Origin of the sequence: Bradyrhizobium sp. CCGB12, assembly GCF_024199845.1 — a bacterium.
Classification (GTDB): domain Bacteria; phylum Pseudomonadota; class Alphaproteobacteria; order Rhizobiales; family Xanthobacteraceae; genus Bradyrhizobium.
In genome coordinates this window covers 4,021,112-4,078,133 of record NZ_JANADO010000001.1, presented here as the reverse complement: position 1 = coordinate 4,078,133, position 57,022 = coordinate 4,021,112, and the positions used below count along the sequence as shown (strand labels likewise).

Sequence of the window (57,022 nt, the reverse complement as noted above, 5' to 3'; positions counted from 1 at the left end):
CCTCGCGAGCGAGCCGGAAGGGTCCTGATGTCGGTCAACAGCAAGCGTGTCGTCTACTCCAATTATTTAGCCAATCCGATCTATATCGACATCCTGAAGGCGCGGTCCGACGTCCGGCTCGATCGCATCGAGAACGAAAGCCCTGAGGATTTCTATGCGCCCATCCTGAGCGCGGCCCATGTCTACCAGATCGGGGCGGCCCGCGACGAACTGGCGCCGCATTTCCATGTCGATGCCGCCTTCCTGAAGCGCACGCCGAACTTGCTGCTCGTCTCCAGCAATGGCGCCGGCTTCGATCCTGTTGACGTCGAGGCCTGCACGGACGCCGGCGTCGTTGTCGTCAACCAGTCCGGCGGCAACGCCCATTCGGTCGCCGAGCACGCGCTGGCGATGATGCTGACGCTGTCCAAGCGTATCATCCAGTCCGACCGCCGCCTGCGTCGGGAGCGCGACGTCAACCGCAACGAGCTCGTCGGCAACGAGGTCGAGCACAAGACCGTCGGCATCATCGGGCTCGGCAATGTCGGCCGGCGCATCGCCGCGTTGTGCAAGGGCCTGCTCGGCATGAAGGTGTTGGCCTATGATCCCTATCTGTCGGCCGAGGTGATGGCCGAGCGGGGCGGGGAGAAGGTCGAGCTCGAAGAGCTCCTGCGCCGCGCCGATTTCGTCTCGATCTCCTGTCCGCTCAACAAGGGCAGTCGCAACATGATCAGCGTGCGCGAATTCGCGCTGATGCAGCCGCATGCCTATTTCATCACCACGGCGCGCGGCTTCATCCATGACGAGGACGCGCTGCTCCAGGCGTTGCGCGACAAGCGCATTGCGGGTGCCGGCCTCGACGTCTGGTCCAAGGAACCGCCGCCGCCGGAGCATCCGCTGCTCCAGTTCGACAACGTGCTGGCGAGCCCACATACCGCGGGGGTGACGATCGAGGCGCGCCAGAACATGGGCCGCATCGCTGCCGAGCAGGTGCTGGAGACGCTCGACGGCAAGCGTCCGCCGCGCATCATCAATCCCGAAGTCTGGCCGCGCTATGCGAAGCGCTTCAAGCAGGCGTTCGGCGTGACGCCGGGGTAGAGGTTCTCTCCGCGCATTGCGGAGCGATGCGCATTTGCGAACCTGGGCATTTCGAGATTCCCGGGTTCGGCTCCGCGAGCCGCCCCCCGGCATGACGGAGCGAAGGAACCGTGTTCGGATTTGATGCGCGTCAAAATCTCCCTCTCGCATTCAGGCTAAATGGGATTAGAGTGCCGCCGGGCAGGCAGGAGGTCCCATGTCAACTTATGTCGTCAAGTTCATGAAGGACGTGCTCGGTCAGTACGGCCGGCAGATCGAGGTGTGCCAGGGCACGCTCGAGATTGACGCCTCCGACGAGGACGAAGCCAGAGAGCGGGCCAAAGCGAAGTTTTGCAAGGATCAAGCTTTGCATCATTGGTCACTGCATGCCGACCGCATCCAGGTCAGAGCGGCTGACTTTCCGTCGCGAAGCCCTACCGCCCGGGCGTCGTGAGGGGCGGGGCTGCTGTCGAGCCTGCGCCGAGCGACCGCTGCACCATCACGGTATCGGACCAGCGGCCATGGCGATAGGCGACGCCGCAGAGCAGGCCGGCGCGCGCGAAGCGAAACTTCTCGTGTAGCGCCAGCGAGGGCGCGTTGTCGGCATCGATATAGCCGACCATCTGGCGGAAGCCGGCCGCCGCGCAGGCGTCGATCAAGCCCTGGAGTAGCAGCCGTCCGATCCCGCGGCCGAGATGCTCGTGATGGACGTAGATGGAATGCTTGGCGGTGTAGCGATAGGCCGGCCGCTTGCGGAATTGCACGCCATAGGCATAGCCCACGACCTCGCCGCGAAAAGTCGCGACCAGATGCGGCAGGCGGGTCTGCTTCAGGTTCTTGCGGCGGTCGCGCAGATCGTCCGGCTCGGGCGCGCCGGTTCCCTCGACATCGCGCGGGACGCCGTTGCGGACGTGATGGCGGTAAATTGCCAGCATCGCCTCGACATCGCTTTCGCGTGACGGCCGGACCAAAACCTGTTCGTCAGCTTCGCGCGCAATTGCTGTTTCGTTCATCGGCACCTACTCGGCAACGACGTAAGTGTAAAGCCCGATGCGCCCGTTCGCATCGATCTCCTTGTAGACGCCCTGGATTTCCACGTCGAACCCCGGAAACGTGTTGAAGCAGGTCTCGAACATCTTGAGATAATCGATCATGGGCTTCGCCCGTTCCGTAAGCCTTTCGCCCGGAACGATGGTGGCTATGCCCGGCGGGTAGACCACGAAGGGCGTGGTGGCGATGCGGCCCGCGATCGCTTCGATCGGAAGATAGTCGACATCGTTGCGGAACAGGTAGCGCGCGGCATCGCGGGGCGACATCGCGATCTCGGGCATGTGCTCGGGCATGAACTGCCGCGCCTGGAGCGCGCTGACGTCGGCAGCGCGGAAGAAGCGGTGCATCTCGCCGCAGAGGTCGCGCAGCCGGGCGCCGGCATAGCGCGCCTGCCGTCGCTGGTAGAACTCGGGGATGACGTCCGCCAGCAACGCGTTGTCGTCGTGCAGCTTCTTGAAGGCGACGAGGCCGGAGATCAGCGTCCCCGCCTTGCTCGCCTCGACGCCGGGTGTGAGCAGGAAGAGCAGGGAGTTGAGGTCGTTCTTCTCGGGGACGATACGGTTCTCGCGCAGATATTGCGCCACGACTGGTGCGGGGATGCCGTGCTCGGCATAGGCGCCGGTGCGATCGAAACCGGGCGTGAGCAGCGTCAGCTTGTTCGGATCGGTCATGGCAAAGCCTTCGCTGAGACCAGGGAAGCCATGCCAGGTGCTGTCGGGGGAAAGCTGCCACAGCGCGGTATTGGTGGCGAGTTCGTCGGTGGACAGCGTTTCCCACGCGACGTTATGCGCGGTGCCGGGGCGGCTGACGTCGGGAATGGCGACGCGGTCGGGAACAAAGGGTTCGAAGAACCAGCGGCGGTCCGGATTCTGCTCCTTCTCCTCGAACTCCCGGCGCATCGCGCGGATCTTCTTGCGTAGCTCGATGCCGAGGCGGATCGTATCGTCCCACAGCACTTCGCCCGAGCGGCCCTTCATCATCTGCGCGCCGACGTCGAGCGAGGCGAACAGCGGGTAGAACGGCGACGTGGATGCGTGTTGCATGAAGCTCTCGTTGAAGCGGCGATGCTCGACGCGCCGCTTCTGGCCGCGGATGTGACGGTCCTTGATGTGGATCTGGGAGGCCTGCGAGAAGCTCGCGAGCTGCTTGTGGGTGGATTGCGTCGCGATGATGCCGGGCGCCTCGGGCGGAAGGTTCGCAAGTCCCATCGCGAAGCGGCCGGCATAGAGCGGGTGGAACTTCATGAAGCCGGCCCAGGCCTCGTCGAACAGGATGTACTCGCAGAGATGGCCGATGCGTTTCAGGATCATCTCGGCGCTGTGGATGGTGCCGTCATAAGTGCATTGCTCGACGACGGCGACGCGGAACGGCCGTTCCTTGCGCCAGGCGTCCTTGTCCGTGACCAGGGGATGGTTACGGATCGCCTCGCGCAGGGTCTTCTCGTCGAGCATGTCCCAACGCATCGGGCCGATCAGGCCCCAGGCGTTGCGGATGGTCGGCACGTAGATCGGGACACCGCCATTGATCATCAGCGCGCCGTGATGGGCGGCCTTGTGGTTGTTGCGGTCGAACAGCACGAGATCGCCGTCGGTGACGAGCGCGCCGAGCGCGACCTTGTTCGAGGTCGAAGTGCCGTTGAGCACGAAATAGGTTTTTTCCGCGCCGAAGATTTGGGCTGCTTCCTTCTGCGCCTTCAGCGCGGGACCTTCATGGGTGAGCAGGTCGCCGAGATCGAGCACGGAATTGTCGAGGTCGTCACGGAACACGGACTCGCCGAGATGCTCGACGAAAACCCGGCCGATCGGGCTGCGGTTATAAAACACGCCGCCATTGTGCCCCGGGCAGGTCCAGAGCTGGTTGCCTTCCTCGGCATAGTCGACCAGCGCGCCGAAGAACGGCGTCTTCAGCGTCTCGGCGTATTGCTTCAAGCGGCTGATCAGGTTCTTGGCGATGAAGGTCGGCGTCTCCTCGGACAGGAAGACGTAGCCGTCGATGAAATCGAGCACTTCGACCGGCAAATCCTCGAACCGCTTGCGACGGATCAGCAGGATGATCGGGAAGTCGAGGCCCCGGCGTCGCATCAGATTGATCAGTGCTGAGGTTTTGCCCTCGAGCCCCTTCTTGCCCCAGTCCACCACCATGCAGCCGATCGCGGCGTCGGTCTGCACCGCCATCTCCGCATCCTCCAGCTTGCGGGCCCGGACCACCTCGAAGCCGGAGCGCTGGATCTCCTCGATGATCTGGTTGAAACGGACGCCCTCGAGATCGTCGGCGTCGAACACAGGTGCGGCGAACAGGAAGTTGAAGCGCTTGAAATAGTCCATGTGGGGTCCCGAATGTGCAGGAGATACAGCTCTCGGCACATTCGATGACAATTCGATGACAAGAACCTGAGTGCCGCGGGAGGGTTCGAGTGCCTGCGGCCTCAGTCCAGTATTTTGTCCAGTGTGACCGGGAAACGCCGGACGCGTTTGCCAGTCGCGTGATAGACCGCATTCGCGATCGCCGCAGGCACACCGACGATGCCGATTTCGCCAAGGCCCTTGACGCCCAGCCTGTTGATGAGATCGTCGGGCTCGTCGACGAAGATGACGTCGATGTCGTGAACGTCGGCATTTACGGGAATGTGATACTCGGCGATGTTCGCGTTCATGATCCGGCCGAAGCGGTGATCCATCACCGTCTCCTCGTGCAGCGCCATTCCGATTCCCCAGACCACGCCGCCCATGATCTGACTGCGGCCAGTCTTGGTGTTCAGGATGCGCCCGGCCGCGACCGCGCTCACGACTCGCGTGACGCGGATGACGCCGAGCTGCTCGTCGACCTTGACCTCGGCGAAGACTGCCGAATGGGTGTTGCGCGCGTGCGACTTGTCCTCTGCGAAATGATTGAGCTTCTGCTTCTCGATGCGCTCCAGCTTGCCGTGGCGCATCGCATCGGCGATCGAGACGGCGCGGACCTTGTCGGCGGCCTTGGCGATCGTGCCATCGACAAGGATCACGTCGGGCACATCGACGCCGCCGAGGGGCGAAGCAGGAATCGCCTTGGCGAGACGCGCGAGCTCCTGGCGAATGTCCTCGGCCGCGCCCAGCACGGCGTGCGCGCTCGACGCCGCCATCCAGGAACCTCCTTCGACCGGGGCCTGTGGCAAGGTCGAGTCGGCAAGCTTGACGTCGATATTCTCGATCGGCAGCCCGAGTGCGTCGGCGGCCACCTGTGCGACGATGGTGTAGGTGCCGGTGCCGATGTCAGACGCGGCGCAGGATACCTCGGCATGGCCGTTCGATGTCAACACGATGCGAACTGCAACCGGCATCTGGAGGGCTTCCCAGACGCCCGTCGCCATGCCCCAGCCGACCAGTTCCTTGCCATCGCGCATGGAGCGCGGGGCGGAATTGCGCCGGGCCCAGCCGAAGGCTTCCGCGCCGCGTGTGTAGCATTCGCGCAGCTGCTTGCTGGTGTAGGGCAGGCCTTCGCTCTGGTCGCGGTCCGAATAGCACTTCAGCCGCAGCTCGATCGGATCGAGCTTAAGCGCAACGGCCAGCTCGTCCATGGCGCATTCGAGCGCGCAGACACCGGATGCGGCGCCGGGCGCGCGCATGTCGCAGGGTGTGGAGACGTCGAGATCGACGAGCTTGTGGGAGTAGAGGCTGTTCGGGCTCTTGTACAGCTGTTCTGCCCAGCCGCTGTCATTGCGCGAAAAATCCTCGTAGCGCGAAGTCACGGCGGTGGCCTCGTGCGTGACGGCATCGAGCGTGCCGTCGGGCCTTGCGCCGAGCGCGACGCGCTCGATGGTCATCGGGCGGTAGCCGAGCCCGTACATCTGCTGTCGTGTCAGCACGACACGAACGGATCGCTTGAGTTCGATCGCGGCAAGCATCGCCAGCACCACCTGGTACTGCGGCCGCAAACCGGATCCGAAGGCGCCGCCGACATAGGGCGAGACCACGCGGAGATCATCGGGCTTCTTGTTGAACACGCTGCATAGATATTTGTGGACGTTCTGGACGCCTTGCGTCTTGTCGTAGACTGTAAGCCTGCCGCTGCCGTCCCGGACCACCGTGGTCGCATAGAGCTCCATCGGGTTGTGATGCTCGTTCGGGAGGACGTAATCCGCCTGGTGTCGTACGGCGGCTCCAGCTAACGCCGCAGCGGCGTTGCCGCGCGGCTTGTGCGGCTGGTCCACCTTGCCGGTTCTGCCATGTTCGGATTCGAGATCCGTCGCAAACGCCTCCTGCTCGTATTCAACCCGAACGCGGGTTGCGGCGAACTTGGCGGTCTCCCAGTCCTCAGCCACGACCAGTGCGATCGGCTGGCCGTTGAACTTGATCCTGTCGTCATAAAGGGGACGGAACGGCGAACCCTCCGGGGCGACCTCGTCCCTCCAGGCTTCGTCCTTGTCGGCGAGGGGCGGGCGATGCGCATGGGTGAGCACGTCGACTACGCCCTTCACGTTCAGCGCGTCGCTGGTGTCGAGGCGAGCGATGCGCCCGCGCGGAATGGTGGCCTCGACGACGAAGCCATGGAGGAGACGGTCTGTTGTGAATTCGCCGGCATATTTGGCGGCACCAGTGACTTTGGCCCGGCCATCGACCCGCGACGTTGGTGTTCCGACATAGGCGTTCATCGGGCCCTCACGCGATCTTCTTGTGAGCTTGTGATTGGGGCGTGGCGCTTGCGGCCTGCATCAGCGTACGCACGACGGCTCGGCGCGCGAGCTCGATCTTGAAGCCATTATGCGAGCGAGCGGTTGCTCCCTGGAGCAGCAGATCCGCGGCGCGCCCAAAATGATCCGGCGTTGCCTCCTGGCCGCGTAACGCCGCTTCGGCCTCGAGGCTTCGCCAGGGCTTGTGGGCCACGCCGCCGAGCGCAAGGCGCGCTTCGCTGATTGCGTTGCCCTCCAGTTCGAGCGCGGCTGCGACCGAGACCAAGGCAAAGGCATAGGAAAGCCGATCGCGGATCTTCAGATAGCTGTAGTTCTTGGCAAAGCTGTGCGGCGGGAGCTCGACTGCGGTGATGATCTCGCCGCTGCCGAGATTTGTATCGACATGAGGCTTGGCCTCTGGAAGCCGATGGAAATCGGTCAGCGCGATGGTGCGCTGACCGGTGCGGCCTGCGATGTGCACGAGCGCGCCGAGCGCGGCCAGCGCCACGCTCATGTCGGATGGATTGGTCGCGATGCAGGACGTGCTGGTGCCGAGGATTGCGTGGTTGCGGTTGAGGCCATCGAGTGCCGAGCAGCCGGTGCCGGGGCTTCGCTTGTTGCAAGCCGTCGTCGTGTCATAGAAATAGGCGCACCGCGTTCGTTGCATCAGATTGCCGCCGACCGAGGCCATGTTGCGCAGTTGCGCGGAGGCGCCGGCCAGGATGGCGCTGGCGAGCAGTGGATAGCGCTGCTCGATCAGCGGATGGTAGGCGAGATCGGAGTTCGGCACCAAGGCGCCGATGCGCAGGCCGCCGTCGGCGGTCTCCTCGATATCGCGGAGCGGCAGGCGGGAAATGTCGATCAGCCGGGAGGGCTGCTCGACATTTTCCTTCATCAAGTCAATCAGGTTGGTGCCGCCGGCAATCAGCTTTGCGCCGGGATCGGCGGCCAGCAGGCGGATGGCGTCGGCGATATCGGTGGCGCGGGAATATTGGAAGTTGTTCATGGCCGGCCCATTGCCTGCTGGATCGCGGCGACGATGTTCGGATAGGCGCCGCAGCGGCAGAGATTTCCGCTCATCAGCTCTCTGATCTCGTCGGCATCCCGGGCGTGACCTTCGGCCAGAAGGCCGGTCGCCGAGCAAATCTGTCCCGGCGTGCAATAGCCGCACTGAAAGGCGTCGTGGTCGATGAAGGCCTGTTGCAGGGGATGCAGCGCGCCATTCTTAGCCAAGCCTTCGATCGTCGTGATCTCGGCGCCATCCTTCATGACAGCGAGCGTCAGGCATGAATTGACGCGCCGGCCGTCGACCAGAACGGTACAAGCGCCGCATTGACCGTGATCGCACCCCTTCTTGGTGCCGGTCAGTTCGAGGTGATCGCGCAACGCGTCCAGGAGCGTAGTCCAGGGCATGAGATCGAGCTCGTGGCCGATGCCATTGACGACGAGACGAATGGGAATGCGTTCGGGAAGCTCATGCGTGGCATCGCTCATGTCCTGCTCCCTGCGACGGCGACCAAGCCGAGACGTCAGCCGTGCTGACGCGGAGGCGCCGTCGCCTCCGCTTGCCATGGCCTCCAACGGACAACCAGCCGCTTGGTTCCTTGCCGGGATTATGGCGCCCGCGATGAAGCGGTCAGCGCTTCGCCTCGCCGAATACCACGGTCGGCACGGCGCGGTTGACGACCTCACGCAGCGCGAAGCTGGATTGCACCCGGGCGACGCGCGGCAGCCGCGACAGCTCGGTGCGGTGGATGCGCTCGAAATCCTGGATGTCGCGGGCGAGCACGATCAGGATGTAGTCGTCGGTCCCCGACATCAGGAAGCAGCGCACAACGGAGGGACATTTCACCACCTCCGCCTCGAACGCGCTCAGCGCATCGTCGCTCTGGCTCTCCAGCGCGATCCGGACCAGCACCGTCGTCGTGAGACCAAACTGCGCCAGATCGAGCGCGGCCTGATAGGCCTGGATATAGCCGTCGTCCTCCAATGCCTTCTGCCGCCGTGCCATCGCCGTGCTCGAGAGGCCAATCTTGTTGGCAAGCTCGGTGTGGCTGGCCCGCGCATTGGTCGTGAGTTCCGCGAGGATGGCGAGGTCTTTCCGGTCGAGGGCCAAGGTTTTGTTTCCAGCGTCAAAGGACATTTCCGCGCCGGAAACCGGCGCGCCAGGGGCGAACCTAGCGGATATTTGCACGAAACCAAACCGCCGCCATCGCTACGATGATGAACGGAATCAATGCGTTGGAGGAGGAGCAGAAGATGCGCGTCGGTGTTCCCAAGGAGATCAAGGTGCAGGAATATCGCGTCGGGCTCACTCCGGGCGCGGTCCGTGAATATGTCGCGGCTGGGCACCACGTGACGGTCGAGACCGGCGCCGGCAGCGGCGTCGGCGCCGCCGATGAGATTTATCGGCGGGCAGGGGCCGCGATTGCCGAAAGCGCCCGCGAAATCTTCGCCAAGTCCGACATGATCGTGAAGGTGAAGGAGCCGCAGAAAAGCGAATGGGCCCAGCTCACCGAAAACCAGATTCTGTTCACTTATCTCCATCTTGCGCCGGATCCGGAGCAGGCCAAGGGCCTGCTTGCCTCCGGCTGCACCGCGATCGCCTATGAGACCGTCACGGACGCGAGCGGTCACCTCCCGCTGCTCGCACCGATGAGCGAAGTCGCCGGCCGCCTCGCCATCGAGGCTGCCGGCGCCGCACTCAGGCGATCCGCTGGCGGTCGTGGCCTGCTGCTGGGCGGCGTCCCCGGTGTGCAGCCGGCGCGCGTCGTCGTGCTCGGCGGCGGCGTGGTGGGAACGCAGGCGGCACGTATGGCCGCAGGGCTCGGCGCCGAAGTTACGGTGATCGACCGTTCGATTCCTCGTCTGCGCCAGCTGGATGATCTCTTTCTCGGACGGGTGCGCACCCGCTTCTCGACGATCGAGTCGGTCGAGGAGGAGGTCTTCGCTGCCGACGTCGTGATCGGCGCGGTGCTGGTGCCGGGGGCGAGCGCGCCGAAGCTCGTCACCCGCGCGATGTTGACATCGATGCAGCCTGGCGCGGTGCTGGTCGACGTCGCCATCGACCAGGGCGGCTGTTTCGAAACTTCGCATCCGACCACGCACACGGAGCCGACCTACGAGGTCGACGGTGTCGTGCATTATTGCGTCGCCAATATGCCCGGTGCGGTACCGGTGACGTCGAGCCAGGCGCTGAACAACGCGACGCTGCCTTTCGGCCTGATGCTCGCCAACAAGGGTTTTGCCGCGGTGCTGGAAGACCCGCATCTGCGCAACGGGCTCAACGTGCATCGCGGCCGGATTACGAACAAGGCGGTCGCGGAGAGTCTCGGGCTGGAGTTTGTGGAGAGCGGGCTGGCGGCCTGAACAGAGCGGCCAGTTTTGTCATTGCGAGCGCAGCGAAGCAATCCAGAGTCCCTCCGCGGAAAGATTCTGGATTGCTTCGCTCCGCCCGCAATGACGACTGGTGAGAGTAAGGCGCGATCACCCCCTCGTCAGCTTGTACTGCCTCAGATCCGGATCATGCGTCATGCGCCAGTAATCCACGAACCGCCACGGCATCGCCGAAAACACGCGGCCGCTGCTGTTGCGGTAGTAGGTGCTCATGCCCGGATGAGTCCAGATCATGGCCTCGTGCTCGGCGTCGACCTTCTGCACATATTCGTCGAGCACATCCTGGCGGACGTCGATGGCGGTGACGTCGTGCTCGATCATGTCGGCAAGGCACGCTGCGATGTAGCGGCTCTGGCATTCCGACTGGAAGATGACGCTGCCGCCATGGGCAGGACCTGAATTCGGGCCGAGCATGCAAAAGAAGTTCGGAAAATCAGGCACGGTGAGGCCGAGGAATGCAGTCGGGTTGTCGTTGGCCCAGGCCTCGCGCAAATCCTTGCCGCCACGGCCGCTGATGTTGAGGCGCGCCGCCATCTCCGTGACCTTGAAGCCGGTCGCAACGACGATGATGTCAGCGGGACGGTGGCTGCCGTCCGCGGTGACGATGCCGCCTTCGTCGAAATGATCGATCGGGTCGGTGACGAGCTCGACATTGTCCCGCGTCAAGGTCTTGAACCAGTTGTTGTCGAGCAGGATGCGCTTGCCGTAGGGCGGGTAGGTCGGCACGCATTTTTCGATCAGGTCGGGCCGGTTCTTGAGCTCGGACAGGATGAAGTCGGTCAGCTCCTGGCGGTGCCGGTCGTTGCCCTTGTTGACGGCGCGCTCGGGATGCGGCCAGGCCGGATCCTTGCGCAGGAAGGGCAGGAGACCGTCGCCGTAGCGCCAGAACATGTTGAAGCGGTACCACTGCACATAGAATGGCAGATGCGCGAGCAGCCAGCGTGCGCCTTCGCTGATCGGGTCGGCATAACCTTTCACCGGCCGCGCCCACTGCGCGCTGCGCTGATAGACCGTGACGGAGGCAACGCGGCCGGCGATCGACGGCACCAGCTGCATCGACGTCGCGCCGGTGCCGATCACGGCGACATGCTTTCCGTCGAGCTTGACGTCGCTCGACCACAGCGCCGAGTGCAGGATCGTTCCCTTGAAGTTGTCCTCGCCCTTGAAGCGGGCGCGAGAGGGATCGTTGAGCTGGCCGATGGCCGAGACCAGCGCGGTGGATTCGAAAATCTCCTCGCCATTCTTCGTCTTGAGCGTCGATATCCAGCGCCGCTTGCCTTCGTCCCAGCGTGACGAGGTCAGCTCGGTGTTGACCCGAAGATGCTTGCGGATGCCGTATTCGTTCGCGACTTTCTGGAGATAACCGAGCAGTTCCTCGCGCTGGCAGAAATAGCGCGTCCATTCATTTCCGGAGCCGAATGAGTAAGAATAGGAGTGGTTCGGCGTATCGACGCCGCAGCCGGGATAGCGGTTGATCCACCAGGTGCCGCCGAGCTCGGCGTTCTTCTCGACGATGGTGTAGGGGATGCCGAGATGGCCGAGCGCCACGCCGAGCGCGATGGCGCAGACGCCGGCGCCGACGATCAGCACGTGCTGCTCGGCGAGCTTTGCGTCGGAGGGGCGTCTGGTCCAGCGTGCCTCGCGCGGCACGAAGCCCATCTCCTCGCGCATCAACGGGGCATATTCCGGCGCGACATTCTCGCCGAGACAGGCGCGCATCATCTTCAGCAGCAACTCCTCGCCGGGGTCGGTCATGAAGGGCTTCGGCGTGCCCTTGGCGAAGAGCTCGACCACCGCGGTGCGGATCTCGTCCTGGACTTCCCGGGGCACGCCGGCCTCGGGATCGGGGATGAGGCGGATGTCGCGCTTGGGCAGATAGGGCGGCGCGAGCCAGCGTTCATCGCCGGTCATATGCACCAGCACCATCAAGAGACAGCGGATGTCGCCTTCGGCGATGGCGGAGGCGAGATCGAGCGGCATGTGTGGAGATGCGATGTTCATGGCGTGTCCTGATCTCCGGAGGCAGTGAAGAGGCCGCGCGTCATCAGCTTGCGATAGGCGGAGATGACGTGATCGGGCACCGTGGTGACGCCGGCTTTCGAATAGGAATAGCGTCGGCTGAGATAACCGCGCGAGCCCATCAGCATGTGAACGATGGCCTCGAATTCCTCGTCGCTATAGTCCTCGATCGCGCCTGCAAGACGAGCCCGGCGCAGGATGCGCACGTAGGCGGTCGCGATGTTGTCGAGATGCTTCTGGTAGCCGACGGGCGCGAAGAACTCGGCCTCGTTGAGGATGCGCAGGAATTCCGGGACCTCACGGATGAAATCGAAGAAGGCGGCGAAGCGCGTGATCTCCTGCCGCGCCGCATCCGCCGTGCCGGTGCGCGCGCGGATGAACTCGACCATGTCGAGACCGATCTTGGGCAGAAGCTGGTCGAGCAGCTCCTGCCGGTTCTCGAAATGATTGTAGAAGGTGCCTTGCGCGACGCCGGCCTGTTCGGTGATGCGCGCCACGGATGCTTCGGCATAGCCATGCTTGCCGACGACCTTGGTGGCGGCGTCGAAGATCTTCTGCTTGGTCCAGGCGTTGCGCTCGACGCGGTTGAGTTTTGTCACCTTCGCGGTCGCGGGGCGTTGCGTCATGCCACGGTCTCCAGTTCGGCGCGCAGCACGCGCTTGAGGATCTTTCCGGATGGATTGCGGGGCAGGCTGTCGCGGATGACGAGCTGTTTCGGCACCTTGAAGCTCGCCAGCCGCGTGCGGCAATGCGCAGTGAGGGCAGGAAGCTCGAGGCTCGTACCTTCGGCCAGCACGACGATGGCGACCGGCCGCTCGCCCCAGCGGGCATCGCGCAGGCCGATCACCGCGACCTCGCGCACCTCCGCCAGCTCATAGATGACACGCTCGACCTCGGAGGAGGCGATATTTTCGCCGCCGGAGATGATCATGTCCTTCTTGCGGTCGGTGAGATACAGGAAGCCGTCGTCGTCGAGATAGCCGACGTCGCCGCTGCGGAACCAGTCGCCGAAGAAGGCAGACGCCGTCTTCTCCGGATCCCTCCAATAGCCGCGCGTGACCTTCGGCCCGCGCAGGCAGATCTCGCCATTGACGTTCGGCGGCAGCGTCTTGCCATCCTCGTCGCGGATCTCGATCTCGACGTGGGCGATGGCGCGCCCGGTCGAGCCGATCTTCTCGATCTCGCGGCCGGCCTCCATGAACGTGTCGCCGCCGACGGTCTCGGTGAGGCCATAGGCGTCGATGTAGCGCGCGCTGCGGAAGTATTCCGAGAAGGCACGGATGCGCAGCTCCGGCGTCTTCTCGCCGCCGCCGATCGCCCATTTCAGGCTGGAGACGTCGTAGCGGTCGCGGGTCGGACAGGTCAGCATCGCGGTGGTCATGACCGGCGCGAACCATGCGGCGTCAAGCTTGTCCTCTGCGATGGCCGCAAGCGCCGTCTCCGGCTCGAAATTGCGTTCGATGCGGATGAAGCCGCCATGCCAGAGCACGGCGACGCCGGGCAAATCGAGCGCGCCGACGTGATAGAGCGGGCCGACGACGAGAAGACGCGTGTCGGCGCTGAGGCCGAGCGCGATCGTCTGGTCCGCCGACTTCCAGTAGAAATTCTCGTAGGTAAGCATCACGCCTTTGGGGCGGTCGGTCGTGCCCGAGGTGTACATCAGCCGCATCAGGTCGGATGGCTGACGCGCGTGCATCGGTGCCGCCGTTACCTCGCCTGCGAGGCGCGTGATGCTCTGCTGCGCGACCTCGTCGAGCACAACGATCTCCGCCCCCGCCGCGTTCGCGACCAATTCCTCGTCAGCGATCAGAAGCCGCGCGCCGGCATTGCCAGCGATGTAGCCGACCTCGTCGCGCGACAGGCGAAAATTGATCGGCAGGAACACCGCGCCGAGATGGCTGGTAGCGAAGACCAGTTCCAGGAACGCCGCGCTGTTCTTCATCAGCACGGCCACGACGTCGCCGGGGCCGATGCCCTGCGCCGCGAGCCAGCCGGCGGCGTGCCGGATGCGCGCGTCGAAGACCGCGTAGGAAACCTCCTCGCCGCGATATTTCAGCGCAGGCCGGTCCGGCGTGCGCTGGGCGTGAAAGGCGATGAAGCTCGACAGGTTGATCATTGCGCAGTTTTCAGGGCGCTTGCCGGCGCCGGCTAGTCATTTCTGAATTATGACTCATAGTTCATGTTTGTCTTGACGTCACCCCCTGCCTCTGAAATTGTTGTGAACACGGAGACGAGACGATCTCCGACAGGGATTTGGAAACGCCGACCCGAAAGAGGGAGGGGAAAATGACGAGAACCCGCAGGCCGGGCATCAGCCGCCGTTCAACACTGGCGCTGATGGGCGCCGGTGCGATGACTTTTGCCGCGCCCTGGGTGGCGCGGGCGCAAGCCAAAACCATCAAGATCGGTATGCCAACGATTTTGTCGGGGCGCGTCGCGCAGCTCGGCACGTCCTCGCGCAATGCCGTCATGCTCGAGGTCGAGAAGGTCAACGCCGCCGGCGGTCTCGCCGGCCGGCAAATCGAAATGGTGATCCGCGACTCCAAGGGCCAGCCGCAGGAAGCCGCCCGCGTCGCGCGCGAACTCGTCAACACCGACGGCTGCGAGTTGCTGCTCGACGGCGAAGCGTCCTCCGGGTCGTTCGCGGTGCATGAAGTGGCGCGCGATCTCGGCGTGCTCTGCATCCACACCTGCTCGGAGGCGTCTTCGCTGACGGCCGATCCCAAGCAGCACATCCCGAACGCATTCCGCTGCGTGCGCCAGGGCATCCACGATTCCATCGTCGGCGGCAGCTATGCCGCCTCGATCGCGAAAGCCAAGGGCCTGAAGAAATGGGCGACTTGTTCGCCCGACTATGCCTACGGCCGCGACACCACCGGCGAATTCACGCTGTATCTGAAGCGCTTCGCACCCGACGTCGAAATCATCAGCGAGTCCTGGCCAAAACTGTTCCAGCCCGACTACACCGAGGTGGTGACGAAGATCCTTCAGGCCAAGCCGCAGGCTCTGTACTCCTGCCTGTGGGGCGGCGATCTCACCTCCTACATCGACCAGGCCAACATCTACGCGATGTTCAGCCAGATGGAGGTGTTCGCGGTCAACATGGCCGACTACACCGCGCTCACCGTGGTCAAGAACCTGCCCAAGGGCATCCACTCCGGCAACCGCTACATCAAGACCTTCCCGACCACGCCGGAGAACGCCGCCTGGGGCGATGCTTACAAGGCGAAGTACAACGAGTATCCGACCAACTGGTCGTGGCAGAACGCAACCGCAGTGATGTTCCTGGCCGAAGCCGCCAAGAAGGCGAACTCGGCCGACGGCAAGAAGCTCGCTGAGGTGCTGAAGGGCCTCACCATCAAGTGCCCGTTTGGCGCCGACGGCACCGTGACGATGCGCGGCGATGACCACACGCTGGTCGGCTACGCCATCGGCTGGGGCACGACGATCCCGCAGGAGCCCTACGTGCCCGAGGTCAAGGCCGGCGACTGGAAGACCATCTTCGAGCTCGAGGCTGAGTGGAAAAAGAGCAAGGGCTACACCTGATCACACGCAAGGCGGGGACGGACAATCGTCTCCGCCTTCGTTTCGTTCTCCGCGCCGGCTCCGGCGCACGACAATGAAAGTGTTCCTGTGGATCTCGATGCGCTTGCCGGCTGTCTCTCCAGCTCCGCCTGCCTGGTGACGCAGACCACCAGCGGCCTCATCATCGGCATGCTTCTGTTTCTCGTGGCGGTCGGGCTGACGCTGATCTTCGGCGTACTCAAGGTCGTCAATTTCAGCCACGGCGCCTTCTACATGTTCGGCGCCTATTTCGCGATGACGGCTTATCAGCTCACCGGCAGCTTTGCGCTCGCGATGCTGGCGGGCGCGGCCGGCACCGCCATCCTCGGCCTGATCTTCGAGCGCGTCTTCATGAGCCGCGTCTATGGCGCGGACGTGCTGATGCAGCTGCTCGTCTGCTATGCCTTCGTGCTGATCTTCGACGATGTCGTGCGCATCATCTGGGGACCGGAATTCAAGTCGATGGGAATGCCGGCGGCGTTCCAGGTGATGCCGCTGTTCATCGCCGGCGGCGTGGTGCCGCCTTATTATCTCCTGCTGATCGGCGTCGCGCTTCTCGCGGCCATCGTGCTCGGCATCGGGCTCTCGCGCAGCCGGATCGGCAAGGTGATCCGCGCCGCCGCGCATAACCCCGGCATGGTGTCGGCGCTCGGCATCAACACCGGTCTGATCTATGGCGGCGTTTTCGCGCTCGGCGGCATGCTGGCGGGACTTGCCGGCGCGCTCGCCGCGCCCGTGCGATCGCTGACCCCAGGCATGGGATTTTCGGTACTGATCGAATCCTTCATCGTCACCGTGATCGGCGGCATGGGTTCGATCCTGGGCGCGCTGATCGGCGCGCTGCTGCTCGGCCTGATCAGGTCGTTCGGTTCGCTCGGCTTTCCCTTGTTCACGGAAGGGTTGATGTATCTGTTCATGGTGATCGTGCTGGTCTCAAAGCCCACCGGCCTGTTCGGCAAGGAGGCGGCATGACCGAACTGGAGGCCGGACGCGCCGAGCGACTGGCGCCGGTACGCAACGGCGCCGCGCTTCAGCGCTATCGCGACGTGCTGATCGCGCTGATTGCCTTCGCGGTGCTGGCGAGCCTGCCGCTCTTCACCGGCAGCAAGGCGCTGTTCGATTTCGTCATCCGCTGTTCCGCCTACGGCCTGTTTGCGACCTCGCTCAATCTCCTTGTCGGCTACACCGGCCTGACCTCGTTCGGTCACGGCATGTTCTTCGGCCTCGGCGCCTACAGTTTCGGCCTGATCATGCAGAAGCTCGGCGTTCCCATTCCGGTCGCCTTCGTGGCGACGCTGGCGATCACGGCGGTGATCGCCGCTGCCATTGGCGCAATCTGCGTGCGGCTGAAGGAGATCTACTTTGCCTTCGTCACGCTCGCCTTCCAGATGCTGATCCACTCGACCATCCTGTCCTGGGCCTCGTTCACCGGTGGCGACCAGGGCCTGCGCGGCGGCATTCCGCGCCCCGTATTCCTCGGGATCAATCTTGCCAACCACGTCCATCTCTACATCGCGAGTTGCGCGCTGTTGATCCTCGGTCTGCTCGCAATGCGCCAGATCGCGCAATCGCCATTCGGCTACACGCTCCGCATGATCCGCGACAACGCCGCGCGCGCGAGCTTCCTCGGCATCGACGTCTGGCGGGCAAAACTCACCGTGTTCGTGCTGGCGGCGCTGTTCGCGTCGATGGGCGGCATGGTGATGGCGCTGTTCGTGTCCGGCGCCTATCCGGAATTCGCCTATTGGACGATCTCGGGGGAGGGCATCTTCATCAACATGCTCGGCGGCGTCTCGACCTTTTTGGGGCCGATGGTCGGGACCGTGCTGCTGCTTCTGCTCAACGACACCGTCACGCGCTTCACCGAGTACCACGGCATCGTGCTCGGGATCGTCATCCTGTTCTTCGCGCTGGGCCTGCGCAAAGGCCTGCTCGATTTCGTCGCGGAATGGTTCGCCCACCGGCGCGGCGCAGGCGAGGGGCGCTAGCCATGCTCGAGATCCGCAATCTCGCAAAATCCTTCGGCGGCGTGAAGGCGACCAACGACGTCTCGCTTGACTTCCCCGACGGCTCGCTCACCGCGGTGATCGGCCCGAATGGCGCGGGCAAGAGCACCTTCTTCAATCTGATCACGGGTGCGTTGAGGCCGGATTCCGGGCAGGTGCTGCTCGACGGCGTCGACCTTGCCGGCCGCTCGCCGCCGGAGATCGTCCGCCACGGCATCGGCCGCGCGTTCCAGGTTGCCAGCATCTTCAAATCGCTCACCGTGCAGGAGACCATGCTCGCCGCTGTCAGCGCCGACCAGCGTTCGTCGGCGGTGCTGCACAAGCGCTTTCCGCTGCCCGAGACGCGCGAGCGCGCCGAGCACGTGATGGAGTTGCTGGGGCTCGCCGGCAAGCGCAATCGCACCGCCGCAACGCTGTCGCACGGCGATCAAAAGCTGCTCGACATCGCCTTGGCTCTGGTGCTGGAACCAAAAGTGTTGCTGCTGGACGAGCCCACCGCCGGCATGGGCCCGGAAGAACGCTGGCGGATGATCGACAAGGTGCGCGAGCTCTGGGACACCCAGAAGATCACCGTCGTCTTCATCGAGCATGACATGGATATCGTGTTCAAGATCGCCCCAAAGATCGTCGTGCTCTGCTACGGCCGTATTCTCGCAACCGGCACGCCCGACGAGATCCGCAACGACAGCGCTGTGATCGACGCCTATCTCGGCACCGAACATGCGGGAGCTGTCGCATGAGCGGAGCCGTCATCGAAGTTGCCGATCTCGACGTCTATTATGGCACGAGCCAGATCCTGTTCGGCGTCGGCCTGTCGGTGCGGCAAGGCGAGACCATGGCGCTGCTCGGCCGCAACGGCGCCGGGAAGTCGACGACCATGAAGGCGATCATGGGGCTGGCGCCGCCGCGGCGGGGCAGGGTCAGCTTGCGCGGCGCGGTCATTTCCGGCCTGAAGCCGCACGCGATCGCGCGCGCCGGCCTCGGCTTCGTGCCTGAGGACCGTCAGGTCTTTCCCGAGCATACGGTCGAGGACAATCTCGTCATCGGCAGGAAGCGCGGGCCGGAAGGTCAGGACGAATGGCCGATCAAGCGCATCTACGAGGTCTTTCCGCTCCTGGAGCCGCTGCGCCATCGCATCGCCGGGCGCCTCTCGGGCGGCGAGCAGCAGATGCTCGCGATTGCGCGCACGCTGATGGGCAATCCGGCGCTGCTGCTGCTGGATGAGCCGAGCGAGGGCCTCGCGCCGATCATCGTGCAGCGGATCGGAGAGCTCTTGCGGCAGCTCCGTTCGCTCGGTTCGACCGTGCTGATCGCCGAGCAGAACATGCATTTCTGCCTGGGGCTGGCGAGCCATGCGACGGTCATCGACAAGGGCCAGATTGTCTACGCCGCCGGCATCGAGGAGCTGAAGTCCAACGAGGCGATCCGGCGGCGATATCTGGCGCTGTAGGCGGGACGCCGGTGTCCAAATAGGCCGGAAGAAGAAAACTATTGTCCCGGACTGGTCCAACGGAAGGAGTTTCCCTTCCGGAGGACAAAAACGCCAATCACTTCCATTGCCGTTTGGGGCCGAAACGACGACATTCCCATCAGAATTGATGGATTGGCCAGAGCCATGGAACGTACCGGATTTGAACCCTTCGGCGAGCAACTGGTGTCCGCAACGGACACCCAGCCGCGGTCGCGTACGTCAAAGCTCCTGCTGCGGGCCGGCACGGGCCTGTTCTGGTCGCTGGTTGCGGGTATCGTGCTTGCTCGCGCCGCCTTCTTTGAGCCCGGCATCTATGACGGTTTCAGCCGCGTCGCTTCGCTCGCCAAGAGCCTGATCTTCTAAGGCCGATTATTCCGGCCTGAGGATAGAACTTCCCTCGGGCCTGATATGTCGAAAACTTATTTCCCAACGGGAGTGCGCTGCGTATAAATCCTTCTCCTCTGGGAGAGATTTGTGTCGCAGAATCAAGCATCCAGCCCGGCCGATGCCAAGCCGGCCACCGCCGCCAGCCGTATTGTGGCGCTGATTCCCGGCATTCTCCTCTGCGTTTTGGTCGCCGGTGTCTCGGCCCTGCTGGAGCGGGCAGAGCTGGGCGTGTTCGAGCATCCCTATGTCGAGGCGCTGGTCATGGCGATCCTGCTCGGCATGGCGCTCCGCAGCTTCTGGAAACCGGCGCCACGCTGGCAGGCCGGGATCGCCTTCAGCGCAAAACAGCTCCTCGAAGTCGCCGTCATGCTGCTGGGCGCCTCGATCAGCTTCGCTGCCATTGCCGCCTCGGGTATCGCACTGCTGGCCTCGATCGCCGCAGTCGTGGTGGTCGCGCTCTGCGTCTCCTTTGGTCTCAGCCGGATGCTCGGCCTGTCGACGCGACTGTCGATCCTGATCGCCTGCGGGAACTCGATCTGCGGCAATTCGGCGATTGCGGCCGTGGCGCCGATCATCGGCGCCAACAACGACGAGATCGCATCCTCGATCTCCTTCACCGCGATCCTCGGCGTGATGATGGTGCTGGGCCTGCCACTGTTGATTCCGCTGTTGCAGTTGTCGGCGACGCAGTACGGCATTCTCGCGGGCCTCACCGTCTATGCGGTGCCACAGGTGCTGGCCGCGACGGTGCCGGCCGGACTGGTCTCGACGCAGATCGGCACGCTGGTGAAGCTGATGCGTGTACTGATGCTCGGTCCCGTCGTCGTCGGGCTGTCGCTGGTTGCCTCGCGCTGGCAAAGCGGTGCCAAGAAGACCAATGTCGGCTTCTTCCGGCTTGTACCGTGGTTCATCCTCGGCTTTCTCGCGCTCGCGACCCTGCGGTCCCTGGAAATCGTGCCGGTTACGGTGGTCGGGCCGGTCACGAAGATCACGGGCTTTCTCACCGTGGTCTCCATGGCCGCGCTCGGCCTCGGCGTCGACGTGCGCGTGCTTGCCAATGTCGGCGGCCGCGTGACGGCCGCCGTGACGCTGTCGCTGCTGCTGCTGCTCGGCATCAGCATCGCGCTGGTGCATTGGTTCAAGTGATCAAGGCAGAACTGCCGTAGGGTAGGCAAAGGCGCGAAGCGCCGTGCCCACAATCTTCCAACAGGCGAGATAGTGGTGGGCAGCTTCGCTTTGCCCACGCTACGAGACTGTCGTCTGCCGCAAACGTTACAGGTAAATTAAATCACATCCGCCAGCGAGTGGCCGTGCAACTCGATGTTGAGCCCCTGCATGCCCATGTCGTTGATCTCGCCGCCCATCGCCTTCAGGCTTTCCTCGCGGATCAGCGACATCAACCCGCGGCGTAGCGCCAAAAATTCCGACGACATCATCATCGATTGCTGCCGCGGCCGTTCCAGCGGGATCGGGATCTCCGCCTTGATCGAGCCGGGGCGGGCGGTCATGCAGTAGACGCGGTCGGAGAGGAAGATCGCCTCGTCGATATCGTGGGTGACGAACAGCACCGAGATCTTCAGCCGCTGCCACATGTTGGTGAGAATCTGCTGCATGATGACACGGGTCTGCGCGTCAAGTGCACCAAATGGCTCGTCGAGCAGCAGCACTTTCGGGCCCGTCGCGAGCGCGCGGACGATGCCGACGCGCTGCTTCATGCCACCGGACAGCTTTTCCGGATAGTGCTTCTCGAAGGCTTCGAGCCCAGCCAGCCCCAGCAGCGTGCGGGCGGCGCGCTCGCGCTGCGAACGCGGCATGCCCCGCATCTTCAGGCCGAACTCGACGTTCTCCCGCACCGTCTTCCAGGGGAACAGTGAATATTGCTGGAACACCATGCCGCGTTCGGCGCTGGGGCCGTTCACGCGCTTGCCGTCGACGGTGACGATCCCGGTGGTCGGCTTGAGGAAGCCGGCGACCGCGTTGAGCAGGGTCGATTTTCCGCAGCCGGAGGGCCCGACGATCGAGACGAACTCGCCGGGCTTCACATGGATCTGCGTGTCGGTGACGGCCTGAACCGGCCCCTCGATGGTGTCGTAGGCGAGGGAGAAGTTCTTGACCTCGACGAGGCCCTTCTGAGGGTTCGCAGGTGCCTCGCTCATGTCGACCTCCATGGCATTACCAATTGCCCCGCGCCCCTGATCAGCAGGCTCGATCCGAGGCCGAGCACACCGATCGCGATCATGCCGAGCGCGATGTCGGCATACTGGACCAGCGAGTAGGCTTCCCAGGTGAAGTAGCCGATGCCGTATTGCCCGGAGATCATTTCGGCGGCGATCAGCGACACCCAGGCGACGCCCATGCCGACGGTGAGGCCGGTGAAGATGTGCGGCAGCGACGCCGGAAAATAGACCTCGCGGAAGATCGAGCGCTCCCGCGCGCCGAGGCATTGCGCGGCGCGCACCAGCACGGGATCGACCAGTGACATGCCGTGCAGCGTGTTGACGAGAATCGGGAAGAACGAGCCGAGGAAGGTGATGAAGACGATGCTCTGCTCGTTGGTCGGCCACAGCATGATCGCCATCGGTACCCAGGCGATTGCCGGAATTGGCCTGAGCACTTCGGCCACCGGGAAGATCACCTCATGCACCAGCTTGAACCGGCCCATGATCAGGCCGAGCGGCACGCCGACGATAGCCGCGAGCGAGAAGCCGATGAAGATGCGCCGGCAGCTCAGTGCGATGTGCAGCAGGAATTTGGGGTCGTGGATCGCCTTGGTGAAGCTCGCATAGACCGCGAGCGGCGAGGGCACGTTGGTGAAGCGCACGAAAAACACGACGCGATAGGTCGTGAGCAGGTGCCAGACCAGCAGGAAGGCGAGCAGCGAGATGATGCCGATCGCGGTTGCGCGCAGCCGGCCCTGGTTCAGGCGGTACCAGCGCAGGGCGAGCGTTCCGAAAGAGGGGGGGGCCGAAGGTGGCGTGGTAACGGGCACGGAGCTTGTCTCCGCGATTGCACTTGCCGGCATGCTGTCCTCGGGATGTCTGACGAGGGCGGGACTGCTCACGTCTTGCCTCCGCCGACCGCTGCCTTCACCGCATCCTCGAAGCCGAGCACCTTGCCGTTGATCTTGGCGGCATAGGCTTCCGCATCCTTCTTCAGCAGGAAGGGCGCCACATCGCCGTTGCCGACCGCGAAGAAGGCCTGGTCGGCGAACAGCTTGATGCCGCGGGTGGTATCGAAGACGTAGGCGACGTTGATCTTCCTGCCCTTGGCCTTGTAGTCGGCATAGGCGCCGAGTGTGCAACTGGCTGACGAGAACGGCATGATGCCGGCATCATCGACCCAGACCTCGCCGGCCTTGCGCGGATCGGCGATCGGCTTCTTGCAGAAGCTGTCCTCGCCGGAGATCTCATAATTCTTCGTGCCGGCGAGTTGCGCGTCGTAGTCGAGCTTCATCTCGGCATAGGCCTTCCGGATGTAGCTGTCGTCGACCCATTTCCTCGGATCGAACTCCTTCATACGGCCGAGGTTTTGCAGCACCTTGACGTCGGCGGTGGCTGCATCGATCAGCGCCGGCTTGACCGTGGGGTCGGTGGTCATGTTGCCGCTGGGGCCGAGGAAGATGTAGACGACTTCCTTGTTGATGCCGGTCCATTCCTGGATCTTCTCGGCGGCCAGCTTGGGATCGTCGCGCAGCCACTGGTTGGCCGCGATCAGCGCCTTGAAATAGGCGACGACGACCTCGGGATATTTCTCTGCGAAATCGGTGCGGACCACGATGCCGTGGAAGGTCGGCAGATTGGTCTCCACGCCGTCGAAGATCTTTCGCGCGAAGCCGCGGAACGGCAGGAGCTCGGCGAAGGGAACGAAATCGGCATGCGCGTCGATCTTCTTCTCCTGGAGATTGGTCGAGCCAACCTCGGGGCTCTGGCTGACCAGCTGGAAGAAGTCGGCGGGATAGCCGCGGTCCTGCATCGCCTTCAGTACCATGCCGTGCGCGGCGGAGCCGAAGGGCACGCTGACGAGTTTGCCCTTGAGGTCGGCGAGATCGTAATAGGGCGAGTCCTTGTGAACGACCATGCCGTTGCCGGAGCCGGACAGGCTGTAGGCGGCAATGCCGATCAGGCGGCTCTTGCTCTCCGGGTTGCTCTCGAAGGTGAAGCCGTTCACGATCAGCGGATAGTCGCCCATCATGCCGATCTGGAGCTTGTTCGCCATCATCGCGTTGGTGACGGGCGGGCCGGAGGTGAAGTTCTGCCATTCCAGCTCGAACTTGATCTTGGCGTATTTGCCCTCCTTCGGTAGGTATTTTTCGAGGAGATGCAGCTGACGGATGACGACTCCTGCGGTCACCGTGTTGGTCGTGGTGTCCTGCGTTCCGATGCCGAGCGTGACGGTTTCCGCCGAAGCCGGCCGCGCGAGGAGGAGAGCCAGCGACGTCACCGACATCGCGATCGAGAGCGTGGGAAGATGCCGGACCATTCTCATCCTCATTCGGTTGGATGTGCTGTGGTTGCCATGATTGGGTGAGGGCCCGGACAGGGCAAATCCGGAATGACCGCCGCAGTCGATTAGTTGCCGGGAAAAGCTGATTGCATACTCCTTGAGCAGTCCTGCACTATAAAGCCGCTTGCCTGTGCACCGGGCCTGATCGCAAACTCGTTCAGTCGGATGCGTGTCCTCGCATCTCCTCCAGCACGTCGGTCCGGCAGACCACGATCTGCGAGCGCTTGGTCAGGACGATTCCCTTCTCCTGCATGCGCTTCAGACTGATCGTGACCCACTGTCTCGTGGCGCCGACCATGTGGGCGATGTCGGCGTGGGTGAAGGCCGCGGCGATCACGGTGCCGTCGGCATCGTCGACGCCGTAGAGCTCGACGAGATGCAGCAGCAGATGTGCGAGACGCTGCGTGATCGAGCGCGTTCCCAGCATTTGGGCCAGCGCCGAATAGCATTTGCCCTTGAAGGTGAGGCCTTCGATGAGGCCGATTGCAAGGTTCGGGATCTCGGTGGCAAGGGACCGCAGCTCCTTGCCGGGCAGGTGCACCACGCTGCAATTGCTGGACGCGACGCCGGACCATTGATGCACGGTGCCCTCGAACACCTCGGGTCCACCGACGAAATTGCCGACATGCCAGTAGGCCAGCGTGATCTCGCGGCCGAGCGGAGAGGTGTAGAACACCCGGATGCGGCCGCTCTCGATCAGCCAGATGCCGTCATGCCTGCCGCCCTGGCTGAACAGCGTCTGGCCGCGGTTGAGCACCTTTCGCCGGCCCTGCTTCAGCACCAGCTCTCGCTCGCGCGGTGAGAGCTTGTCCATCAAGGGCGGCGGTCCGCCTATCCATTGCTGGTTCTCGGTGAGCAGCAGCGAGGAACTGCCGGCAGGCCGGACTGCCGGGGGAATAGCTCCGCGAACCACATTGGCCGCCTGCAACATCGTCTACCTCCGGAACGTTCAAACCGTTCTAAAGAGGAGCAATGTCCGTGCCAGATCGGAAAGCGCAACTTCCTGCGTCATTCCGAGCTCGCCCTCCGGGCGCCCCGGAATGACGACACTGAAGGTGGGTCAGCGCCCCGCCAAGCTCAGCAGATACGGCTTCGGGTAAATCCCCCTGTTGTGCCCATCCGAAAACGAGATGTTCAGCCCATAACCGAGATCGCCGATCTCGATGATCGCGATGCCCGGAAACGCTTCCGGAAAGCGGCCGTCGAAGCGGGCGCGGGTGCAGTGCGCGCATTTGCAAGAGAGGCGGAGTTTTTCGGCGGGGACGCTGAGCGCGTCGTCCTGCGTGGTGCGGACGAGGAGCGAGGCCAGGTCGGCGCTTGCTTCATAGTCGGCCACTGTCGGCGTCACCAAGGTCATTGTCATGACGAACCTCCGACGTCTTTCTACGCCGCCACAGGCGAACGCGAATAGCAACTAATTGCCGGCGCTGGCACGCTGCGGGCTGCCTTCTCTTCAGTCACCCTCCACGAAATGTGAAACTAATCGACCGGCGATGTCACTTCCGCATTGCCGGACTCCCGTCTCTCCGAAACCTTGTGCGCCATCGATGGCCAAGGAGAGACCATGAGCGCATTTCAGAAGGAAACGGTTCTGTCGGTCAGGCACTGGACCGACTCCTTGTTCAGCTTCACTGCGACGCGGGATCCCGGCTTCCGGTTTCAGAACGGCCAGTTCGCCATGATCGGGCTCGAGGTCGAGGGCAAGCCGTTGATGCGGGCCTACAGCATGGCGAGCGCCAACCACGAAGAGGCGCTCGAGTTCTTCTCGATCAAAGTGCAGGACGGCCCGCTGACCTCGCGCCTCCAGAAGATCAGGGAGGGAGACATCATCCTGGTCGGCCGCAAGGCGACGGGCACGCTGATCACCGGCAACCTCATTCCGGGAAGGCGCCTGCTGCTGCTCTCGACCGGCACGGGCCTTGCGCCGTTCGCGAGCCTGATCAAGGACCCCGACGTCTACGAGAATTACGAAACCATCGTGCTCGCTCATGGCTGCCGCCAGGTCTCCGAGCTCGCCTATGGCGAGCACGTCGTCGACGGCCTGCGTGATCACGAATTCTTCGGACCGCTGATCCGCGACAAGCTTGTCTACTACCCGACCGTCACCCGCGAGCCGTTCAGGAACCGCGGCCGCATCACCGACCTGATCGCCTCCAATCAGCTGTTCGACGACATCGGGCAATCCGGCCTCGATATCGAAACCGATCGCATCATGCTCTGCGGCAGTCCGGCGATGCTCGACGAGCTCCACGCGATGTTTTCCGCGCGCGGCTTCGTCGAGGGGAATCACAGCCAGCCCGGCCATTTCGTCATCGAAAAGGCCTTCGTCGAGCGCTGAGGCGCAAATCGCATCCCGGCGACAACTAATTGCTATCGCCGGGCTGCCCCCTGAACAAATCTGATGCAAAGGCGCCGACCATCGGCGAACCAGGAGCAAGCGATGGCACTAGATCAGATCGTCGACGGACTTTCGGAGGTTTCCTGTGATGTGCTTGTCATCGGCGGCGGCACGGCCGGCCCGATGGCGGCGCTCAAGGCGAAGCTGAAGAATCCGAAGGCCAACGTCGTCCTGCTCGAAAAGGCCAACGTCAAGCGCTCCGGCGCCATCTCGATGGGCATGGACGGGCTCAACAACGCCGTCATCCCCGGCTACGCGACGCCGGAGCAGTACACCAAGGAAATCACGATCGCCAATGACGGCATCGTCGACCAGAAGGCGGTCTACAAATACGCGCAGAACTGCTACAAGATCATCGAGGAGCTCGACAGTTTCGGCATCCGCTTCCTGAAGAACGAGAACGGCGACTACGCCGTCAAGAAGGTGCACCATATCGGCACCTACGTTCTGCCGATGCCGAACGGCGAGACCGTGAAGAAGGCGCTCTACCGTCAGCTTCGTCGCGCCCGCATCCTGATCTCCAACCGCTACATGGCGACCAGGCTGCTCAAATCCGCCGACGGCCGCATCGCCGGTGCGGTCAGCGTCAACACCCGCACCGCCGAGATGCTCGTGATCAAGGCCAAGGCCGTGATCCTGTGCATGGGCGCAGCCGGCCGCCTGGGGCTGCCGACCTCCGGCTACATGTTCGGGACCTACGAGAACGCGGCCAATTCCGGCGACGGCTATGCGATGGCGTATCACGCGGGGGCGGCGCTCGCGAACCTCGAATGCTACCAGATCAATCCGCTTATCAAGGACTATAACGGCCCGGCCTGCGCCTATGTCGCCGGCCCCTTTGGCGCCTTCACGGCGAACAACGAAGGCTCGCGCTTCATCGAATGCGACTATTGGTCGGGACAGATGATGCTGGAGTTTTACAACGAGTTGCTGTCCGGCAAAGGTCCCGTGTTCCTCCAGCTCAAGCACCTGCATCCGGATACGATCTCGGAAATCGAATCGACGCTGCACAAGGTCGAGCGTCCGACGCGCGGTCTGTTCCAGCAGGGGCGCGGCGTCGACTACCGCAGCGAGTCGATCGAGATGCACATTTCCGAGATCGGTTTCTGCTCCGGTCACAGCGCCTCCGGCGTGTTCGTCGACGACAACGCGCGCACCACCGTGCCCGGCCTCTATGCCGCCGGCGACATGGCGAGCGTTCCGCACAACTACATGCTCGGCGCCTTCACCAACGGCTCGGTCGCCGGCATCGACGCCATGGAGTTCGCCGACAGTCATGACTTCGCGGAATTCGACGCTGCGGACGTCGCGCTGGAGCGTGAACGCGTGATGGCGCCGACCAAGCGCGAGGACGGCATTCCGCCGAACCAGATCGAGTACAAGACCCGGCGTCTCGTCAACGACTATCTCCAGCCGCCGAAGGTGACCCGCAAATACGAGCTCGGGATGCGCCGCCTTGCCGAGGCGCGGGAGGACATGCAGGAGCGCATGATCGCGCGCAACGCGCATGAACTGCTCCGCGCGCTCGAAGTGCGGTCGATCATGGACTGCGCCGACATGGCCGCGCACGCCTCGCTCTACCGCGAAGAGAGCCGTTGGGGCCTCTATCACTGGCGCACGGATTTCCCGGAGAAGGATAACGAAAACTGGTTCTGCCACACGCTGCTGAGCAAGCAGGACGGCAAGATGACCAGCGAGAAGCGTGCGGTGGAGCCCTATGTCGTGCCGATCGCCGACGACGAGAAGGATCTCTACGACAAGCAGCGCATCCGCGCCACCGCCTGATCCACCGCCAACAATAGAAACAGGAGATAACGATGCCTCTCGCTTCTTATCAGACATCGGTTCCGGTGGTCGTCGACGACGCCAAATGCATCGCGGACAAGGGTTGCACCGTGTGCGTCGACGTCTGCCCGCTCGACGTGCTGCGCATCAGCGATATGACCAACAAGGCCTACATGGCCTATGACGAGTGCTGGTACTGCATGCCTTGCGAGGCGGATTGCCCGACCGGCGCCGTCACCGTCAACATTCCCTATCTGTTGAGGTGATCATGTCGAGCCCGTTCGAATCCTACGATGATCTCGAAGACGCCGACGAGCGGTTGCAGGCGGCAGATCCCGCCGAGCGCCGCGTCGCCATCATCGCGCTTGGCCATTCCGGCGATCCCGCGGCGGTTGCGCATCTCGCCAACATGGTCGCCGATCCTGACGCCGGCGTACGCCAGCAGGTCGCGATGGCACTTGGCGAGTTCGACGGGCCGGAGGCCGCGGGCGCGCTCGTTCAGCTGCTGGTCGACCCCGAGAGAATCGTCGCGGCGGCCGCGGCCGACGGCATGGCCGAATTCAAGGATCCCGCTTGCGCGGATGTCATCCTGCCGCTGGTGAGGCATCCCCATGCCTTCGTTCGCATGGGCGCGCTGCGCGCACTCAAGGAGCTGCGTCGCAAGGACACGCTGAAGCCCGCGCTGGAGGCGCTGCAAGATTCGGACGCTGCGGTGCGGGTGCAGGCGATCGGCGTGATCGGCTTCCTGAAGCTGGAGGAATCGATCCCCGCGCTGACCGCACTGATCAATGATCCCGACGCCCATGTGCGCCGCGCCGCCGTGAGCGCATTGGCGTTCTCGCAGATGAAGCCCGCGGCGGAGACGATCACGCGCGCGCTGAAGGATGCCGACTGGATGGTGCGCGAGATGGCCGCAGAAACGCTGGGCCTCAACGTGAATGGTGCGATCGCAGCCGATCAGCTCGTCGCCTCGCTCGCTGACGAGTTCTGGCAGGTGCGGCTGAAGGCGATCCGCAGCCTCGGCAAGATGAAGATCGAGCGTGCTGTGCGCCCGATCGGTAATTGTATCAACCACGACCATGCCAATTTGCGGAAAGAGGCCGCCGCCGCACTTGGCGAGATCGCCCATCCGGATGGCGAGGCGTTCCTGGCCGTCATTGCCGACGATTCCGATCCCGATGTGCGCAAGAACGCGCGTTGGGCGCTGCAGCAGATTGCGGCGCGGAAGGCGCGGGCAGGGGCATAGCCGCCCTTCGCCGCTGCTCTGGACATCCGGAACCAGACGTTTATTGGTCTTCGCCAATGAGGTCGGCCGCCGTTCAACGCGGCCGATTGAAGAAACAGCGAGGATGCGGCCATGACGACACTGACTGTCAAGGATCTTCTTCCCGAGGACGGCACAAGGGGAACGCTGGCCGGCCGCGTCTGGCTGCCGCAAGTGAATGGGCCCGCCGTGGTCGCTGTGCGTGGTGATGGCGTCTTCGACGTCACGGCGAAATTTCCGACCATCAGCGCACTTTGCGAAGAGGACAATCCGGCGAAGGCGCTTGCCGCGACCGGGGGCGAGCGCATCGGCGACCTCGAGGCCATCGTGGCCAACACCCCGCCGGACCGGCGCGATCCGAAAAAGCCGTGGCTGCTTGCACCCGTCGACCTGCAGACGCTGAAGGCCGCCGGCGTCACCTTCGCCATCTCGATGCTGGAGCGCGTGATCGAGGAGCGCGCCAAGGGCAACCCGGCCTCGGCCGAGGCGATCCGCAAAGAGGTGACGCGGCTGATCGGCGACGATCTGTCGAAGCTCAAGCCGGGCTCGGACCAGGCAATGCACCTGAAGCAGGTGCTGATCGAGCAGAACGCCTGGAGCCAGTATCTCGAAGTCGGCATCGGCCCCGATGCCGAGGTCTTCACCAAGGCGCCGACATTGTCGTCGGTCGGCACCGGCATGGATGCCGGCCTGCATCCGAAATCGACCTGGAACAATCCCGAGCCGGAGCTCGTGCTGTTCGTATCGAGCAAAGGTAAGATCGTCGGCGGCGCGCTCGGCAACGACGTGAACCTGCGTGACTTCGAGGGCCGCTCGGCGCTGCTCTTGTCGAAGGCCAAGGACAACAACGCTTCGTGCTCGATCGGCCCGTTGCTGCGCCTGTTCGACGACAGCTTTACGCTCGATGATGCGCGCAAGCTCGACATCAGCCTGAACGTGAAGGGCATGGACGGTTTTGTTCTCGACGGCCATTCCTCAATCAGCATGATCAGCCGCGATCCGACCGATCTCGTTGAGCAAACCATCGGCAAGGTGCATCAATATCCCGACGGCTTCGTGCTGTTCCTCGGCACGATGTTCGCACCGGTCAAGGATCGCGACGCGCCGGGGCAGGGCTTCACCCACAAGCGCGACGACATCGTCACGATCGCCGCGCCTGAGCTCGGCAAGCTCGTCAACCGCATGCGCACCAGCGACGAGTGTGAGCCCTGGACCTTTGGTTTCAGTGCACTGATGAAGAATCTGGCGCAGCGGAAGGTGATCTAGCGCCGGCCTCCTCCACCTCTCCCCGCTTGCGGGGAGAGGTCGAATTTACGCGAAGCGCAAATTCGGGTGAGGGGATCCTCCACGAGGCGATCTGGTCGAAAGACGCAGAACTCTATCCACATCGTCATTGCGAGCGCAGCGAAGCAATCCAGAGTCCCTCCGCGGACAAATTCTGGATTGCTTCGTTGCGCGCGCAAGGACGCGGAGGGGGTGCGGGTTCGTCTGTCACCGTCCTCGCGGAGACTCCCTCATCCCAATCCTCGCACAATTGCCTTCATCTCCGCGTTGCATCCATGGCTCAAGATCGCGCTGAGCGTGTCTTCTGCGCAATCAGCTTCGCGTGCCCAAATCATTCCTCCAAATAGTCAAATAATATGACTAGTCGGAACCCATCTTCCGTGAAATAGTGCCTCCCGCCGCTTCGAAGGGCGGCCTGAGGGTGTCATGCTACCGATGAACACCCCGGATAACATCTTGGGAGACACGTCTGATGACCCTCAAAGCCCTCTTTGCGGCCAGCGCCACGGCCGCGTTGCTGCTCGCGCTGCCGGCGAATGCCGCCGAGCTCACCATCGGCTTCTCGCAGATCGGATCGGAATCCGGCTGGCGTGCGGCCGAGACGTCGGTCTCCAAGCAGGAAGCGACCAAGCGCAAGGTCAATCTCAAGATCGCCGACGCCCAGCAGAAGCAGGAGAACCAGATCAAGGCGATCCGCTCCTTCATCGCGCAGAACGTCGATGCGATCTTCCTTGCGCCAGTTGTCTCGACCGGCTGGGATTCGGTGCTGAAGGAAGCCAAGGAAGCCAAGATCCCGGTCGTGCTGCTCGACCGCGACATCGATCCCTCCGGCAAGGATCTCTATCTCACCGCCGTCACCTCCGACAGCGTGCACGAAGGCGCCGTCGCCGGCGATTGGCTCGCCAAGACCGTCGGGACCAAGGCCTGCAACATCGTCGAATTGCAGGGCACGGTCGGCGCCAGCGTCGCGGCCAACCGCAAGAAGGGTTTCGACACCGCCATCGCCAAGCATCCGAACCTGAAGGTGGTACGCAGCCAGACCGGCGACTTCACCCGCGCCAAGGGCAAGGAGGTGATGGAAAGCTTCATCAAGGCCGAAGGCGGCGGCAAGTCGATCTGCGCCGTCTACGCGCACAACGACGACATGATGGTCGGCGCGATCCAGGCGATGAAGGAAGCCGGTCTCAAGCCCGGCAAGGAGATTCTCACCGTCTCCATCGACGCCGTCCCCGACATCTTCAAGGCGATGGCCGCCGGCGAAGCCAATGCGACCGTCGAACTGACGCCGAACATGGCCGGCCCTGCGCTCGATGCGATCGCGGCGTTCAAGGGGAAGGGCACGGTTCCGCCGAAATGGATCCAGACGGAGTCCAAGCTCTATACCGCCGCCGATGATCCGCAGAAGATTTACGACAGCAAGAAGGGCCTCGGCTACTGAGGCGGACGTCGCGCCGGACCGCTCCTTGCGGTCCGGCGCCCCCTTCGAAACTGCTGCGTGAACGAATATGCTGGGTGTCCGCATCATGGGCGGGCGCCGGTGGGAGTGAATTTGCCATGGAGACCAGCTTCGATCCTGCTCCGCAACTGCTGGAGGTACGCAGGATCAGCAAGAGCTTCGGTGCTGTGCGCGCGTTGCAGGAGGTCGACTTCACGCTGCGCGCCGGTGAGATCCATGCGCTGCTCGGCGAAAACGGTGCCGGCAAATCCACGCTGATCAAGGTAATCACCGGCGTTTTTCCGCGCGACGCCGGCATTGTCAGGATCGGCGGCGAAGAAATCGCCCCGCGCTCGGCCAAGGCCGCACTTCAGGCCGGCATCGCCACGGTCTATCAGGAGGTCAATCTGCTGCCGAACCTCTCGGTGGCGCAAAACCTGTTTCTCGATCGCCAGCCGATGCGCTTCGGCATCGTGCGCGAGGGCGAAATGCGCCGTCGCGCCAAGGCGCTACTCGCGGATTTCGGCCTCGACATCGACGTCGCCGCACCGCTCGGCAGCTATTCCGTCGCAGTGCAGCACGTCACCGCGATCGCGCGGGCCGTCGATCTTTCCGCGCGCGTGCTGATCCTGGACGAGCCGACCGCGAGCCTCGACCGCCACGAGGTCGAGATCCTTTTCGGCATCATGCGCCAGCTCGCAACGCGTGGCATCGGCATCGTCTTCGTCAGCCATTTCCTCGACCAGGTCTACGAGATCTCCGACCGCATCACGGTGCTGCGCAACGGCCGCCTGGTCGGCGAACGCGAGACGGCTTCGTTGCCGCGGCTCGATCTGATCCGGATGATGCTCGGCCGCGAACTGGCCGAGACCACCAGTGCGCGTGCTTCTGCCGCCGAGCACAAGCCGCGCGAGGTCTGCGTGAGCTTCGAGGGTTACGGCAAGGCCGGCTATGTCGCGCCGTTCAATCTCGAGCTACGCCATGGCGAGGTCGTCGGCCTTGCCGGCCTGCTCGGTTCGGGCCGCACCGAGACGGCGCGGCTGGTGTTCGGCGCCGAGCGCGCCGATCACGGGCAGGCGAGGGTGGAGGGCGCGCCTGTGCGGCTCCAGTCGCCGCGCGACGGCGTGCGCCACGGCTTTGGTTATTGCCCGGAGGAGCGCAAGACCGACGGCATCGTCGCCGAGCTCAGCGTGCGTGAGAACATCGTGCTCGCGCTCCAGGCCAAGCGCGGCCTGCATCGCCCATTGTCGCGCCGCGAGCAGGATGAGATCGCGAGTCGTTACGTCAAAACGCTCGACATCCGCCCGCCCGATACGGAGCGACCGGTGGGTCTGCTGTCGGGCGGCAATCAGCAAAAGGTGCTACTGGCGCGCTGGCTTGCGACTTCGCCGCGGCTCCTGGTGCTGGACGAGCCGACCCGCGGCATCGATGTCGGCGCGCATGCCGAGATCATCCGCCTGATCCGCGAGCTCTGCGACGACGGTCTGGCGCTGCTCGTGATTTCCTCCGAGCTCGATGAGATCGTGACCTATTCCGACCGCGTCGTGGTGCTGCGCGACCGCGCGCATGTCGAGGATCTCGCGGGCGAGGCGATCGATGTCGGCAACATTCTCGCCGCCATCGCCGCCGACGGCAAAGCCATCGCGCATGAGGGGCGGGCATGACAGCGCTGCTGCCGCGCCGCGGCCTTGCCCAGATCCTCGCGCTGGTCGTCATCCTGGCGGTCGATCGCGTGGTTTCGCCGCAGTTCTTCGACCTGCGGCTCCAGGACGGGCGGCTGTTCGGCAGCCTGATCGACGTGCTCAACCGCGGCACACCGGTGGCGCTGCTCTCGCTCGGTATGGTCCTGGTGATCGCGACACGCGGCATCGACCTGTCGGTCGGTGCGGTGATGGCGATCTCGGGCGCCATTGCGGCGAGCCTCGCAGACAGCCATGGCCTGCCGGTGGTGCTGGCGGCCGCGCTTGGTGCGGGGCTCGTCTGTGGCCTCTGGAACGGCTTCCTCGTCGCCGTGCTCGGCATGCAGCCGATCGTGGCGACGCTGATTCTAATGGTGGCGGGCCGGGGCATCGCCCAGCTCATCACCGAAGGACGAATCGTGACGTTCTCTTCGCCTGACCTGGTCTGGCTCGGCAATGGCGCCATTTTCGGCTTGCCGGTGCCGGTCGCAATTGCGCTCGGCATGCTGATCCTCACCGGCGCAGTGGTGCGGGGCTCGGCGCTGGGGCTCCTGATCGAGGCGACCGGCGGCAATGCGCGGGCGAGCGAGCTTGCCGGCGTCGGCACTCGCGTCATGATCCTGGCGGTCTATGTCTGGTGCGGCGTCTGCGCTGCGCTCGCGGGCGTGATCGCAGCGGCCGACATCATGGGAGCCGATGCCAACAATGCCGGCCTCTGGCTCGAGCTCGATGCCATTCTCGCCGTGGTGATCGGCGGCACCTCGCTGTTCGGCGGCCGCTTCAGCCTCGTTCTGGCCGTACTCGGCGCGCTGATCATCCAGACCATGAACACCGGCATCCTGCTGTCGGGCTATCCGCCGGAGTTCAACCTGCTGGTCAAGGCGGTGGTGGTGCTCGCGGTGCTGCTGCTGCAATCGCCGAAACTGTCCGGCATTGCCGGAATCGCTGCGCGACTGCGGAGGACGAAAGCATGAAAGGCCTGCCGCCCGTCCTCATCACGGCGATCGTGCTCGTCGCGGGCTTTGCGCTCTGCGCGATGCAATTCCCCAACATCGCCTCGACCCGCGTCGTCGGCAATCTCCTCACCGACAACGCCTTTCTCGGCATCGTCGCGACCGGCATGACCTTCGTCATCATCTCCGGCGGCATCGATCTCTCGGTCGGTTCGGTGATCGGCTTCACCACCGTCTTCGTGGCATTGGCGATCGAGCGCTGGGGGGTGCCGCCTTTGGTCGCCTTCGTCGCCGTTCTCGTGCTCTCGGCAGGATTCGGGGCTGCGATGGGCGCCGTGATCCATGTCTTCGACTTGCCGCCGTTCATCGTCACGCTGGCCGGCATGTTCCTGGCACGCGGTGCGAGCTTCCTGCTCTCGACGGAATCGGTGCCGATCACTGCGCCGGTCTACTCCACCGTGTCGGACTTCGCGTTGCGAATGCCGGGCGGCGGGCGGCTGACGGCAATCGCGATCATCATGCTGGTGATCGTGATCGGCGGCGCCCTGCTGCTGCAGCTCACCAGGTTCGGCGCCAATGTCTACGCGCTCGGTGGCAGCCGGGCGACCGCGAGCCTGATGGGTGTTGCGGTGGGCAAGATGACCGTGAAGATCTACATGCTGTCGAGCCTACTGGCTGGCATCGCAGGCATCGTGTTCTCCTTCTACACCAGCGCCGGCTACTCGCTCTCCGCCGTCGGCGTCGAGCTCGACACCATCGCGGCGGTCGTGATCGGCGGCACGCTGCTCACGGGCGGGCAGGGGTCGGTGATCGGCACTTTCCTCGGCGTGCTGATCCAGGGCATGATCCAGACCTACATCAATTTCGACGGCACGCTGTCGAGTTGGTGGACTAAGATCGCGACCGGTATCCTGCTGTTCGCCTTCATCGCCTTGCAGCAGGGGCTGGTCGCGCTCGCGCGCCGACCGGTGGCGAAGAATGCAGGAGCAGCCACATGACCTCGCGCATCGTCGTCATCCCGACGCGGCGGGCCCACTCCAACCACGCGGAAGTGGCCCGCTCGATTGGCGTCGACATCATCGCCGGCCGCCATGCGGAGGGGACGCGACTGCCCGGTGACGCCGAGATGATCGCGATGTTTGGCGTGTCGCGCCCGGTGCTGCGCGAGAGCGTGAAGACCCTGGTCGCCAAAGGCCTGCTGACGACCAAGGCGCGGGTCGGCACCGTCGTGCGCGAGCGCGCGGCCTGGAACATGTTCGACGCCGATGTCTTGGCTTGGCATCTGGATGCCGGCATCGACAAGCGCTTCCTCAACGACCTCGCCGAGATCCGTCTGGCCGTCGAGCCGCGCGCCGCCGTTCTCGCTGCGATGCACCGGTCCGAGGAGGACGTTGCCGAGCTCCGTCGGTGCATCGACCGCATGCGGCATGAAGCGTCCGACTCGGTGGGGTTTGCCGACGCCGACCTCGCGCTCCACGTTGCGGTGGCGCGCGCCTCCGGCAATCTCTTCATGCGCTCGATCGGGCATGTGATCGAGGCTGCGCTGCGCGCCTCGTTCTTGCTCAGTGCCCCGGTCGAGCCAGAGGACCGCGACACCGTGCTGCTCTGGCATCAGAGGATCGTCGATGCCATTGCGGCGGGCGATGCCGAAACCGCCTCGGAGGCGATGGTCTACGTCATTCACAACGGCATGCGCCGTCACGAAGGCACGGTGATCGAGACCGCGCCGGCCGAGGCATCGCCGTCCGCGCCAGCTGGAGAGAGATCGTGACTGAACTTCGTATCGCCATCGTCGGCTTCGGCAAGATCGCGCGCGACCAGCACCTCGGTGCGATCGGCGCGGTACCGGGCGCGAAGCTTGTGGCCGTCGCCAGCCGCAACGCCTCGCTGCCGGGATTGCCGCATTTCGCCACAATCGAGGAATTGCTGGAGAAGGGGCCGCCGATCGACGCGGTCTCGCTCTGCACGCCGCCGCAGGTGCGTCGTGCCCAGGCCGCCGCGGCGCTCGCCGCCGGCAAGCATGTCATGCTGGAGAAGCCGCCGGGCACCGGCGTCGCCGAGCTCGATCCCCTGATCGCGATGGCGACGGAAGCAAGGCGCACTTTGTTTGCGACCTGGCATTCGCGCCATGCGCCGGCGGTCGAGCCGGCCCGCGAATGGCTGGCTGCGCGCCGGATCAAGTCGGTGCACATCAATTGGAAGGAAGACGTCCGCGTCTGGCATCCCGGCCAGACCTGGATTTGGGAGCCCGGCGGGCTCGGCGTGTTCGATCCCGGCATCAACGCGCTCTCGATCCTGACCCGCATCCTGCCAAAGCCGGTGTTCGTCACCGCGGCTGAGCTTGCCTTTCCGGCCAATTGCCAATCGCCGATTGCCGCCAACCTGACGCTGACCGATATCAGCGGCCTGCCGGTAACGGCCGAGTTCGATTTCCGCCAGACCGGGCCGCAGAGCTGGGATATCGTCGCCGAAACCGATCAGGGCCGGATGACATTGTCCCGAGGTGGCAGGATTTTGGAGGTCGACAGCAGGGTTGTTGCGGACGCGCCCGATGAGGAATATTGCGAGCTGTACCGTCGCTTCGTTAAGCTCGCGGCGACCGGCGCGAGCGATGTCGATTTGGCACCGCTTCGTCTCGTCGCCGACGCTTTCCTGCTCGGCAAGCGTACCGTCGTCGAACCGTTTGTGGACTAGACATGGCTGGCGCAAGAATAACAAAAGACGCTTTCGGGACGCTGCCGGACGGCCGCAAGGTCGAGCGCTTCGTGCTGTGCGGGGAGGGCGGCTTCGAAGCGCGCATCATCACCCATGGCGCGGTGCTTCAGGCTCTGATCGCGCCGGACGGCAAGGGTGGCTACGACGACGTCGTACTTGGCCATGACGCGTTCGCCGGTTACCTCGCCGAACGAAAATTCTTCGGCGCCACCGTCGGCCGTTACGCCAACCGCATTGCCAAGGGGCAGTTTTCGCTCGACGGCGAGACTGTGCAGCTTCCCGTCAACAACGGCCCCAATGCGCTGCACGGCGGCCTCGACGGCTTCGATCGCAAGCTCTGGGAGATCGCGGAGATCGACGAGGGCGCCGAGCCTGCCGTGACGCTCACCTATGTCAGTCCGCATGGCGAAGAAAACTATCCCGGCCGGCTAGATGTGCGTCTGACCTATCGCATCACCGGCCCGACCGAACTGTCGTTGACCATGGAAGCCCGGACCGACCGGCCGACCATCGTCAACCTGACCAACCATAGCTTCTTCAACCTGGAAGGTGCGACGTCTGGTACACTGATCCTCGATCATAGGTTGATGGTCGCCGCCGAGCATTTTCTCGCGATTGATCCCACGGCCATTCCGCTGCCGGAGTCGCCGCGTAGCGTCGCCGGCACGCCGTTCGATTTCCGCGAACCTCGGCTGGTTGGCGAGCGGATCCGCGAGAGCGATCAGCAATTGCAGAACGGCAGGGGCTATGACCACACCTACTGCCTGGGCCGTGACGGCAAGCTCGCGCTCGCTGCACGGCTGGAGGCGCCGCGCTCGGGACGCATCATGGAGCTGCTCACCGATCAGCCCGGCCTTCAGGTCTATTCCGGCAACTATCTCGACGGCACGATTTCAGGTAAGGGCGGCAAGCTCATCCGGCAGTCGGACGCCATCTGCCTGGAGCCGCACATCTGGCCTGACGCACCGAACCGGCCGGATTTCCCGAGCCCTCGGCTTGTCCCCGGCGAGGTCTATCGCCATCATACCGTCTATCGCTTCGCAGTGAGGACGTCATGATGGAAGAGGTGCCGACCTCCGTTCTCTCTGCCGAACACTGTCACCTCGGCGAAGGGCCGACCTATGACGTCACCACCGACACCGCCTGGTGGTTCGACATTCGCGAGGGGCGCCTGTTCGAGGCGCATCTCGGCAGCGGCAGCATCCGCATTCACGCGCTTGGCCGGATGGCGAGCGCACTTGGGCGGATCGATGCCGAGCGCCAGCTGGTCGTCGCGGAGGATGGTTGTTACATCCGCAACGTGGCCGATGGCGCGATGACGCTGTTCTGTCCGCTCGAAGCGGATAATCCCACGACGCGCTCCAATGATTGCCGCGTGCATCAATCCGGCACGTTCTGGATCGGCACCATGGGGCGCAAGGCCGAACGGGGTGCTGGCGCAATCTACGCGCTCCACCGCGGCAAGATTTCGACGCTGTTTCCCGGCATCAGCATTCCGAACTCGATTTGCTTCTCGCCGGACGGCGCCACAGGTTATTTCACCGACACCGCGCGGGCCGTGCTCTATGCGGTGCCGCTCAATCCGGCCACCGGCCTGCCGCGTGGCGAGCCGGAGGTGTTGTTGCGCCATACCGGCATCGGCGGGTTGGACGGTTCGGTGTGCGACGCCGACGGTCGGATCTGGAACGCCTGCTGGGGCGCCAGCCGCGTCGATGTCTATTCTCCGCAAGGCGAGCGCTTGCGCTCGCTGCGCGTGCCGGCCAGGCAGGCGAGCTGTCCCGCTTTCGTCGGTCCCGATCTGTCGCGCCTGCTCGTTACGTCCGCCTGGCAGGATATGGACGCGGCGGCGCGTGCCGGCGATCCGCAGGCCGGCTGCACCTTTCTGTTGGAGGCATCCGCACGTGGGCGTGCGGAGCCTGATGTCAAGCTCGCATAGGAGATCCGAAGCCGACCTCTACCTCTGTACTCGACGAAATGAAGAAACAGTCTGACACCCAAAGGGAGTGAAGCATGTTGAAATTGAAGACGACATTTCTCGCATTGGCGCTGGCCGGCGCCGCAACGATGGCCGCAGGCGTCACCGCCTTCGCGCAGGACAAGGCGACCGTCGGCATCGCCATGCCGACCAAGTCTTCGGCGCGCTGGATCGACGACGGCAACAACATGGTCAAGGTGCTGAAGGAGCGCGGCTACAACACCGATCTGCAATATGCCGAGGACGACATTCCGAACCAGCTCTCGCAGGTCGAGAACATGGTGACCAAGGGCGCCAAGGCGCTGGTGATTGCCGCGATCGACGGCACCACGCTGTCCGACGTGCTCAAGCAGGCGAAAGCAAAAGGCATCACCGTGATTGCCTATGACCGCCTGATCCGCGGCACGCCGAACGTCGACTATTACGCGACCTTCGACAATTTCCAGGTCGGCGTGTTGCAAGCGCAATCGATCGAGAAGGGGCTTGGCCTCAAGGAGGGCAAGGGCCCGTTCAACATCGAGCTGTTCGGCGGCTCGCCCGACGACAACAACGCCTACTTCTTCTACAACGGCGCGATGAGCGTCCTGAAGCCCTATATCGACAGCGGCAAGCTCGTGGTTGCCTCCGGCCAGATGGGCATGGACAAGGTCGCGACCTTGCGCTGGGACGGTGCCACCGCCCAGGCCCGCATGGACAATCTGCTCAGCGCCTACTACGGCAACAAGAAGGTCAACGCCGTGCTGTCGCCCTATGACGGCCTCTCGATCGGCATCATCTCCTCGCTGAAAGGCGTCGGCTATGGCAGCGCCGACCAGCCGATGCCGATCATCTCCGGCCAGGACGCCGAAGTGCCATCGATCAAGGCGATGCTGCGGGGCGACCAGTATTCGACCATCTTCAAGGATACACGCGATCTCGCCAAGGTAACCGCCGACATGGTTGACGCGGCGCTCGCCGGCAAGCAGGTCACGGTCAACGACACCAAGACCTATGAGAACGGCGTCAAGACCGTGCCGTCCTATCTCCTGAAGCCGGTCGTGGTGTACAAGGACAATTGGGAGAAGATGCTGGTCGACAGCGGCTATTACAAGAAGGCGCAGTTCCAGTAAGACTCTCTCTTCTCCCTCTCCCCGCTTGAGGGGAGAGGGTTGGGGTGAGGGGGACTCTCCACGAGGGCGGTGAGAGTTGTTCTTGCGGAGACTCCCCCTCACCCGATCGCTACCCGATCGACCTCTCCCCGCAAGCGGGGAGAGGTGAAGTAAAGGATGGGATATGACACGATGACCGCCATGCTGGAGATGCGCAACGTCAGCAAGAGCTTTGCCGGCGTGCAGGCGCTTCGCGACGTCAACTTCTCGGTCGAGGCTGGCCAGATCCACGCCCTCGTCGGCGAGAACGGCGCCGGCAAATCGACCTTGATGAAGGTGCTGAGCGGCGTCTATCCCGCAGGTAGCTACGAGGGTACCATCGTCTTCGAGGGCGAGGAGCGCCGCTTCCGCGACATCAACGATTCCGAGGCGCTCGGCATCATCATCATCCACCAGGAGCTGGCGCTGATTCCGCTGATGTCGATCGCGGAGAACATCTTTCTCTCGCATCCGCCGTCAAAGTTCGGCGTCATCGATCGCAACGAGGTCTACCGGCGCACCCGCGAGCTTCTGGCGCAGGTCGGTCTGAAGGAATCGCCGGATACGCTGATCACCGATCTCGGCGTCGGCAAGCAGCAGCTGGTCGAGATTGCCAAGGCGCTGTCCAAGCGCGTCCGCATGCTGATCCTGGACGAGCCGACCGCGAGCCTGAACGAGGCTGACAGCGCAGCCTTGCTGGAACGCCTGATGAAATTCCGCGAGCAGGGCATCGGCTCGATCCTGATCTCGCACAAGCTCAACGAGGTCGCCAAGGTCGCGGACCACATCACCGTGCTGCGCGACGGTCGCACCGTCGACGGCATCGACTGCCGCGCCGAGCCGATCCAGGAAGACCGCATCATCCGCAGCATGGTCAACCGCGATCTCGCCCATCGCTTCCCCGAGCGCAGCGCGAAGATCGGCGAACCCGTGCTCGAGGTTTCGAACTGGTCGGTCTATCATCCCATCCATCCCGAGCGGCAGGTGATCAAGAACGTCAATTTCGGCGTCAAGCGCGGCGAGGTCGTCGGCATCGCCGGCCTGATGGGCGCTGGTCGTACCGAGTTCGCCATGAGCCTGTTCGGCCGCTCCTGGGGTAGCAATATCAGCGGCCGCATCGCCCTCGAGGGCCATGAGATCGTGCTGCCGAGCGTTGCTGCCGCCATTGACGCCGGCCTTGCCTATGTCACCGAGGACCGCAAGCAGCTCGGCCTGATCCTGGCTGACGACGTGCGCAAGAACATTACGCTCGCAAGCCTTGACCAGGTCGCGCCGGGGCGGGTGATCGACGACATCGCCGAGCTGAAGGTCGCCAGCGACTACCGCAACCGCATGCGCATCCGCTGCTCCGACGTCTACCAGGAGACCGGCCAGCTCTCCGGCGGGAACCAGCAGAAGGTCGTGCTGTCCAAATGGTTGATGACCGACCCCAAGGTTCTGATCCTGGACGAGCCGACAAGGGGTATCGACGTCGGTGCCAAATACGAGATTTACTGTATCATCAACGAGCTGGCGGAGGCCGGCCGCGGCGTGGTGGTGATCTCCTCGGAGATGCCCGAGCTGCTCGGCATCTGCGATCGCATCTGCGTCATGAACGACGGCGCCTTCGTCGGCGAGTTCCCGGGCGCTAAAGCGACACAGGAAAAGATCATGCGCGCCATCATGCGCAACGAACGAAGCAACGGTAACGGCGCGGTCGAGGCCGCGGAGATGGGAGGATCGCAGCCATGACCGACAAGACGGTTTCGCTGCCCGAGGAGCGCCGCCACGGCAGCTTCATCAAGAACAATTTGCGGAACTACGGCATGCTGATGTCGCTGATTGCGATCATGCTGTTCTTCCAGGTCATGACCGGCGGCACGTTGCTGCAGCCGCTCAACCTGACCAATCTGGTGCTGCAGAACAGCTACATCGTCATCATGGCGCTGGGCATGCTGCTGGTGATCGTCACCGGGCATATCGACCTCTCGGTCGGCTCGGTCGCGGGCTTCGTCGGCGCGGTCGCCGCGCTGCTCATGGTGACCTACAAGGTCGACTACACGCTCGCCTTCATCGCCTGCCTGCTGTTGGGTGCGGCGATCGGCGCAGCGCAGGGCTATTGGGTGGCCTATTTCAAGATCCCGTCCTTCATCGTGACCCTGGCCGGCATGCTGGTGTTCAAGGGCCTCGCACTTGCCGTTTTGCAGGGGCAGTCGCTGGGCCCGTTCCCGTCGACGTTCCAGAAGCTGTCGTCGGGCTTCATTCCGGAGCTGCTGCCCGAGACCGGCACGCTGCATCCGACGTCGATGCTGATTGGCGCGGTGCTGGCGCTTGGCCTGGTCTATGCCAGCGCCAAGAGCCGCGCGCGTGAAGTGTCGCATGGAATCGAAGTCGAGCCCTACGCGTTCTTCCTCGGCAAGAGTGTCGTGCTCGCCTGTGCAGTGCTGTACTTCACCTATCTGATCGCAACCTATCGCGGCCTGCCCAACGTGCTGGTGATCATGAGCGCCCTGATCGCGCTCTACGGCTTCGTCACCCGCCGCACCGTGATCGGCCGGCAGATCTACGCGGTCGGCGGCAACGCCAAGGCGGCAGGCCTGTCGGGCATCAAGACCGAGCGGCTGACCTTCTTCACCTTCGTCAACATGGGCGTGCTGGCCGCGCTCGCCGGCCTCGTCTTCGCCGCGCGCCTCAACACCGCGACCCCGAAGGCCGGCCTCGGCTTCGAGCTCGACGTCATCGCCGCCTGCTTCATCGGCGGCGCCTCGGCCTATGGCGGGGTGGGGCGTGTCGGCGGTGCGGTGGTCGGCGCCATGATCATGGGGGTGATGAACAACGGCATGTCCATCCTCGGCATCGGCATCGACTACCAGCAGGTCATCAAGGGGCTGGTGCTGCTGGGTGCGGTCTGCATCGACGTGTATAATCAGCGCAGGTGAGGGGACTCTCTTAGGGTGGGCAAGGACGCGGGGGGCGGTTACCTCGCCTGAGCTATTGCCCAGCCGGTGGGTATATGATCGAATGGCCGGATGGAGCAGGGCCGGCCAAACCCCGATCTGATCATCTTCGACTGCGACGGCGTGCTCGTCGACAGCGAGCTGTTGAGCTGTCGCTGTCTGTCCGAAGTGCTGGGCGAATTCGGCTTCGCGCTCAGCGAGGCACAGGCGCTCGAGCTCTTTCTCGGGCGCAGTACCAAGGCGATCGAGCAGCATTATCGCGGTCTCGGGCAAATCGTGCCGGACGGTTTTCTGCCGCGATTGAAGTCGCGCGTGCTTCAGACGTTTGCCGCTGCTCTCGAACCGATCCCTGGGGTGGGGGGCGTGGTGTCGGGACTGACGGTGCCGTTCTGCCTGGCCTCGTCAAGCGATATCGATCGCGTGTCGCTCTCGCTCGACGTCACCGGCCTCAGGCCGCTGTTCGACGATCGCATCTACACGGCGCAGATGGTCAGGCACGGCAAGCCCGCGCCCGATCTCTTCCTTCATGCAGCCGAGCAGATGCGGGCCGCGCCCGCGCGCACGCTGGTGATCGAGGACAGCGTCAGCGGCGTGCAGGCGGGCAAGGCGGCCGGCATGACGGTCTGGGGATTCGTCGGTGGAGGCCATTACAGCGGCCGGGACGGGCAGGCTATATTGTCCGCTGCCGGGGCCGATCGGGTCTTCGGGCGCATGAGCGATTTCTGGAAGGGGGCATAAAGCCCGCATGGCCGCCGAGAACGAGAAATCAAGGCTCGACGACGCCGCGCGCGCCGGCTGGCTCTATTTCATTGCCGGCCACACCCAGGACGAGATCGCAAAGATGCTCCAGGTCTCGCGCGCCTCGGCGCAGCGGTTGGTGTCGCTGTGCCTCGCCGAGCGGCTGATCACGTTCCGGCTCGAGCATCCCATCGCCGCCTGCATGGAACTGGCGGCGCGGCTGAAGCAGCGCTTTCATCTCGTTCATTGCGAGGTGGTACCGTCCGACCTTGCAGCGCCGCAGGCCACCGCGGGCATTGCCGAACGTTGCGCCAACCTGCTCGATTCCACACTACGCTCGGAGACGCCTGTCATCGTTGCGCTCGGCACGGGCCGCGCGGTGCGTGCGGCGGTCGAGCGCGTCACGCCGATCGACCGGCCCAACCACCAGATCGTCTCGCTGGTCGGCAACATCTCCGCCGACGGCTCGGCAAGCTTCTACGACACCGTCGGCCGGCTCGCCGACCGCACCGGCGCGCGGCACTATCCGATGCCCTTGCCGTTCCTGATGTCGTCGGAGGACGAGCGCAACAAGATGGTCCGCATCGAGCCGATCGCGAAGGTGAAGGCGGTCGCGGTTCGGGCCGATTTGCGCCTCGTCGGCATCGGCCAGATGGACCAGAAGGCGCAGGTCCATGTCGACGGCTTCGTTACGCGTGACGAATTGTTCGAGATGATGCGACTGGGTGCCATCGGCGAGATCACCGGCTGGGCCTATGATTCCAAGGGCCGCCTGCTCAAATCCGGCACCAACAAGCGCCTGACCAGCATCCCGCCGGAGGTGCCGGCGAAGACCACGACGATCGGCGCCGCGGTCGGCGCCGCCAAGGTGCCGGCAATCGCTGCGGCGCTGAGCGGTGGCCTGATCAACGGATTGATCACGGACGAGGCCACCGCGCGGGCTATCCTGGAGCGGTAGGGCGCTTCCTGGTCGTACCGCGAGGCGGACGGTCATGCTCCCCACACCACTGTCATCGTCCGCGAAGGCGGACGATCCAGTACGCCGCGGCCTGACTTAAGGCAAACCAATAGACGGCACGGAGTACTGGATGCCTCGCGTTCTGTTCAGTCCGGGCACATGGCTGACACCTGTTCGGAGACATCACTGACAGGTTGGGTGAGGGGGCACCTCGCATCATTCCCGCACCGCAGCACTCATAAGTTGCGGGATCGTCCCCTCGGCCTGCTTGACAACAGTCCTTCCTTGCGTTGAACATACGCTCAACGCGTGGGCATATGCTCAAAGCGCGACTCTAGGGAGGTCACCGTGAAACATGTCCTGGGCGCCGTCTGCGGCGCGTCTTGCCTGCTGTTGGCCGTCCCCGCGATGGCCGAAACGACCCTGACGATCGCCACCGTCAACAATGGCGACATGATCCGCATGCAGGGGCTCACGAGCGAATTCACTAAGAAAAATCCAGACATCACCTTGAAATGGGTGACGCTGGAGGAGAACGTGCTGCGCCAGCGCGTCACCACCGACATCGCCACCAAGGGCGGCCAGTTCGACGTGCTCACCATCGGCACCTACGAGGTGCCGATCTGGGCCAAGAAGGGCTGGCTGGTGCCGCTCACCAATCTCGGCGCCGACTATGACGTCGCCGACCTCCTGCCCAAGATCAAGGATGCGGTCTCCGCCGACGGCAAGCTCTATGCCGCGCCGTTCTACGGCGAAAGCTCGATGGTGATGTACCGCACCGATTTGTTCGAGAAGGCCGGCCTGAAGATGCCGGAGAAGCCGACCTGGGATTTCGTGATCGACGCCGCCAAGAAGCTGACCGACAAGAGCGCCGGTACCTATGGCATCTGCCTCCGCGGCAAGGCCGGCTGGGGCGAGAACATGGCGTTCCTCTCGGCCATGGCCAATTCCTACGGCGCGCGCTGGTTCGACGAGAAGTGGGAGCCGCAATTCAACACGCCGGAATGGAAGACGACGCTGACGACTTACGTCAATCTAATGAAGGAAGCCGGCCCTCCCGGCGCGAGCTCCAACGGCTTCAACGAGAATCTGGCGCTGTTCAATGCCGGCAAATGCGCGATGTGGATCGACGCCACGGTCGCGGCGTCCTTCGTCACCAACCCAAAGGACTCCAAGGTGGCCGACAAGGTCGGGTTCGCGCTCGCGCCCAACACTGGCCTCGGCAAGAACGCCAACTGGCTGTGGGCCTGGAACCTTGCGATCCCCGCCGGCTCGAAGAAGACGGAGGCCGCCGAGAAGTTCGTCGCCTGGGCGACAAGCAAGGACTACACCAAGCTCGTCGCGTCGAAGGAGGGCTGGGCCAACGTGCCGCCGGGCACGCGCACCTCGCTCTACCAGAACGAGGACTATCTGAAGGTCGCTCCCTTCGCGAAGCTGACGCTGGCCTCGATCGATGCCGCCGATCCGAACAAGCCGACGGTGAAGCCGGTGCCTTATGTCGGCGTGCAATATGCCGCGATCCCTGAATTCCAGGGCATCGGCACGCAGGTGGGCCAGCAGTTCTCGGCCGCGCTTGCGGGATCAATGACGGTCGATGCCGCGCTGACCGCCGCGCAAACCGCGACCGAGCGCGAGATGAAGCGCGCCGGCTACATCAAGTGAACCCGAGCTCTTCCTCCTGAGCTCAGACTCGCGGCCATCCACCATCCCGGATGGATGGCCGCCTTCTTCCCGCCAGCGGAGAAGCGTTGATGGCAACCCGGCAGACGCAGTTTCTTGCGCGCTCGCTTCTGACGCCGGCGGTCGGGCTGCTCTTCATCTGGATGATCGTCCCGCTCGCGCTGACGATCTATTTTTCGACCCTGCATTACAGCCTGCTCGATCCCGGCTCGGAATCCTTCGTCGGCCTGGAAAATTTCCGTTACTTCCTCACGGATCCTGCCTTCCTTGCCTCGCTACGGAACACCCTGGTGCTGGTCGGCTCCGTGCTGGCGCTGACGATCCTGCTCGGCATTCCGCTGGCGCTGCTGATGGACCAGCCCGTGATCGGACGCAATTTCGTCCGGCTGATGGTGATCGCGCCGTTCTTCGTGATGCCCACGGTGAGCGCGCTGGTCTGGAAGAACCTGCTGATGCACCCGGTGTCGGGCCTGTTCGCCTGGCTCGCCAAACTGGTCGGGCTGACGCCGGTCGACTGGTTCAACGACGTGCCGCTGTTCTCGGTGATCCTGATCGTCGCCTGGCAGTGGCTGCCGTTCGCGACCCTGATCCTGCTGACCGCGCTGCAGTCACTCGACGAGGAGCAGAAGGAAGCCGCCGAGATGGACGGCGCCAGCGCGGTCTCGACCTTTATCTACATCACGCTGCCGCACCTGGCGCGGCCCATTACCGTGGTGATCCTGATCGAGACCATCTTCCTGCTGACGGTGTTCGCCGAGATCTTCGTCACGACCGGCGGAGGGCCGGGCCTGCAAACCACCAACATCGCCTTCCTGATCTACTCGCAGGCGCTGATCCAGTTCGACGTCGGCAGCGCCTCGGCGGGCGGCCTCGTGGCGGTGGTGATCGCCAACGTCGTCGCCTTCTTCCTCGTCCGCATCGTCGGCCGCAACCTGGAAGCCTGACATCATGGCGCGCAAGTCAACGACACAGCGGGTGGTGGTCTCGACGATCGGGGCGTGGTTCTTCGGCTTCCTGATCTTCTTCCCGATCCTGTGGATGATGCTGGCGAGCTTCAAGACCGAGCTCGAGGCGTTCGCGATACCGCCGTCCTTCCTGTTCTTCCACTGGACCACGGAAAACTACGCGACCGTCCAGGAGCGCAGCGACTATCTGCACCACGCGATGAACTCGATCATCATCGCCGGCGGCTCGACGTTGATCGCGCTCCTGATCGCGATTCCCGCGGCCTGGTCGATGGCGTTCTCGCCGACCAAGCGCACCAAGGACATCCTGCTCTGGATGCTCTCGACCAAGATGATGCCGCCGGTCGGCGTGCTGGTGCCGATCTACCTGATCTACAAGACTTTCGGGCTGCTGGACTCCCGCATCGGCCTCGTCTTCATCCTGTGCCTCGGAAATTTGCCGATCGTGATCTGGATGCTGTTCACCTATTTCAAGGAGATCCCGCGCGACATCCTGGAAGCCGCGCGCATGGACGGCGCCACCATCGGCCGCGAGCTCGTCTACGTTCTGACGCCGATGGCGATCCCGGGGCTCGCATCGACCTTGCTCCTCAACCTGATCCTGGCCTGGAACGAGGCGTTCTGGACGCTCAATCTGTCGACCTCGAATGCCGCGCCGCTCACCACATTCATCGCCTCCTATTCCAGCCCGGAAGGGCTGTTCTGGGCAAAGCTGTCGGCGGCCTCGACGCTGGCGATCGCGCCCATTCTCGTCCTCGGTTGGTTCAGCCAGAAGCAGCTCGTGCGCGGGCTCACCTTCGGCGCGGTGAAGTAGAGGGGCTGCCGGATCATGGGTCAGATCACACTTCAGGGCGTACAGAAATCCTTCGGCCCCGTGCACATCATCAAGGGCGCCGACCTCGACATTGCCGATGGCTCCTTCGTGGTGTTCGTCGGTCCCTCCGGTTGCGGCAAGACCACGCTCTTGCGGCTGATCGCCGGTCTCGAGGACGTCACCGGCGGCAACATCCTGATCGACGGCAAGAACGTCGTCGACACGCCACCGGCCAAACGCGGGCTGTCGATGGTGTTCCAGTCCTACGCGCTCTATCCGCATATGAGCGTGCGCGGCAACATCGGCTTCGGCCTGAAGATGGCGGGCCTGTCCAAGGACGAGACCAATCGCAAGGTCGAGGCGGCCGCCGCGACGCTGAACCTCACGCCCTATCTCGACCGCAAGCCGCGCGAGCTCTCCGGCGGTCAGCGCCAGCGCGTCGCGATCGGACGCGCCATCGTGCGTGAGCCCAAGGCGTTCCTGTTCGACGAGCCGCTCTCCAATCTCGATGCTGCGCTGCGTGTGCAGATGCGCATCGAGGTGACGAGGCTGCAGAAGCAGCTCGGCACCACCGCGATCTACGTCACTCACGATCAGGTCGAGGCCATGACCATGGCCGACAAGATCGTCGTGCTCAACGGCGGCAAGATCGAGCAATACGGTTCGCCCCTGGAGCTCTATGAGCGTCCTGCCAATCTCTTCGTCGCCGGCTTCATCGGCTCGCCCAAGATGAATTTCGTCACCGGCGAACCCGCATCGCAGAAGGGGGCCGCGACGATCGGGGTCCGGCCGGAGCACCTCAAGATCGAGCGCGACGGCGCCGGCGGCTGGCAGGGCACGATCGCGGTGGCCGAGCATCTCGGCAGCGACACCTTCCTCTATGTCGATGCCGGCCCGCACGGCATGCTGACGGCGCGCTACATCGGCGAATTGAGCCTGCATGCCGGCGACCGCGTGTCGCTGGTACCGGACCCCGCGCGCATCCACCGCTTCGACCAGAGTGGCAACGCGCTTCGGGGCTGACAAGTAACGGCAAGAAGACGGAAAGACCACCATGTACCTGGACAGATTCAAGCTGAGCGGCAAGACCGCGTTCATCACCGGCGGCGGGCAGGGCATTGGCCTCGCCTGCGCCGACGCGCTGGCTGAGGCCGGCGCCAGGGTCGTCATCGGCGATCGCGACAGCAAGATCGCCGACAGCGCGAAAGCCGACCTGAAAGCCAAGGGCTACGACATCGAGACTGCGATCATGGACGTCACCGATACCAAGCGTGTGGCGGAAGTCGCGGGTGACCTCGTTGCCCGCCACGGCAAGGTCGATATCCTGGTCAACAATGCCGGCATCGCCCGCAGCGAGACCCCGGCCGAGACCGTCACCGACGAGCACTGGCTTAACGTCATCGACGTCAACCTCAATGGCACCTTCTGGTGCTGCCGCGAGTTCGGCAAGCACATGCTGAAGGCTGGAAGCGGTGCCATCGTCAATGTCGGCTCGATGTCGGGCTTCATCGTCAACAAGCCGCAGGAACAGTGCTTCTACAACGCTTCCAAGGCCGGCGTGCATCACCTGACCAAGTCGCTCGCCGCCGAATGGGGCGCGCGCGGCATCCGCGTCAACGCGGTGGCGCCGACCTATATCGAGACGCCGCTCAACGCCTTCGTGAAGAGCAATCCGAAGATGTACGACGCCTGGATCGGTGGAACCCCGATGGCGCGGATGGGGCAGGTCGAGGAGATCGCCTCCGTCGTGCTGTTCCTCTCGTCCGAGGCCGCGAGCCTGATGACCGGCAGCATCGTGCTGGTGGATGGCGGCTACACTTGCTGGTAGACTTGCGTCAGAGCTGGCGAAGCGACCGGGAGCGACAATGCCGCGAGCCTATATCGGCGTCGACGTAGGGACCACGAGCACGCGGGCAGGGGTGTTTGACGAGGCCGGCACGCTGCTCGCGATGGCGCGGCATCCGATCCGCATCTGGCACGAGGCCGGCGATATCGTCGAGCAGTCTTCCCAGGACATCTGGGAGGCCTGCGCGACATCGGTCCGCGCGGCGATGACGGAAGCGGGCATCACACCCGATGGCGTCGGCGGTATCGGCTTCGACGCCACCTGTTCCCTGGTGGTGCTCGACCAAGCCGGTGATCCCGTCACCGTCAGCGCCTCCGGCGATCCGCAGCGCAACGTCATCGTCTGGATGGACCATCGTGCCACGGCCGAGGCGCGGCTGATCAACGAGACCGAGGATGCCGTGCTGCGCTATGTCGGTGGCTCGATCTCGCCCGAGATGGAAATGCCGAAGCTGCTGTGGCTGAAGCGGCACCTTCGCGCCAGTTTCGACGCCGCCGGTCACTTCTTCGATTTGGCGGATTATCTGACCTGGCGTGCGACCGGCTCGCTGCAGCGCTCGACTTGCACGGTCACCTGCAAATGGAATTATCTTGCCCATGATGGCGGCGGCTGGAGCGCACCGTTCTTCAAGCGCATCGGGCTGTCGGATTTCGTCAGCGAAACGTATGCCCGGATCGGCACCGAGATCGTCGCCCCCGGCACGCGGCTCGGCGCAGGTCTCATCCCCACTGCCGCGGCCGAGCTCGGCCTGTCGCCGGGCACGCCGGTCGGTGCCGCCCTGATCGACGCGCATGCCGGCGGCATCGGGGCAATCGGCGGCCGCGACGGATCGGGTGGCGCGGCCGATGTCTGCGAACGCCTCGCCTACATCATGGGAACGTCGGCCTGCATTATGGCGACGACGAAGGAGCCATGCTTCGTGCCGGGCGTGTGGGGCCCTTATTATTCCGGCATGGTGCCGGACTTCTGGCTCAACGAGGGCGGCCAGTCGGCGGCAGGTGCCGCGATCGACCATCTCCTCAAGTCGCATCCGGGGCACGCCGAGGCGAGCGCAGCGGCACGCGGCGAGGGCCTCGACCTCATCGACTTCGTCGAAGGCCGCATCATCGCGCGCGCAGGCAGCGTCAGCAAGGCGGCGCTGCTCGCCCGTGACGTCCATGTCCTGCCTGAATTCATCGGCAACCGCTCGCCCTACGCCGATCCTGACACGCGCGCGGTGATCGCGGGCCTCGATCTCGACACCGACGTCGGTTCGATGGAGCGGCTGTTCGTCGCCGGCCTCTGCGGGCTCGCCTATGGGCTTGCCGAGGTGATCGAGGCCTTTGCTGCGCATGGCGTTCGCTCCAACATCATGATCATGGGCGGCGGCGCCAGCCGCAGCCCGCTGGTGCGGCAGATCATGGCTGACACGACCGGCCTCACGGTCGCGCTGCCGCAGACGAAGGAGCCGGTGCTGCTAGGTGCCGCGATGCTGGGCGCGGTGGCCGGTGGCGCCTACGCTTCGATCGGCGAGACCATGGCAAAGATGTCGGCGCTGGGACGGAAGAGCGAGCCAACCGCGCCTGACATGGCCGCCTTTCACGCCCGCAAGCGCGAGGTCTACAAGCTGCTGCGCGAGGTTGATCGCGGCAGCCGCGCGGCGATGCGCGATATCGCGAGAGGTTGAAGCGGATGCTGATTGCCTGCGGCGATGCGCTGATCGATTTCGTGCCGACGCGAAACGCCGACGGGCGCGAGGCCGTGATGCCGGCGGTCGGTGGCTCCTGTCTCAACGTCGCGATCGGCATGGCACGGCTGGGCGCGCCGACCGGTTTTGTTGGCGGCATCTCGACCGACCTGTTCGGGCGGATGATCGCTGATCACGCCGCGAACTCCAATGTCGACCTCAGTCTGGCTACCCGCAGCGATCGCCAGACCACGCTCGCCTTCGTCCGCATCGTCGCGGGTGAGTCGCATTATGCCTTCTACGATGCCGAGACTGCGACGCGGGAGTGGATCTATCGGCGTGGGGCAATCCCGTTCGACGCGGTCGAAGCGTTGCATGTCGGCTCGACGACGCTGGTTAACGACCGGGGCGCGACGGAAACGACGGCGCTGATCGCGGACGCGCGGACGTCGTCGACGATCTCGTTCGATCCGAACTGCCGGCCCAATTTGGTCAAGGACAAGCCGGCCTACCTTGCGCGCATGGCCGCGTTTGCCGCGAGCGCCGATCTCATCAAGATGTCCGACGTCGATTTTGCCTATCTCTTCGGCGACGAACCATATCGGCAGCGGGCGACCGCGCTGCTCCGCGGCGACACCAGCCTCGTCGTCATCACCCGCGGCAACGATGGCGCGGTTGCCTGGCACGCGGAAGCAGGGCAGATCGAGGTCGCCGCGCCCAAGGTCGAGGTCGCCGACACGATCGGCGCCGGCGACAGCTTTCAGGCTGCGCTGTTGTTCGCTCTGCACAAGCAGGGTCGCATTGCCCGGCAAACATTGAAGGACATCAGTGCCGACGAGCTCCGCCGCACGCTGTCCTTCGCCGCCAATTGCGCCGCACTCACCTGCACCCGCCCGGGCGCCGATCCGCCCTGGAGCCACGAGATGAATTGGAGCTTGTAGCGACCTCTCACATCCGCGCGACGGCCTTTTCGGCGCATTTGAGGAAGGCTCCGATCAACGGACTCTGGGAATCCCGCCGCCAACAGACTGCGATGTCGATGGTGTCGGTGACATCGCGCAGCGGCCTGAACACGATGCCGCGTGGCGCGCCGAGCTGCGCGCAGGCCGGCAGGATGGCGAGACCTTCGCCTGCCAGAACCAGGCTCATCGCCGAATGCACCGTCTCCACCCGGCTCGCGATAGGCATAACCACTTGGTGCCGACGCAACAAGGGAACGACAGCGGAGGAGGCGGGCCCATGGTCCGGATGTGGGAGCGCGATCAGCGGACGGCCCTGCAGCCGGGCCATCGGCACGGAGCTCAGGCGGGCGAGTGGCGAGCGGATCGGCATGGCCAGCATGAAGGGCTGCGCCCCGATCCGCGCCACCTGGATTTCGGGATGGTTGATGGCCGGCATGCACAGCGCGACCGTAACACTGCGGTCGAGCACCCGCGCTTCGCGCGTCGAGGCGCTGAGCTCGGCGAATTCGAGGTCAACACCGGGAACCGAGCGGCGCAACTCGGGGATGAGCCGCGGCAGCATCGCATTCGCCAGCACGAACATGTAGCCGACCGACAGCCGCCCGCGCCGCCCCGAAGCAACCGCGCGCGCGGCTTCGGCGCCGTCGACCGCAAGGGCGAGCGCTTCGCTGGCGCGCGCCAGCAGCGCCTGGCCCGCCTCGGTCAGGTCCATGCCGCGGGTGCCGCGGCGGAACAGCGGCGCGCCGATCTCGGCCTCGAGCTTGCGGATCTGGACCGAGAGCGGCGGCTGTGCCATGCGGAGCCGCTCGGCGGCCTTGCCGATGCTGCGCGCCTCGGCGACGGCGACGAAATAGCGGAGCCGGCGAAGATCCATTGGCATACCGAAAACGTATGGCTTGGCCATCAAAATCGTATTGGACGGCGAGTTAACAAAACTGTCATTCTCGCTGTCAATGCCTTGTCAATGCTTGGGCCAATGGCGGCCCGCCCCCGGAGCGTGATTTGACGATGAACGGCGATCCCTGTCTGTTGTCCGCAACCGAACTGCGCGGCCTCATCGCCGGAAAGCGGATTTCACCCGTGGAGATCGTCCGTGCGGTGCTCGCGCGCGCCGAGGCGCTCCAGCCCGAATTGAATTGCTTCATTACGTTGTGCGGTGATGAGGCGATCGCAGCGGCGCGCGAAGCCGAGCGCAAGGTGATGGCCGGCGAGCCGCTTGGCCTGCTGCACGGCATCCCCGTCACCGTCAAGGACATCGTCAACACAAAAGGCGTGAAGACCACCTTCGGCGCCGTTCCCTACAAGGACAATGTGCCTGTTGAGGATGCCGTCGCCGTTGCACGGCTGCGCGCGCAGGGCGCCATCCTGATCGGCAAGACCACGACGCCGGAATTCGGCAGCAAGTGCCTGACCGACTCGCCTTTGTTCGGCCGCACCCGCAATGCGTGGAGCGCGGAACGTTCCTCCGGCGGCTCCAGCGGCGGCGCGGCGGTGGCGGTGGCGAGCGGCATCGCCCCGCTTGCGATCGCGACCGACGGTGGCGGCTCGACGCGGATTCCCGCTGCCTGCAACGGTGTGGTGGGCTTGAAGCAGAGCAACGGCGTGATCCCGCACAGCCAGGCGCTCGATGCCTTCGGCAACCAGACCTATGTCACGCCGACGACGCGGACGGTCGCCGACACCGCGCTGATGATGCAGGCGATGGCGGGCGAGGATGCCTGCGATCCCTGGTCGATCGGCGTCCCCGTGCCCGATTTCATCGGCACCGCCGCGCCGCGCGGTGACTTGCGCGGACTGAAGATCCTGTTCTGCGCGTCGCCTCCCGGCCGCCCGGTATCTGCCGATGTCGCGGCGAACTTCAAGGCGAGCCTCGATCGCCTCGCGAGCCTGGGTGCCGAACTCGAGGAATTTTCGGGCGAGGAGTACGATGTCGAGCCGATCTGGCGTGCCATCAACCACACCGTCTGGCGCTCGCGTTTCTCGAAGCTGGTCGCCGAGCATCGCGACGTCCTGAGCGAGGCCTTCGTCAAGCAAGTCGCGCTCGCAACCAATGTCAGCGGCGTCGACTATCAAGAGGCGATGTTCGCGCGCACCGCGCTGTTCCGTCGGGTGCAATCCTTGCTTGCGCGCGGCCACCTGCTGGCGATGCCGACCCTGACGCGCACCGCGCTGCCGATCGAGCAGGATTTGTTCGGCACCATCGAGATCGACGGGGCGCATTTCGACAGCGTCCGGCCGCATTGGTTCCCCTGGACCATGCCGTTCAATATGACCGGACATCCCGCGGTCAGCCTGCCCTGTGGCTTCGGCCGCGACGGTCTGCCGATCGGGCTTCAACTCGTCGGCCGTTTCCGCGGCGACGCCGAATTGCTGCGCGTGAGCGCGCTGTTCGAGGCTTCAAGCGACCTTCTGTCCCGCTGGCCGGCTTGAAGAGATGGGCATGCAGCAAAGAGCTTGCCTCCGGCGTCCAGACATGTTGATCGTGCCACGGGTGAGCCCTGAAGCCGAGCACGCATGAGCGTCTTTGTCCTCCGACGTCTGTTGACTTTGCTGGCGACGCTGGTCGGCGCGTCGCTGATCATCTTCCTGGTGCTCGACGCTCTTCCCGGCAATGCCGCGCAGATGCTGATGGGCGCCGATGCCTCGGCGGACGCGGTCCGCGCGCTCACGGTCAAGCTCGGGCTCGACCAGCCGCTGGCGGTTCGTTATCTGCTATGGATCAAGGGGCTTCTCTCCGGCGATCTCGGCAACTCCTACGTCTACGGCACGCCGGTCGCCAGCCTGATTGCGGAGCGGCTGGTGCTGACCATTCCGCTCGCGATCATGGCTATGACCATCACCGTGACGCTGGCGCTCTCCGCCGGCATCTACACCGCCGCCAATCACAACAAGCTCGGCGATGTCGGCGTGATGTCGCTGACGCAAGTTGGCATCGCGCTGCCGAACTTCTGGTTCGCGATCCTTCTGGTCCTGTTGTTCTCGGTGCGGCTGCAATGGCTCTCCGCAGGCGGCTTTTCCGGCTGGGAGGACGGTATCTGGCCGGGCATCAAGTCGCTGCTGCTGCCGGCGATCTCGCTCGCGGTGGTGCAGGCCGCGATCCTCGCGCGGGTCACGCGCTCGGCCGTGCTGGAGGTGCTGCGCGAGGACTTCGTCCGCACCGCGCGGGCAAAGGGACTCGGCAAGCGCGAGGTGCTGTGGAGCCACGTGCTGCGCAACGCCATGATCCCCGTGATGACGGTGATGGGGCTGCAATTTGCCAATCTGCTCGCCGGCACCATCGTGATCGAAAACGTGTTCTACCTGCCGGGCCTCGGTCGCCTGATCTTCCAGTCGATCGCCAACCGCGACCTGATCGTGGTGCGCAACTGCGTGATGCTGCTCGCGGCCATGGTCGTCATCGTCAATTTCGTGGTCGATGTGCTCTACGCCTTCATCGATCCCCGCATCAAGGTCCACGACCTGTGAGCGCGCCCATGACCATTGACGCGCCGCTCGCGACGCGGCCGCTGCCGGCCCGGACGTTCTGGCGCCGCGCGCTGCGCCATCGCAGCTTCGTGCTCGGCGGTGCGCTGAGCCTGCTGGTGCTCGCCGCCGCGCTGCTGTCGCTGGTGTGGACGCCCTGGTCGCCCTATGAGATCGACATCGCCTCGAAACTACGGCCGCCGTCTTCGGCGCACTGGCTCGGCACCGATTCTTTCGGCCGCGACATCGTCTCGCTGCTGCTCGCCGGCGCGCGCTCGACCAT

The 57,022-nt window shown here is 64.3% G+C and carries 53 protein-coding genes (1 of these 53 only partly in view); 38 read left to right on the top strand and 15 right to left on the bottom strand.

All coding sequences use genetic code 11. The annotated features are described in order from the left end of the window. Positions 1–27: 27 nt before the first annotated feature. Both NLM27_RS19200 and NLM27_RS19195 read left to right on the top strand, forming a co-directional pair. Complete coding sequence (locus NLM27_RS19200; protein WP_254144798.1) at positions 28–1,077, top strand: hydroxyacid dehydrogenase; 1,050 nt, start codon at positions 28–30, stop codon at positions 1,075–1,077. Positions 1,078–1,273: 196 nt separating this feature from the next. Next, positions 1,274–1,510: a hypothetical protein gene (locus NLM27_RS19195; RefSeq protein WP_254144797.1), complete on the top strand. Its 237-nt coding sequence runs from the start codon at positions 1,274–1,276 to the stop codon at positions 1,508–1,510. Here the strand turns inward: NLM27_RS19195 and NLM27_RS19190 are convergent. The 6 genes from NLM27_RS19190 to NLM27_RS19165 all read right to left on the bottom strand — a co-directional run bounded on the left by NLM27_RS19190 (position 1,491) and on the right by NLM27_RS19165 (position 8,867). Next, positions 1,491–2,069, bottom strand: a complete 579-nt coding sequence (locus tag NLM27_RS19190) for a GNAT family N-acetyltransferase (protein ID WP_254144796.1) — start codon at positions 2,067–2,069, stop codon at positions 1,491–1,493. The genes NLM27_RS19195 and NLM27_RS19190 overlap by 20 nt on opposite strands. 6 nt (positions 2,070–2,075) lie before the next feature. Continuing rightward, entirely contained in the window at positions 2,076–4,430 is a 2,355-nt protein-coding gene (locus tag NLM27_RS19185) for an Orn/Lys/Arg decarboxylase N-terminal domain-containing protein (RefSeq protein ID WP_254144795.1), read from the bottom strand. A 101-nt stretch (positions 4,431–4,531) separates the two neighbouring features. Next, positions 4,532–6,733: a xanthine dehydrogenase family protein molybdopterin-binding subunit gene (locus NLM27_RS19180; RefSeq protein ID WP_254144794.1), complete on the bottom strand. Its 2,202-nt coding sequence runs from the start codon at positions 6,731–6,733 to the stop codon at positions 4,532–4,534. Between the two features lie 7 nt (positions 6,734–6,740). Then, positions 6,741–7,757: a xanthine dehydrogenase family protein subunit M gene (locus tag NLM27_RS19175; protein WP_254144793.1), complete on the bottom strand. Its 1,017-nt coding sequence runs from the start codon at positions 7,755–7,757 to the stop codon at positions 6,741–6,743. Then, complete coding sequence (locus NLM27_RS19170; RefSeq protein ID WP_254144792.1) at positions 7,754–8,245, bottom strand: (2Fe-2S)-binding protein; 492 nt, start codon at positions 8,243–8,245, stop codon at positions 7,754–7,756. The genes NLM27_RS19175 and NLM27_RS19170 overlap by 4 nt, the downstream gene beginning before the upstream one ends. A 142-nt stretch (positions 8,246–8,387) precedes the next feature. Further along, a complete protein-coding gene (locus NLM27_RS19165) occupies positions 8,388–8,867 on the bottom strand; it encodes an Lrp/AsnC family transcriptional regulator (RefSeq protein WP_254144791.1) in 480 nt (159 codons plus the stop codon). Between the two features lie 143 nt (positions 8,868–9,010). On the opposite strand from NLM27_RS19165, the gene ald reads away from it, so the two are divergent. Then, the gene (gene ald / locus NLM27_RS19160; protein ID WP_254144790.1) at positions 9,011–10,120 is read left to right on the top strand and encodes an alanine dehydrogenase; all 1,110 of its coding nucleotides are present in this window, start codon (positions 9,011–9,013) and stop codon (positions 10,118–10,120) included. A 117-nt stretch (positions 10,121–10,237) separates the two neighbouring features. On the opposite strand, the gene NLM27_RS19155 is transcribed toward ald, so the two are convergent. The 3 genes from NLM27_RS19155 to NLM27_RS19145 are packed head-to-tail and all read right to left on the bottom strand — an operon-like array spanning position 10,238 to position 14,282. Beyond that, complete coding sequence (locus tag NLM27_RS19155; protein ID WP_254144789.1) at positions 10,238–12,148, bottom strand: NAD(P)/FAD-dependent oxidoreductase; 1,911 nt, start codon at positions 12,146–12,148, stop codon at positions 10,238–10,240. Next, positions 12,145–12,792, bottom strand: coding sequence for a TetR/AcrR family transcriptional regulator (locus NLM27_RS19150; protein WP_254144788.1), 648 nt, complete (start codon positions 12,790–12,792; stop codon positions 12,145–12,147). Before NLM27_RS19150 ends, NLM27_RS19155 begins: the two co-directional genes overlap by 4 nt. After that, on the bottom strand, positions 12,789–14,282 hold the full coding sequence (locus tag NLM27_RS19145; RefSeq protein ID WP_254144787.1) for an AMP-binding protein: 1,494 nt from the start codon (positions 14,280–14,282) through the stop codon (positions 12,789–12,791). Before NLM27_RS19145 ends, NLM27_RS19150 begins: the two co-directional genes overlap by 4 nt. A gap of 170 nt (positions 14,283–14,452) precedes the next feature. Here NLM27_RS19145 and NLM27_RS19140 point away from each other — a divergent pair, with 170 nt between their 5' ends. From NLM27_RS19140 to NLM27_RS19110, 7 genes are all read left to right on the top strand, one after another. After that, positions 14,453–15,712: an ABC transporter substrate-binding protein gene (locus NLM27_RS19140; protein ID WP_254144786.1), complete on the top strand. Its 1,260-nt coding sequence runs from the start codon at positions 14,453–14,455 to the stop codon at positions 15,710–15,712. Between the two features lie 87 nt (positions 15,713–15,799). Then, a complete protein-coding gene (locus NLM27_RS19135) occupies positions 15,800–16,702 on the top strand; it encodes a branched-chain amino acid ABC transporter permease (protein WP_254144785.1) in 903 nt (300 codons plus the stop codon). Next, the gene (locus NLM27_RS19130) at positions 16,699–17,718 is read left to right on the top strand and encodes a branched-chain amino acid ABC transporter permease (protein ID WP_254144784.1); all 1,020 of its coding nucleotides are present in this window, start codon (positions 16,699–16,701) and stop codon (positions 17,716–17,718) included. The genes NLM27_RS19135 and NLM27_RS19130 overlap by 4 nt, the downstream gene beginning before the upstream one ends. A 2-nt stretch (positions 17,719–17,720) precedes the next feature. Then, positions 17,721–18,476 (top strand): ABC transporter ATP-binding protein, encoded by a 756-nt coding sequence (locus NLM27_RS19125; protein WP_254144783.1) that lies wholly within the window; start codon positions 17,721–17,723, stop codon positions 18,474–18,476. Further along, positions 18,473–19,186: an ABC transporter ATP-binding protein gene (locus NLM27_RS19120; RefSeq protein WP_254144782.1), complete on the top strand. Its 714-nt coding sequence runs from the start codon at positions 18,473–18,475 to the stop codon at positions 19,184–19,186. Before NLM27_RS19125 ends, NLM27_RS19120 begins: the two co-directional genes overlap by 4 nt. A 165-nt stretch (positions 19,187–19,351) precedes the next feature. Further along, complete coding sequence (locus NLM27_RS19115) at positions 19,352–19,570, top strand: hypothetical protein (RefSeq protein WP_091892324.1); 219 nt, start codon at positions 19,352–19,354, stop codon at positions 19,568–19,570. A gap of 111 nt (positions 19,571–19,681) precedes the next feature. Continuing rightward, positions 19,682–20,740 (top strand): putative sulfate exporter family transporter, encoded by a 1,059-nt coding sequence (locus tag NLM27_RS19110; protein ID WP_254144781.1) that lies wholly within the window; start codon positions 19,682–19,684, stop codon positions 20,738–20,740. Positions 20,741–20,877: 137 nt separating this feature from the next. On the opposite strand, the gene NLM27_RS19105 is transcribed toward NLM27_RS19110, so the two are convergent. The 5 genes from NLM27_RS19105 to NLM27_RS19085 all read right to left on the bottom strand — a co-directional run bounded on the left by NLM27_RS19105 (position 20,878) and on the right by NLM27_RS19085 (position 25,454). Continuing rightward, positions 20,878–21,762, bottom strand: coding sequence for an ABC transporter ATP-binding protein (locus NLM27_RS19105; RefSeq protein ID WP_375142256.1), 885 nt, complete (start codon positions 21,760–21,762; stop codon positions 20,878–20,880). Continuing rightward, positions 21,747–22,655: an ABC transporter permease gene (locus NLM27_RS19100; protein WP_254144779.1), complete on the bottom strand. Its 909-nt coding sequence runs from the start codon at positions 22,653–22,655 to the stop codon at positions 21,747–21,749. Before NLM27_RS19100 ends, NLM27_RS19105 begins: the two co-directional genes overlap by 16 nt. Continuing rightward, positions 22,652–24,073: an ABC transporter substrate-binding protein gene (locus NLM27_RS19095; protein ID WP_254144778.1), complete on the bottom strand. Its 1,422-nt coding sequence runs from the start codon at positions 24,071–24,073 to the stop codon at positions 22,652–22,654. Before NLM27_RS19095 ends, NLM27_RS19100 begins: the two co-directional genes overlap by 4 nt. Before the next feature lie 181 nt (positions 24,074–24,254). Then, positions 24,255–25,028, bottom strand: a complete 774-nt coding sequence (locus NLM27_RS19090) for a Crp/Fnr family transcriptional regulator (protein ID WP_254144777.1) — start codon at positions 25,026–25,028, stop codon at positions 24,255–24,257. Between the two features lie 129 nt (positions 25,029–25,157). Next, the gene (locus NLM27_RS19085) at positions 25,158–25,454 is read right to left on the bottom strand and encodes a gamma-butyrobetaine hydroxylase-like domain-containing protein (protein WP_254144776.1); all 297 of its coding nucleotides are present in this window, start codon (positions 25,452–25,454) and stop codon (positions 25,158–25,160) included. 207 nt (positions 25,455–25,661) lie between these two features. Here NLM27_RS19085 and NLM27_RS19080 point away from each other — a divergent pair, with 207 nt between their 5' ends. The 25 genes from NLM27_RS19080 to NLM27_RS18960 all read left to right on the top strand — a co-directional run bounded on the left by NLM27_RS19080 (position 25,662) and on the right by NLM27_RS18960 (position 53,256). Further along, positions 25,662–26,435 carry a ferredoxin--NADP reductase gene (locus NLM27_RS19080; protein ID WP_254144775.1) on the top strand — a complete coding sequence of 258 codons (774 nt, stop codon included), beginning with the start codon at positions 25,662–25,664 and terminating at the stop codon, positions 26,433–26,435. Between the two features lie 102 nt (positions 26,436–26,537). Then, positions 26,538–28,280, top strand: a complete 1,743-nt coding sequence (locus tag NLM27_RS19075) for a fumarate reductase/succinate dehydrogenase flavoprotein subunit (protein ID WP_254144774.1) — start codon at positions 26,538–26,540, stop codon at positions 28,278–28,280. A 32-nt stretch (positions 28,281–28,312) separates the two neighbouring features. Then, entirely contained in the window at positions 28,313–28,546 is a 234-nt protein-coding gene (locus tag NLM27_RS19070) for a ferredoxin family protein (RefSeq protein WP_007593252.1), read from the top strand. 2 nt (positions 28,547–28,548) lie between these two features. Then, positions 28,549–29,526 carry a HEAT repeat domain-containing protein gene (locus tag NLM27_RS19065; protein WP_254144773.1) on the top strand — a complete coding sequence of 326 codons (978 nt, stop codon included), beginning with the start codon at positions 28,549–28,551 and terminating at the stop codon, positions 29,524–29,526. A 111-nt stretch (positions 29,527–29,637) separates the two neighbouring features. Further along, positions 29,638–30,810: a fumarylacetoacetate hydrolase family protein gene (locus NLM27_RS19060; protein WP_254144772.1), complete on the top strand. Its 1,173-nt coding sequence runs from the start codon at positions 29,638–29,640 to the stop codon at positions 30,808–30,810. Positions 30,811–31,300: 490 nt separating this feature from the next. After that, positions 31,301–32,266 (top strand): galactofuranose ABC transporter, galactofuranose-binding protein YtfQ, encoded by a 966-nt coding sequence (ytfQ, locus tag NLM27_RS19055; RefSeq protein ID WP_254144771.1) that lies wholly within the window; start codon positions 31,301–31,303, stop codon positions 32,264–32,266. A 116-nt stretch (positions 32,267–32,382) separates the two neighbouring features. Continuing rightward, positions 32,383–33,927 carry a sugar ABC transporter ATP-binding protein gene (locus tag NLM27_RS19050; protein WP_254144770.1) on the top strand — a complete coding sequence of 515 codons (1,545 nt, stop codon included), beginning with the start codon at positions 32,383–32,385 and terminating at the stop codon, positions 33,925–33,927. Then, positions 33,924–34,916 (top strand): ABC transporter permease, encoded by a 993-nt coding sequence (locus NLM27_RS19045; protein WP_254144769.1) that lies wholly within the window; start codon positions 33,924–33,926, stop codon positions 34,914–34,916. Before NLM27_RS19050 ends, NLM27_RS19045 begins: the two co-directional genes overlap by 4 nt. Beyond that, on the top strand, positions 34,913–35,893 hold the full coding sequence (gene yjfF / locus NLM27_RS19040; protein WP_254144768.1) for a galactofuranose ABC transporter, permease protein YjfF: 981 nt from the start codon (positions 34,913–34,915) through the stop codon (positions 35,891–35,893). The genes NLM27_RS19045 and yjfF overlap by 4 nt, the downstream gene beginning before the upstream one ends. After that, positions 35,890–36,666, top strand: coding sequence for a FadR/GntR family transcriptional regulator (locus tag NLM27_RS19035; protein ID WP_254144767.1), 777 nt, complete (start codon positions 35,890–35,892; stop codon positions 36,664–36,666). The genes yjfF and NLM27_RS19035 overlap by 4 nt, the downstream gene beginning before the upstream one ends. Continuing rightward, positions 36,663–37,589 (top strand): Gfo/Idh/MocA family oxidoreductase, encoded by a 927-nt coding sequence (locus NLM27_RS19030; RefSeq protein ID WP_254144766.1) that lies wholly within the window; start codon positions 36,663–36,665, stop codon positions 37,587–37,589. The genes NLM27_RS19035 and NLM27_RS19030 overlap by 4 nt, the downstream gene beginning before the upstream one ends. Before the next feature lie 2 nt (positions 37,590–37,591). After that, the gene (locus NLM27_RS19025; protein WP_254144765.1) at positions 37,592–38,668 is read left to right on the top strand and encodes an aldose epimerase family protein; all 1,077 of its coding nucleotides are present in this window, start codon (positions 37,592–37,594) and stop codon (positions 38,666–38,668) included. After that, on the top strand, positions 38,668–39,546 hold the full coding sequence (locus NLM27_RS19020; protein WP_254148867.1) for an SMP-30/gluconolactonase/LRE family protein: 879 nt from the start codon (positions 38,668–38,670) through the stop codon (positions 39,544–39,546). Before NLM27_RS19025 ends, NLM27_RS19020 begins: the two co-directional genes overlap by 1 nt. A 74-nt stretch (positions 39,547–39,620) precedes the next feature. Continuing rightward, complete coding sequence (gene chvE / locus NLM27_RS19015; protein WP_254144764.1) at positions 39,621–40,694, top strand: multiple monosaccharide ABC transporter substrate-binding protein; 1,074 nt, start codon at positions 39,621–39,623, stop codon at positions 40,692–40,694. Positions 40,695–40,865: 171 nt separating this feature from the next. Continuing rightward, positions 40,866–42,443: a multiple monosaccharide ABC transporter ATP-binding protein gene (mmsA, locus tag NLM27_RS19010; RefSeq protein ID WP_254144763.1), complete on the top strand. Its 1,578-nt coding sequence runs from the start codon at positions 40,866–40,868 to the stop codon at positions 42,441–42,443. Continuing rightward, on the top strand, positions 42,440–43,630 hold the full coding sequence (gene mmsB, locus NLM27_RS19005; protein ID WP_254144762.1) for a multiple monosaccharide ABC transporter permease: 1,191 nt from the start codon (positions 42,440–42,442) through the stop codon (positions 43,628–43,630). The genes mmsA and mmsB overlap by 4 nt, the downstream gene beginning before the upstream one ends. Before the next feature lie 90 nt (positions 43,631–43,720). After that, positions 43,721–44,386 carry an HAD family hydrolase gene (locus tag NLM27_RS19000; protein WP_254144761.1) on the top strand — a complete coding sequence of 222 codons (666 nt, stop codon included), beginning with the start codon at positions 43,721–43,723 and terminating at the stop codon, positions 44,384–44,386. A 7-nt stretch (positions 44,387–44,393) separates the two neighbouring features. Beyond that, entirely contained in the window at positions 44,394–45,344 is a 951-nt protein-coding gene (locus tag NLM27_RS18995) for a sugar-binding transcriptional regulator (RefSeq protein WP_254144760.1), read from the top strand. Positions 45,345–45,692: 348 nt separating this feature from the next. After that, positions 45,693–47,006: an extracellular solute-binding protein gene (locus NLM27_RS18990; RefSeq protein WP_254144759.1), complete on the top strand. Its 1,314-nt coding sequence runs from the start codon at positions 45,693–45,695 to the stop codon at positions 47,004–47,006. Positions 47,007–47,095: 89 nt separating this feature from the next. Continuing rightward, complete coding sequence (locus NLM27_RS18985) at positions 47,096–47,968, top strand: carbohydrate ABC transporter permease (protein WP_254144758.1); 873 nt, start codon at positions 47,096–47,098, stop codon at positions 47,966–47,968. A gap of 4 nt (positions 47,969–47,972) precedes the next feature. Then, positions 47,973–48,803: a carbohydrate ABC transporter permease gene (locus NLM27_RS18980; RefSeq protein ID WP_254144757.1), complete on the top strand. Its 831-nt coding sequence runs from the start codon at positions 47,973–47,975 to the stop codon at positions 48,801–48,803. Positions 48,804–48,818: 15 nt separating this feature from the next. Continuing rightward, on the top strand, positions 48,819–49,826 hold the full coding sequence (locus tag NLM27_RS18975; protein ID WP_254144756.1) for an ABC transporter ATP-binding protein: 1,008 nt from the start codon (positions 48,819–48,821) through the stop codon (positions 49,824–49,826). A 31-nt stretch (positions 49,827–49,857) separates the two neighbouring features. Beyond that, positions 49,858–50,631 (top strand): SDR family NAD(P)-dependent oxidoreductase, encoded by a 774-nt coding sequence (locus NLM27_RS18970; protein ID WP_254144755.1) that lies wholly within the window; start codon positions 49,858–49,860, stop codon positions 50,629–50,631. Positions 50,632–50,668: 37 nt separating this feature from the next. Next, complete coding sequence (locus NLM27_RS18965) at positions 50,669–52,315, top strand: FGGY-family carbohydrate kinase (protein WP_254144754.1); 1,647 nt, start codon at positions 50,669–50,671, stop codon at positions 52,313–52,315. A 5-nt stretch (positions 52,316–52,320) separates the two neighbouring features. After that, a complete protein-coding gene (locus tag NLM27_RS18960; protein ID WP_254144753.1) occupies positions 52,321–53,256 on the top strand; it encodes a carbohydrate kinase in 936 nt (311 codons plus the stop codon). A gap of 7 nt (positions 53,257–53,263) precedes the next feature. On the opposite strand, the gene NLM27_RS18955 is transcribed toward NLM27_RS18960, so the two are convergent. Then, positions 53,264–54,151: a LysR family transcriptional regulator gene (locus tag NLM27_RS18955; RefSeq protein WP_254144752.1), complete on the bottom strand. Its 888-nt coding sequence runs from the start codon at positions 54,149–54,151 to the stop codon at positions 53,264–53,266. A gap of 134 nt (positions 54,152–54,285) precedes the next feature. On the opposite strand from NLM27_RS18955, the gene NLM27_RS18950 reads away from it, so the two are divergent. The 3 genes from NLM27_RS18950 to NLM27_RS18940 all read left to right on the top strand — a co-directional run. Beyond that, positions 54,286–55,707 (top strand): amidase, encoded by a 1,422-nt coding sequence (locus NLM27_RS18950; protein WP_254148866.1) that lies wholly within the window; start codon positions 54,286–54,288, stop codon positions 55,705–55,707. A gap of 84 nt (positions 55,708–55,791) precedes the next feature. Further along, complete coding sequence (locus NLM27_RS18945) at positions 55,792–56,742, top strand: ABC transporter permease (protein WP_254144751.1); 951 nt, start codon at positions 55,792–55,794, stop codon at positions 56,740–56,742. Then, positions 56,739–57,022 carry the start of an ABC transporter permease gene (locus NLM27_RS18940; protein WP_254144750.1) on the top strand. 604 nt of this gene lie beyond the right edge of the window, so the window shows 284 of its 888 coding nt (coding positions 1–284); it begins with the start codon at positions 56,739–56,741; its stop codon lies off the right edge, out of view. Before NLM27_RS18945 ends, NLM27_RS18940 begins: the two co-directional genes overlap by 4 nt.

Coding starts and splice junctions, on each gene's coding strand:
- NLM27_RS19200 (WP_254144798.1), top strand. CDS start 28: ATGTCGGTCAACAGCAAGCGTGTCGTCTACTCCAATTATTTAGCCAAT.
- NLM27_RS19195 (WP_254144797.1), top strand. CDS start 1,274: ATGTCAACTTATGTCGTCAAGTTCATGAAGGACGTGCTCGGTCAGTAC.
- NLM27_RS19190 (WP_254144796.1), bottom strand. CDS start 2,069: ATGAACGAAACAGCAATTGCGCGCGAAGCTGACGAACAGGTTTTGGTC.
- NLM27_RS19185 (WP_254144795.1), bottom strand. CDS start 4,430: ATGGACTATTTCAAGCGCTTCAACTTCCTGTTCGCCGCACCTGTGTTC.
- NLM27_RS19180 (WP_254144794.1), bottom strand. CDS start 6,733: ATGAACGCCTATGTCGGAACACCAACGTCGCGGGTCGATGGCCGGGCC.
- NLM27_RS19175 (WP_254144793.1), bottom strand. CDS start 7,757: ATGAACAACTTCCAATATTCCCGCGCCACCGATATCGCCGACGCCATC.
- NLM27_RS19170 (WP_254144792.1), bottom strand. CDS start 8,245: ATGAGCGATGCCACGCATGAGCTTCCCGAACGCATTCCCATTCGTCTC.
- ald (WP_254144790.1), top strand. CDS start 9,011: ATGCGCGTCGGTGTTCCCAAGGAGATCAAGGTGCAGGAATATCGCGTC.
- NLM27_RS19155 (WP_254144789.1), bottom strand. CDS start 12,148: ATGAACATCGCATCTCCACACATGCCGCTCGATCTCGCCTCCGCCATC.
- NLM27_RS19150 (WP_254144788.1), bottom strand. CDS start 12,792: ATGACGCAACGCCCCGCGACCGCGAAGGTGACAAAACTCAACCGCGTC.
- NLM27_RS19145 (WP_254144787.1), bottom strand. CDS start 14,282: ATGATCAACCTGTCGAGCTTCATCGCCTTTCACGCCCAGCGCACGCCG.
- NLM27_RS19140 (WP_254144786.1), top strand. CDS start 14,453: ATGACGAGAACCCGCAGGCCGGGCATCAGCCGCCGTTCAACACTGGCG.
- NLM27_RS19130 (WP_254144784.1), top strand. CDS start 16,699: ATGACCGAACTGGAGGCCGGACGCGCCGAGCGACTGGCGCCGGTACGC.
- NLM27_RS19125 (WP_254144783.1), top strand. CDS start 17,721: ATGCTCGAGATCCGCAATCTCGCAAAATCCTTCGGCGGCGTGAAGGCG.
- NLM27_RS19120 (WP_254144782.1), top strand. CDS start 18,473: ATGAGCGGAGCCGTCATCGAAGTTGCCGATCTCGACGTCTATTATGGC.
- NLM27_RS19115 (WP_091892324.1), top strand. CDS start 19,352: ATGGAACGTACCGGATTTGAACCCTTCGGCGAGCAACTGGTGTCCGCA.
- NLM27_RS19105 (WP_375142256.1), bottom strand. CDS start 21,762: ATGGAGGTCGACATGAGCGAGGCACCTGCGAACCCTCAGAAGGGCCTC.
- NLM27_RS19095 (WP_254144778.1), bottom strand. CDS start 24,073: ATGGTCCGGCATCTTCCCACGCTCTCGATCGCGATGTCGGTGACGTCG.
- NLM27_RS19090 (WP_254144777.1), bottom strand. CDS start 25,028: ATGTTGCAGGCGGCCAATGTGGTTCGCGGAGCTATTCCCCCGGCAGTC.
- NLM27_RS19085 (WP_254144776.1), bottom strand. CDS start 25,454: ATGACCTTGGTGACGCCGACAGTGGCCGACTATGAAGCAAGCGCCGAC.
- NLM27_RS19080 (WP_254144775.1), top strand. CDS start 25,662: ATGAGCGCATTTCAGAAGGAAACGGTTCTGTCGGTCAGGCACTGGACC.
- NLM27_RS19075 (WP_254144774.1), top strand. CDS start 26,538: ATGGCACTAGATCAGATCGTCGACGGACTTTCGGAGGTTTCCTGTGAT.
- NLM27_RS19070 (WP_007593252.1), top strand. CDS start 28,313: ATGCCTCTCGCTTCTTATCAGACATCGGTTCCGGTGGTCGTCGACGAC.
- NLM27_RS19065 (WP_254144773.1), top strand. CDS start 28,549: ATGTCGAGCCCGTTCGAATCCTACGATGATCTCGAAGACGCCGACGAG.
- NLM27_RS19060 (WP_254144772.1), top strand. CDS start 29,638: ATGACGACACTGACTGTCAAGGATCTTCTTCCCGAGGACGGCACAAGG.
- ytfQ (WP_254144771.1), top strand. CDS start 31,301: ATGACCCTCAAAGCCCTCTTTGCGGCCAGCGCCACGGCCGCGTTGCTG.
- NLM27_RS19050 (WP_254144770.1), top strand. CDS start 32,383: ATGGAGACCAGCTTCGATCCTGCTCCGCAACTGCTGGAGGTACGCAGG.
- NLM27_RS19045 (WP_254144769.1), top strand. CDS start 33,924: ATGACAGCGCTGCTGCCGCGCCGCGGCCTTGCCCAGATCCTCGCGCTG.
- yjfF (WP_254144768.1), top strand. CDS start 34,913: ATGAAAGGCCTGCCGCCCGTCCTCATCACGGCGATCGTGCTCGTCGCG.
- NLM27_RS19035 (WP_254144767.1), top strand. CDS start 35,890: ATGACCTCGCGCATCGTCGTCATCCCGACGCGGCGGGCCCACTCCAAC.
- NLM27_RS19025 (WP_254144765.1), top strand. CDS start 37,592: ATGGCTGGCGCAAGAATAACAAAAGACGCTTTCGGGACGCTGCCGGAC.
- NLM27_RS19020 (WP_254148867.1), top strand. CDS start 38,668: ATGGAAGAGGTGCCGACCTCCGTTCTCTCTGCCGAACACTGTCACCTC.
- chvE (WP_254144764.1), top strand. CDS start 39,621: ATGTTGAAATTGAAGACGACATTTCTCGCATTGGCGCTGGCCGGCGCC.
- mmsA (WP_254144763.1), top strand. CDS start 40,866: ATGACCGCCATGCTGGAGATGCGCAACGTCAGCAAGAGCTTTGCCGGC.
- mmsB (WP_254144762.1), top strand. CDS start 42,440: ATGACCGACAAGACGGTTTCGCTGCCCGAGGAGCGCCGCCACGGCAGC.
- NLM27_RS19000 (WP_254144761.1), top strand. CDS start 43,721: ATGGAGCAGGGCCGGCCAAACCCCGATCTGATCATCTTCGACTGCGAC.
- NLM27_RS18995 (WP_254144760.1), top strand. CDS start 44,394: ATGGCCGCCGAGAACGAGAAATCAAGGCTCGACGACGCCGCGCGCGCC.
- NLM27_RS18985 (WP_254144758.1), top strand. CDS start 47,096: ATGGCAACCCGGCAGACGCAGTTTCTTGCGCGCTCGCTTCTGACGCCG.
- NLM27_RS18980 (WP_254144757.1), top strand. CDS start 47,973: ATGGCGCGCAAGTCAACGACACAGCGGGTGGTGGTCTCGACGATCGGG.
- NLM27_RS18975 (WP_254144756.1), top strand. CDS start 48,819: ATGGGTCAGATCACACTTCAGGGCGTACAGAAATCCTTCGGCCCCGTG.
- NLM27_RS18970 (WP_254144755.1), top strand. CDS start 49,858: ATGTACCTGGACAGATTCAAGCTGAGCGGCAAGACCGCGTTCATCACC.
- NLM27_RS18965 (WP_254144754.1), top strand. CDS start 50,669: ATGCCGCGAGCCTATATCGGCGTCGACGTAGGGACCACGAGCACGCGG.
- NLM27_RS18960 (WP_254144753.1), top strand. CDS start 52,321: ATGCTGATTGCCTGCGGCGATGCGCTGATCGATTTCGTGCCGACGCGA.
- NLM27_RS18955 (WP_254144752.1), bottom strand. CDS start 54,151: ATGGATCTTCGCCGGCTCCGCTATTTCGTCGCCGTCGCCGAGGCGCGC.
- NLM27_RS18950 (WP_254148866.1), top strand. CDS start 54,286: ATGAACGGCGATCCCTGTCTGTTGTCCGCAACCGAACTGCGCGGCCTC.
- NLM27_RS18945 (WP_254144751.1), top strand. CDS start 55,792: ATGAGCGTCTTTGTCCTCCGACGTCTGTTGACTTTGCTGGCGACGCTG.